Raw genomic sequence first — 57,671 nt, 5'->3', positions numbered from 1 at the left:
CCATGCCGCGTTCGCGGTAATTGAAACTCGCCTGAAGCAAGGTGGTCGATTTCCCCGCATTCATGGACGAGTAATAGAAAAACAGATTGGCCATGCGTCTCCCCCGAAAGTCGTCACAGGGGAATAGCCCAACAATCACGAATGATCAATATGGCTGTCGCCTTGAACTTGGCCATTGCGGGAAATATCGATTTCACGCATTTCACGGCGCATGTAATCCAGAAGCGACTGAACCTTTGCACTGCGGGTCACACCGCCCGGATAAACGGCATAGATCTCAAGATCCGGCAGCTTGCAATCAGGCAAAACCCGGATCAACTCGCCTGCATCAATTTCCTGCTGAACATCACATAGCGGGACAACCGCCAATCCGTGACCGCCCCGCAGGAACTGCAATCTGGCTGTCGCGTTATCCACCCGAACACTGCCCGACACACGGATATTTCGGGTACCCTCGCCGCATTGAAGCGTCAGCGTCTCAGGAACGCGGCTATACATCACCCACTCATGTTCAGACAAATCATCCGGGCTTTCGGGTAATCCGAACTTGCTGACATAGGACGTGCTTGCCGCAATGATCCTGTGGGTCTGATAAAGTTTGAAATTCTTGAGTTCCGAATTTTTCAGTGGCCCGGAACGCACGGCAATGTCAATGCCGCGACCAATCAGATCGACAACTTCGTCGCTGAGATGCACATCGATCGAGACACCCGGATATGTTTGCCGGAACCGGTCAAGGATCGGCACAATTCGAAGTGTGCCAAGATGAACCGAACAGGTCAGCGATATTTTGCCCACCGGATCGTCACGCAGTTCTTCGACGCGCTTTCGCGCTGCTTCGGCTTCGAGGGAAATGGTGCGGCAACTGTCGTAATAGCGCGCGCCCGCATCAGTCAGGCTGAAACTGCGTGTGCTTCTTCGCAACAAAGGCACGCCAAGACGTGTCTCAAGCTGGCGAATTTGATGGGAAATGGCAGCACGGCTGAGCCCCATCTTCCGCGCAGCCGCAGAAAACCCGCCTTCGTCAACAACGCGGGCAAAGATCATCATCGCCCGAACTTCATCAAGTGCCGACATTCTATATGCTCATAAAATTTGACAATGTGTTCACTTCATCAATCTTTCGCAAATTCTGTCAGCCAGTTAAGATGAGTGCAAATGAATTCCACGCATGGAGGAACTGATGCGTATTTTGATGATTGTTACGTCGCACGATCAGATGGGTGACACCGGACACAAGACCGGTATCTGGCTCGAAGAGTTTGCTGCCCCCTACTATCGCTTCAAGGATGCCGGGGCAGAGATCACCCTGGCATCCCCCAAAGGCGGCAAGCCACCCCTTGATCCCAACAGCCAAGTGCCCGACGCCCTGACCGATGCGACCGCACGGTTTGAAAAGGACGACGCGGCAAACGCGGCTTTCGCCAACACCGTCACCCTTGACGATTTGAAAGCCGATGATTTTGACGCCCTGTTCTATCCGGGTGGGCACGGTCCGCTCTGGGATCTGGCAACTGATCAGAAATCCATTGCCCTGATCGAGGAGTTTGTCGCCCAGAACAAACCGGTTGCTGCCGTCTGCCATGGCCCGGCCGCCTTGGTGAACGCCAAGACGCCAGATGGCAAACCGCTCGTTTCAGACAAACGTGTTACCAGCTTCACCAATGATGAAGAAAAGGCCGTCGGCCTTGAAAACGTCGTGCCGCTGTCAATTGAGGACGAATTCAAAAAGCACGGTGCAACGTTTGAGCGCGGCGATAACTGGGCTTCCTACGCGGTTGTTGATGGCAAACTTGTCACCGGTCAGAACCCGGCATCAAGCGATGCAACGGCCGATGAAGTCATCAAACTTTTGTCTGCATAAAACCGCTTGACCTTCCATCTACTGGAACCTCGATACTGCGTTCATAGACACCGATCATATGGAGAAATCTGATGGTGAAACTGAAGGTCGAAAAAATGAGCTGCGGTCACTGCGCAAGTGCCGTGACCAAGGCCGCAACCAAGGTGAGCGGCGTTGAAGGTGCCGAGGTTGATCTGGCAAATGGCGAAGTCGCTGTTTCCGGAAACCCCGACGTCAATGCGCTGATCACGGCGATCACCGATGCCGGCTATCCGGCATCTGAAGCCCACTAGGATCATACACCCGCGTTCGCGCCCCCCCGAACGTCAGAGCCGCCAGTATTGAAAATATACTGGCGGCTTTTCTTTACCCTGCCCATTCGTTTGTGCAACCATCGCCACAAACAGAGAGCGGCACCAAATGACTTTTCATATCACTGCCCTGTGCGGAAGCCTTCGCCAAGCATCGATCAACAGAACGCTCCTTCAAGCGGCACAAAAGGTTGCAGGCCCCCATGGCGCAACCGTTCATCTGTTTGATGGTTTGGGCCACCTTCCGATCTTTAATCCGGACAATGAGGACACCGATGATCGCAATGTCGCGGCGTTTCGAGATGCACTTCGCCGCGCGGATGCAGTCCTGATCGCCAGTCCCGAATATGCCCATGGTGTCACCGGCGCGATCAAGAATGCCCTTGATTGGGGGGTGGCCAGTGGCGAATTCATGCAAAAGCCGGTAGCCTGCCTGAATGCTTCTGGCCGGGCAACAATCGCACAGGCGGCATTGATTGAAACCATTCGCACCATGGATGCACACATCGTCACTGACGCGTGCATAACGATCCCGCTGAACGGCAAGAACTTTGACGTTGATGATATCGTGCGCGACCCATCCAGCCGGGCATTAATTGAGGCCGCGCTTAGACACTTAACGGCTGATATTCCACGCGAAATTCAAAACCAGGCCCATTAGTCATACAAAAAAAAGCCGCCCAAACGGGCGGCTTTTTCTTTGGTCTGATGATTACAATCAGCCGAGGATTTTATCGCGCAGCAGCTTGTTGACCATACCCGGGTTGGCCTTGCCACCCGTGGATTTCATGACCTGACCGACGAACCAGCCAAGCATCTTGTCCTTACCAGCACGGATCTCTTCAACCTTGTCCGGGTTCGCGGCAATGACTTCGTCAATTGCCGTTTCAATCGCACCGGTATCGGTGATCTGCTTAAGACCTTTTTCCTCGACGATCTTTTCCGGATCTCCGCCGGTTTCGATCATGATTTCAAAGACATCCTTGGCGATACGGCCAGAAATGGTGTCGTCAGAGATCAGATCGATCAGCTTGCCAAGGTTTTCGGCCGTTACCGGGCTATCAGCAATCCCGACTTCTGCCTTGTTCAGCGCACCGAACAGGTTGGTGATCACCCAGTTCGCCGCCAGTTTGCCATCACGGCCCTTGGCAACGACTTCGTAGTAATCAGCCTTTTCCTTTTCGGCGACAAGAACACCGGCATCATATGCCGACAGACCGTTTTCACGCATGAAGCGGGCTTTTTTCTCATCTGGCAGTTCGGGCAGTTCTTTTTCGATTTCCGAAATGAACGCATCGTCGAATACCAGCGGAAGCAGATCCGGATCCGGGAAATAGCGATAATCATGTGCCATTTCCTTGGAACGCATCGAACGGGTTTCACCCAGACGCTGATCATAGAGACGGGTTTCCTGCTGGATTTCGCCGCCACCTTCGATCACTTCGATCTGGCGTTTCGCCTCAATCTCGATCGCCTGCATCACGAAACGGATGGAGTTGACGTTCTTGATCTCGCAACGGGTGCCAAAACCTTCGCCCGGACGACGTACAGAAACGTTGGCATCACAACGCATGGAGCCTTCGTTCATGTTGCCATCACATGTGCCAAGATAACGCACAATCGCGCGCAGCTTGGTCAGGTATGCGCCGGCTTCTTCCGGCGAACGGATGTCTGGCATGGAAACGATTTCCATCAGCGCCACACCCGAACGGTTCAGGTCGATATGCGAATATTTCGGGTCCTGATCGTGCATCGATTTACCAGCATCCTGTTCAAGATGCAGGCGTTCAATGCCAACCGACTTGGTCGAACCATCAGGCATATCCAGAATGATCGTGCCTTCGCCGACAATCGGTTTGTCGAACTGCGAAATCTGATAGCCCTGCGGCAAATCGGCATAGAAATAGTTTTTGCGGGCAAAAACGCTTTCCTTGTTGATCTTGGCCTTAAGACCCAGACCGGTTTTAACCGCCTGACGCACACATTCAGCGTTCACGACCGGAAGCATGCCCGGCATGGCCGCATCAACGAGGCTGACGTTGCTGTTGGGTTCATTACCGAACTTGGTCGAAGCACCTGAAAACAGCTTGGACTTGGAAATGACCTGGCAGTGGACTTCAAGACCGACAACGATTTCCCACGGGCCGGTAGAACCTTCAAGAATATAGCTCATGGATCAGCCCTCCTGCCCGGCAGGTTTTGCGGTAAAGTTGGCAGCACTTTCGAGCACGCCCCCAACACGCAGAACGGTTTCTTCATCAAACGGCTTGCCAATCAGCTGAAGACCCAGCGGCAATCCCTCGGCCGAAAGACCGGTCGGCACCGAAATGCCCGGAAGACCCGCAAGGCTTGCCGGAACGGTAAAGACGTCATTGAGATACATCTTGACCGGATCACCTTCGTTTTCACCAATGGCAAAGGCCGCAGACGGTGCGGTCGGGGTCAGGATCGCATCAACCTGACCAAACGCACCTTCGAAGTCCTGATAAATGCGACGACGGACTTTAAGCGCCTTGTTGTAATAGGCGTCATAATAACCAGCCGACAGCACATAGGTACCGATCATGATACGGCGCTGGACTTCCTTGCCGAAACCAGCCGCACGGGATTTCATGTACATGTCATCAAGGCTGTCGCCGTCATCCATGACACGCTGGCCGTAACGCAGGCCGTCATACCGTGCAAGGTTCGACGACGCCTCTGCCGGGGCGACGATGTAATAAGTGCCCAGGGCGTATTTGGTGTGCGGCAGGGTCACATCGACAACTTCGGCACCGGCGTCGCGCAACATGGCAACGCCGTTATCCCAAAGCTTGCTGATTTCTTCTGGCATACCGTCAACGCGGTATTCTTTCGGAATACCGATTTTCATGCCACGGATGTCACCGGTCAGGGCTGCTTCGAAATCAGGCACGGCAATCGGTGCAGACGTGCTGTCCTTGGCGTCATGACCCGCCATCGAACCCAGCATGATTGCCGCGTCGCGCACGGTTTTGGTCATCGGGCCAGCCTGATCAAGCGAGCTTGCGAAGGCAACAATACCCCAGCGCGAACAACGACCATAGGTCGGCTTCAGACCAACAATACCGCAATAGGATGCCGGCTGACGGATCGAGCCGCCGGTATCAGTACCGGTGGCTGCCAGCGCCATGTTGGCAGCAACAGCAGCCGCCGAACCACCAGATGAGCCCCCCGGAACCAGATCCTTGCCGGATTTGTCTTTCCACGGGTTGATCACGTTGCCGTAATAGGACGAGGTGTTCGATGACCCCATGGCGAACTCATCAAGGTTCGCCTTGCCCAGCATCACCGCACCATTACCAAACAGGTTGCTGGTGACAGTGGATTCATATTCCGGTTTGAAACCTTCAAGGATGTGCGACGCCGCCGTGGTCTGAACACCTTCGGTGCAGAACAGGTCTTTGACCGCAATCGGCAGGCCTTCCATCTTGCCAGCACTGCCCTTGGCGCGCTTGGCATCGGATGCCTTGGCCATTTCCATGGCCTTTTCCGGGGTTTCGGTGATGTACGCATTCAGATTGCGATGTGCGTCCATCGATTTCAGGTGTGCTTCGGTCAGTTCGACCGAGGTATAATCACCCTTTGCAAGCCCGTCGCGGGCTTCTGCAAGTGTCAGCTTTGTCAGATCAGTCATTATTCAACCACCTTGGGCACAACAAAACAGCCAGCATCGGTCATCGGTGCGTTTGACAGCACTTTTTGCTGGATATTGCCATCGGTGACTTCGTCCTTGCGCAGCGGCAGGGTCAGATCGGCAACAGATGTCAGCGGCTCGCAGCCTTCAACATCAACTTCTTGCAGTTCCTCGACAAAATCGAGGATACGGGTCAAATCTCCCGCCAGTTCGGAAAGGCCTTCTTCGGACACGTTGATACGTGAAAGATAGGCAATACGGCGAACTGTTTCCTTATCCAAAGACGACATGGATGAAAGTCTCTCTTAAGGAATGACAAAAAACCCGGCAGAGAGATATCTGCCAGAACGTGAATTACAGCGCGGAAACTAGCACCCCGCCGCCCCTGCCGCAAGGGTTCGAAGCAACGAAGAACACGTGTTCTCGCGCTGTCTGGCTCATAAAACTGTCACGCGCAAAAATATCACCTGCCCAGATCGGATCGGGCACACGAAAACAAACAGGCCGACAACAAGAATGTTGCCGGCCTGTTTCGTATTTATGTGCTGCCCCGTATCGCGGGACAGAATGCCTGATCGGCTTAGCCCGGGCTCATACCGCGCAGACGTTCGGAACGACGACGCAACAGTTCCACGGTCAGAAGCAGCAGGATCGAGACAGATACAAGGATCGTCGCGGCTGCCAGAATGGTCGGCGAGATCTGTTCGCGCAGGCCGGTATACATCTGCCATGGCAGGGTTTGCTGACGGGCAGAACCGACAAACAAGACCACAACCACTTCATCAAACGAGGTGATAAAGGCAAACAGACCGCCCGAAATAACACCCGGCAGGATAAGTGGCATCTGAACCTTGAAGAAGGTGGTAACCGGGTTTGCACCCATGTTTGCCGCCGCACGGGTCAGTGACTTGTCAAAGCCAACCAACGTCGCGGTGACCGTGATGATGACAAACGGAATCCCCAGAACAGCATGCGCCAGGATCACCTTCACATAGCCGACAAATGCCTGATTAAGCCCAAGGTTAAGCTCAAGCCAGTTGCCCAGCGGCGCATAGAAGAAGAACATGCCGGTCGCCGAAATGATCAACGGTACGATCATCGGCGAAATAAGCACCGCCATCATCGCCTGACGGCCCGGCACGTGCGACTGACTGAGGCCAATCGCTGCAAGGGTCCCAAGGGATACCGAAATCAGCGTCGCAATCGGCGCAATAATCAACGAGTTCTTAAGCGGCACCATCCATTCGTCGGTACCAAGGAAATCGCGATAATGCTTGAGGCTGTACCCCTCTGCCTTGAAGCTCAGCATTTCTGGCGTGAAGGTAAAGAAGTTCTCGGCATTGAAGCTGAGCCAGATCACCGGCAGAAGCGGTGCGATCAGGAAGAAAAACACAAACGCGCAGATAAACAGGAATGCGTTGTGCCAAAGAACCTGACCCGGCGTGTAATAGATCGGAACGCCGGCACGATATCGACCACTTCCAACCCAGTTGGCAAACCAGCCCATCGAAATACCGACAAGGAATCCCCCAAACAGGCCGCCAAGCCCACCGAAAATCATGCCTACACCGCCGAAAAGCACGCCGGTTGCCAGCGTTTTCTGTTTGCTTTTCACCTTGACGATTTTCGAGAACACAAAGGCCAGTGCCGCCCCGAGCACAGCACCGATGACGAACCCGACCCACGGGCTGCCAAAGATGTTGCCGGTAATGAACCCGAACATCGCGCCTAACAAGGCCACCAGTGGCATCGTGAAGGTCATCAGTTCGGGCCGTCTTACGTACGAGATTACTTCATTCATGTTCTTAGCCCCCCAACTTCACGTTATCGATGCCCACAATCTTGTCGTAGCACCAGTAAAGGCCAAGAACGACGACGAGAAGGATGGACCCGAGTGCGGCCGCAAGGCCCCAGTTGAGCGAACTTGAAATGTGATAGGCAATTCGGTTGGAGATGAAGACACCATCCGTACCACCAACGATTTCCGGCGTGATGTAGTAACCGATCGCAAGAATGAACACGAGGATCGAACCAGCACCAATACCCGGAACCGACTGCGGGAAATAGACACGCCAGAAGGCCGTCCAGTTCGTCGCACCAAGTGACTTGGCAGCGCGCTGATAGCTTGGCGGAATGGTTTTCATCACCGAATACAGCGGCAGGATCATGAACGGCAGCAGGATGTGGGTCATCGCAATGACCGTACCTGTTGCGTTATTCATGAGAACAAGGCGATCCGCATCGTTAACGAAGCCAAGCCAGACAAGGATTTCGTTAATCACCCCTTGCTGCTGTAACAAGACCTTCCAGGCCGACGTTCGCACCAAAAGCGACGTCCAGAACGGCAGCAGAACCAAAATCATCAGGATACTTGCCGTACGCATTGGCAGATTGGCAAGCAACCATGCCACCGGATAGCCAAGAACAATGCAGCTTGCGGTAATGATCAGCGCCATGATCAGTGTACGCATGAACAGCGTCGTATAAATCTGCTGATTTTCGGGCTTCATCACGATCCCGTCGGGCGTCAGCGTCATATCGACGGAATTCAGGAAGTAGCCCGGGGTCATGCTTGGCGAATAGAGCTTGATGGTTGCCCAGATATCAGCAGAGCCCCAATCTTTGTCTTCTTCGGTGAAAGCTTCGCGGAAACCGAATTGTGGCAGCTGATCAATATTCGCAGCCGCCGTCTGCAAGGCGCTTGCGCCCGCACCGTTATAGCTGTTGATCGCCGAAACAGTATCCGGATTGGTCAGGTCCATACCAAGGGCGCCATAAACGGACTCCCATGGATCTTCCTCGGCAACGGTGTCGCCATCGCGGATCGCGGCCCACAACGCAAAGTCGGTATAAGCACGTGCGGTCCAGGGCAGCAATTGAATGATTTCTTCTGACGGCACAAAGCCGACATCACCACTCATGTCTTCATCAGACATCAGCGCCATCAGTTCACGGCGTGTTTCAAGGAAATCTTCGCCGCCTGTGCCCGACATCATTTCGAACCAGAAAGAACCTTCTTCGAAGTTCGGATCAATATCTTCAAGCGGATCCTGCCAAAGTTCACCGATGTCATCAAGCGACCGCCCCGTGGTCCGGAACAAGGATGACAATCCGGATTGCTCGTAGTTCAGGCGAGAACCAAGGCGGGTGTGCTGTTTAGCTTCCTCTGCCTTGAATAAATCAATGTAAAGATTGCGGTAAACGTTTTCGTGCGGCGGTTCCCCGCTTGATCCATCCCACTGGGAAAGCGCAATCACGGTTCCCGGGATCGTGTTCGGCACAATGTCGTTTTCAACCGACCGGAAAAGCATCGAGAGAATCGGTACGATAAAAGTCACGACCACAAAGATCAAAAGTGGCGCAACCAGCATGAGCGCGCGCATTTTCTGGCGCATCAATGCCCTTCGTAGACTTTGTTTTAGCGGTCTGCCATCAGCAGCTAACACTACTTCTTGAGATGTATCACCCATTACGCCCCCGTAAGCCTGCCCCGGTGTTTTCGGTCTATTGTTTCGACCGGCAATTTATTGTTTAGCGAATTGGTCGGTAAAGGGGGCCGCGAACGGCCCCCTACCCTTAGCTCTTATTGAGCAAGCCAAGCCTGGAATTTGGCATCGATGTCGTCACGGTAGTCAGCCCAGAACTCGTAGTTATAGAGGAACGTGTTCTTGGCGTTTGCCGGGTCGGTCGGCATGTGCGGAGCCATGTCGATACCGAGTTCGGCGTGCTTACCAACGAGCGGTGCCGAGGAGAAACGAGCCGGACCGTACGAGATGTAAGCAGCCTGGTCAGCAAGACGCTGGGTGTCGGTTGCGAACTTCACGAAGTCCAGAACGCGGTTCAGACGCTCTTCCGGAAGACCGGACGGAATGATCCAGCCGTCAAGGTCAAAGACCTGCGCGTCCCAGAGCATGGCGATCGGCTGATCCTGCTCTTCGATTGCGGAGAACAGACGACCGTTGTAGGTCGAGCCCATGAAGACTTCGCCGTCAGCCAGAAGCTGCGGGGTATCTGCACCAGCACTCCACCAGATAACGCTGTCTTTGATGGTTGCCAGCTTATCAAGAGCGCGCTGCTGACCTTCCGGGGTTTCAAGAACGCTGTAAACTTCGTCCTTGGCAACACCATCGCAGAGCAGAGCCCATTCCATGTTGTTGATCGGGCGTTTTTCAAGCGAACGCATGCCCGGATAGGTTTCGGTGTCGAACAGGGCACAGATATCGGTCGGTGCCGGAGTTCCAGCCGGAACCATGTCTTCACGGTAACCAAACGTGGTCGAATAAACGATCTGCGGGATGAAGCAGTCACTTACGAGGAGATCACCGAAGTCATCTTCTGCCGAGGTGCCATCCGGCGCTTCTGCAAGAACTTCGTTCGGGTCGATTTCCATTGCGAGGCCTTCATCGCAAAGGCGCATTGCATCAGCAGCAACCACGTCAACCAGATCCCAGGTCACGTTGTTGGCTTCGTTCATTGCGCGCAGTTTTGCAACGGCTTCGTTCGAGCTTTCATCCCAGGTGATCGAAACACCCGGGTTCATTTCCATATAAGGCTCAGCATAAGCCTTGATCTGGCTGTTCTGATAGGCACCGCCCCAGCTGACCAGCGTCATGTCGGACGCCATGTGGTCGTCGGCATAGGCTGCGCCTGCCGCCACAACAAGCAAAGCTGTTGATGCTGTAAGGGTTTTAATAAGCTGCATTAATAGACTCCCTGATTGTTTCCCGGACTATTCGTTGAGGACCAGCACCCGGGCGTACCGGTCCTGTATCTGCCTGACTAAAAGTTACGACGCATCAAGCGCGCGGCAATCTTCTGCAAGCCAGCCAATCTCGATTTCCTGACCCGGCTTCAGACGCACCTGGTCCGGTGCGTTCCTGGTCTTGATGATAAACTCATCATTGCCGGCCACACGCAGGCGTGTACGGAAGATGTCACCCATATAGATGAACTCCAGTACCTCGGCCTTGAGCGTATGCGCATCGGCATGCAGGCGATCACGGTTGTATTCAACACGTTCAGGACGGATCGAAACGCGTGTACGTTCACCCACCTGGCTGACATTGACCGGAACGGCATCAATGATTTCGCCACCATCAAGCTGGACAACACAGGTGTTGCCCTTGATTTCCTTGATGACACCTTCGAGCGTGTTGTTTTCGCCAATGAACTGCGCGACAAAGCTGTTTTCGGGCTGTTCGTACAGTTTATCTGGCGGTGCAAGCTGCTGAATGCGGCCGTCGTCAAACACAGCGACGCGGTCGGACATGGTCAATGCCTCGGTCTGGTCGTGGGTGACGTAAACCGTGGTAATGCCAAGTTGATGGGCCAGATGCGTGATTTCAAACTGCATCTTTTCACGAAGCTGTTTATCAAGCGCACCGAGCGGCTCATCCATCAGAACCAGTTCAGGTTCGAACACAAGCGCACGGGCCAACGCGACACGCTGTTGCTGGCCGCCGGAAAGCTGTGCCGGACGACGGCCACCGAAGCTTCCCATTTCGACCATATCGAGTGCGCGTTTGACCTTCTCTTCCTGTTCCGCTTTGCCCAATTTGCGGACCTCAAGCGGGAAAGCCAGATTTTCGGCAATGGTCATGTGCGGGAAGAGCGCGTAGTTCTGGAAGACCATGCCGATACCACGCTTGTGCGGCGGGATATCGTTGATCGAAACGCCACCAAGGCGGATATCGCCGTGGGTCGCGGTTTCGAAGCCGGCAAGCATCATAAGACAAGTCGTCTTGCCAGACCCTGACGGACCAAGCATCGTCAGGAACTCGCCTTTAGGCATTGTTAGGTTGAGATCTTTAACGACGAGTGTCTCGCCGTCATAACTTTTCTGTACACGTTCAAACTCAACGAACGCTTCATTTGATGCACCGTCGGCCAAACCCTATACCCCCTGATTTGTCATTGTTTGTTCAGCGTTTTCGCTTTTGGTGATTTTTGTATGCGGAAATCAACTGGAACCTGTCGAGCATGACGGTTCCCGAACCCCGTGGATAGAAGCATTGCGACACTCACGTGTAATAGGTGCGCTGCCTCTTTCTGTTTTCTTTCTCTCAAGATGATCTGCGCATTCGGTCTGCCTGTTTCGCCCTGCATATTTCGATTTCGATCAATTTCGGCAGTGCGATATTAAAACAAACCTGCTGAGGCACTTCAACCCCTCATCATTCAGAAAGATTTTTACGCTAGGAAGTCCGCCATTCTTGGCTGCATTTAGAATAAAATGCGCTCACACCCTCAACTCGGCGTCGTTTCTTCCATAAATCGGAAAACGATACATTTGCTTTGCGCTGGCATTTTCGCAAAAAGACTCCTATAAGGTCGCCATGATTTGCAATGACACTCAGGAATTGCTGCGGTTCTTGCCACCGGCAGCACGTGTATTGGGCCTTGATTTGGGCACCAAAACAATTGGCGTAGCCCTATCAGATGTAGGGCTGCAGATTGCCTCACCGTATGAGCTGATTTCACGAAAGAAGTTCACACGCGATATTGCCCAGCTTTCGTCGATTATCGACAAACAGAATGTCGGCGGCATTATCATCGGCTTCCCGCGCGAACTTGATGGTTCGATCGGCAAGGCGTGCCATCGCGTCTATGCCTTTATCGACGAAATGGAAAAGTATATCGACCTGCCGGTTTTGATGTGGGACGAGCGCCTGTCAACAAACGCGGTCGAGCGTATTCTGATTGAAGAAGTCGATATGACCCGCAAACGCCGCGCTGAAGTCGTCGACAAGACAGCTGCTGCTTATATCTTGCAAGGCGCACTGGATCATTTGAACCGCCATACCGATCCCGGCGAGAACGCCGAAGCCGACGATGATGATATCGAGGCTGAAGAGGACTGATAACCGTCAGTCTGCCATGACCAACAAGATCAAAGCTGCCTGTTCATTCAGGCAGCTTTTTATTTGGCTTTGATCACCATCATCACCCCGAAGAACCGTGAAGGCGGAATGATAAGCATGCCGTCTTTTTCAACGGCCCCCATTGCGACAGCAGCATCGGTAATTTTCGCGATGTCATCGACAATTAATTCAAAGCCAGCAAATCCGTCTGTCGGAAATGCGGAATCCTCTACCCCATAGCGTGAAATCAGTTCATCGCCATGCAAGACATCGACAATCGCGTCGACTCCGATTTCCTCATAAAAGTCGTGTACCGCTTCGGCTGCCCAGTGATCAACAAGAACCTTGCTAATCGCAACAGCGCCATTCTGATGACTTTGATAGTCAGGGAAATAGAAATTCTGCACCGGGTGTCGATGTTGACACACAAAGGTCACCGCATGCCGCAACAGCGGATGGTTGGCGTAAGCCAACGAAAAGGCAACGCCGACTGTTTCACCATCAGGCGTCTTGGCATCGCGTTCAAAGTGAAATACCGGCGGCACTGCGGCACCGGCTGCGATAAATTTTTGTCTGTCCTGTTCGGCATCGCGCGATTGCAGGGCCAGCATCGACATGCCTTCGCGATGACGCAGATAATCGCGATTGTAGATCGGAAACGAAAATGGCTGGGCAAGGTCCGTTTCGGCAATCTTGTCCGGATCAATCACCGCAAGAAGTTCGATATACATGCCGTCAAGCTGGATCAGGGCATTACCGGTACCAAAGGGATGAACTGCACGCGGGGTCACTGTGAATCCGAGCTGCGTATAGACAGCTATCGCGGCATCAAGATCATTCACACATAATACAATGTGATCAATCGCGCGTGACATGGCGTCCCTTTCCTTGAACATTCAGCGAGCTGGACGACTTTGCAGAACAAACAGTCTATCGACGCCAAAACCTGTTGGATGTGCTGACTATCACATCGGAAAACACCGGCAAAGAACAACTCGACACCAACTGAATTTTAGTCATCTATGCCAATTAGATATTGCGAGCGTATTTCACCGTGCTCAGATCGGTGATAACAGTATGGTGACGTTGAAAGTTCTTCTTCATTACGTGATGAAAGCCACCTGATGCTTGCCATTCTCTCAGCACTTCTGCCGACCTTTGCCCTGATCGTTGTCGGGTATGTGCTGCGTGAACGACGTTTCCTGCCCGACAGTTTTTGGCCAGGTGCAGAGAAACTGACTTATTTCATCACCTTCCCGGCCCTTCTTTTTTCCAACACCGCCAAAGCAGACCTTGGCAGCCTGCCACTGTTGGGGATTGCGACGGCAATGCTGGGCACGATTGCGATCTGTACCGCACTGATCCTTGTGGTGCGCCCCGTTTTGAAGGTTTCCGCACCAACATTTTCATCGCTGGTGCAAGGCGCCATCCGGCCAAACACCTATATCGGGCTTGCCGTTGCCGCGGCCTTGCTTGGCACACACGGACTAACCGTTACTGCCCTTTGCGTCGCGTTGGTCGTACCCACAGTTAACGTTATTTCCGTTTTGGCATGTGCCCATCTGGGTGAAAATGATCGCAAGCCCGGCGTTTTGTCATTGCTGCGTGATGTGGCAAAAAATCCGCTTCTGATGGCATGCGTGCTGGGTAGCCTGTTTAACGTTCTGGGAATTGGCTTGCCGCCAATCATTGGCCCCTTTCTTGAGGTGCTTGGACGCGCGGCCCTGCCCATCGGGCTTCTTGCCGTTGGCGCCGGGCTTGATCTGTCGGCTGCACGGCGCGCAGGTTTCCCGGTCGGGGTTTCAAGTGTTGGAAAACTGGTGTTGAGCCCAGCGATTGCAGCTGGTCTGTGTCTTATGCTGGGACTGCCCGATATCGAACTTGCGGCGGTGGTGCTTTATGCTGCACTGCCCTGCTCTGCCAGTGCTTATGTTCTTGCGCGCCTGATGGGGGGCGATGCCCAGATGATGGCCAGCATCATCACCGTTCACACCCTGCTTGCGATTATCACCATGCCGGTGATCGCCATTTTGACCCAGGCTGTCTGATCGCCGATCGTCTGGCCTTCGCCGCCTGAAACCTGACCGATCAGTCAGGAAATTTGATGCGATCGCATCGGTATTACCGGCAATATTTAACTTTTCGTGACAGGGGCAATTCGTTATGCTCCGCCCGAAATTTTTCAAAGATCATCCAAGGGAAATGTGCAACGCCATGAGCGTCATGGGACCAGCGGCGGATCATTATCCGCACCCACACCTCCTCGGGATCGAGGGTCTGACCCCCGGGGAAATCACCCTTATTCTGGACCGCGCCCAGCACTATGCGGAAAAAAATCGCTCCGCAGACAAGACCAGCAATATTCTGGCCGGCGCGACAGTCGTTAATCTGTTTTACGAAAACTCCACCCGGACGCTGACATCGTTTGAACTGGCGGCCAAACGTCTGGGGGCTGATGTTATCAACATGACAGTGGGCACGAGTTCGGTCAAAAAGGGCGAAACCCTGATTGATACGGCGATGACCCTTAATGCCATGACCCCGGATGCACTGGTTGTCCGCCATGGCGATAGTGGCGCGGTCAAGCTTCTGAGCGAAAAGGTCAATTGTGCGGTTCTGAATGCAGGCGACGGTCGCCACGAACATCCGACTCAGGCACTTCTTGATGCGCTAACCATCCGCCGCCACAAGGGACGCCTGCATCGCCTGAATGTTGCCATCTGTGGCGATATCGCTCATTCGCGTGTCGCACGTTCCAATATCCTGCTTTTGAACACGATGGGATCGCGTGTACGCCTTGTCGCCCCGCCAACCCTGATCCCGTCGAAGATCGACCGGATGGGTGTCGAAATATTCCATAACATGGAAGAAGGCCTGAAAGACTGCGACATCGTCATGATGTTGCGTCTGCAGCTGGAACGCATGGAAGGCAGCTTCATCCCATCGGTGCGTGAGTACTTCCATTTCCACGGCCTTGACCGTGCAAAGCTTGCCAACGCCAAACCCGATGCCCTGATTATGCATCCCGGGCCGATGAACCGTGGTGTCGAGATCGACAGTGAAGTGGCTGATGACGTTGAACGTTCCGTCATTCGCGAACAGGTCGAAATGGGCGTTGCTGTGCGCATGGCAGCGCTTGAATTGCTTGTGCAGAACCACAGAAAGATCGGAGGTCAGGCATGAGCCCCGCCATTCGCGCCAAAGGTGCCGGCAAAAAAGCCTTCATCAATGCCAGGCTGCTTGATCCGGTCAAACAAACCGATGAAACCGGTGGCCTCCTGATTGAAGATGACACCATCGCCAAAAGCGGCCCGGACATCACCGAAGGCACCGTTCCCGATGGTTTTGAAGTCATTGACCTTGGCGGTGCATGCCTGGCACCGGGTCTGGTTGATATGCGCGCCCAACTGCGTGAACCGGGATTTGAACATCAGGAAACCATCGAAACCGCTGGCAAATCGGCGGCAATCGGTGGCGTCACCACCATTATTGCCCTGCCCAACACCGATCCGGTGATTGATGACGTAGCCGGCGTCGAATTCATTGCCCGTCGCGCCCGCAAGGTGGGTCTGGCCAAGGTATTTGTCTATGGCGCAGTCTCCAAGGGCATCGAGGGGCAGGAAATCACCGAGATGGGCCTGCTTCATCAGGCCGGTGCCGTTGCCTTTTGCGACGGGATCAAGACCATTGCCAGTGCACGCCTGCTGCGTCAGGCCCTGTCCTATTCCACGTTCTTTGATGGCATGATCGTCCAACACCCTGAGGAGCCCGAGCTTTCCAAGGGGGCGTCGATGAATAGCGGCGAACTGGCAACCCGCCTTGGCCTTTCCGGTGTCTCACCACTGGCCGAAGTTATTCAGATCGAACGCGACTTGCGACTGGTTGAAATGACCGGCGGGCGCCTGCATTTCGCCCATATTTCGACCGGTGAATCGGTGGAAGTCATCCGCAAGGCGAAGAAACGCGGGCTTAAAGTCACCTGCGATACCGCACCGCCCTATTTCGCACTGAATGAGAATGCGGTTTCGGATTACCGTACGTTCGCCAAGCTGTCACCGCCGCTTCGTTCCGAGGATGACCGTCAGGCGATTGTTGCTGGCCTTGCCGATGGCACGATTGACGCCATTGCGTCGGACCACAACCCGCAAGATGCTGACTCCAAACGCCTGCCCTTTGCGCAGGCCGCTGCCGGTGCTGTTGGGTTTGAAACGCTGCTTCCGATGGCGTTGGAGCTTTATCACAACGGGCATATGTCGCTGCTCGATGTGATTACCAAACTGACCCGCACACCAGCCGAACTGGTTCGCATCAAAGGGGCCGGAACACTGGCAGTAGGAACCGCGGCCGATCTGGTGATCTTTGATCCGGATCGCCCGTGGAAAATTGATCCTTACCAGTTCCATTCGAAATCGAAAAATTCACCGTTTGACGGCCGTCTGACACAGGGACGCGTTCTGCGCACCCTGATTGATGGCCGCGAAGTCTTCTCGGAAGGTGCCTGAAATGGAACTTGATGCCACCTATAAGGCAATGTTGATGTCGCTCCAGGTTGCGACGGTCTGTGGGTACCTGTTGGGCTCTATCCCGTTTGGTCTGGTTCTGACCCGCATGGCGGGACTTGGCGACATCCGCCAGATTGGTTCCGGCAATATCGGCGCAACCAACGTTCTGCGTACAGGTCGCAAGGGATTGGCCTTCCTGACCCTGATCGGCGACGCGGGCAAAGGCGCCTTTGCTGCACTGCTGTTCACCCACCTTTATGGTGCGGAGCAAGGCATCTTTGCCGGCGGTGCCGCAGTTATTGGCCATATGTTCCCGATTTGGCTGCGGTTCAAGGGTGGCAAAGGGGTCGCCACCACCCTTGGCACGCTTGCCGCCGTCAACTGGATCATGGGCCTTTGTGCTGCGCTGACTTGGTTGGTGATGGCGCTGATTTTCCGGATTTCTTCGCTTTCGGCACTCATCGCCATGATCGCGGCCCCGTTGGCGGCGTTCTTCATCGCCAATGATGCCGGTGCTGGGTGGCTTGGCGTGTTCCTGGCTGTCATTGTCTGGCTTGCCCATCATGCCAATATCAAACGCCTGATCCGCGGCGAAGAGCCCAAGATCGGCCAGAAGAAAAAGCAGGCTGACGAAGAAACGCCTGCTTCATAGGCGCAAGATGCCCCTTCGAATAGCTTGACGAAATAACGCCCGGATGACCACAATCCGGGCGTTATGCATTTACCAAACCAACAACCATCGCGATTATCGCAATCGGAACGTCTGGCACGCATGCGACTGGCGCGCAGCACCAATGTCGGACCGGTCACCTTTCGCAAATTGCTGGAACGGTTTGGTTCAGGCCGAAATGCCATTGATGCCCTGCCCGATGTCATTGCCCAAGCAAAGACCACGCGAAAGATCAAGATTGCCGGTCGCGACGAAACGGTTGCGGAAATTGAAGCCGCGAAGGCATCGCGCGCCCGACCGATCATTTTCGGCGACCCGGAATATCCACCACTTCTGGCGCGGATTGATGATGCCCCGCCCTATTTTTATGCCATCGGACGGATTGAGCTTCTTGGAAAATCTGCCATCGGGATCGTTGGTGCGCGCAATGCTTCGGCAACGGGATGCGGATTTGCCCGTAAAATCAGTCATGAGCTCGTAAACGCGGGCTATGTGGTTGTGTCAGGTATGGCACGCGGCATCGATGGGGCCGCCCATGCGGCGGCCTTGCAAAGCAACCATAATGCAGGCGGCGGTACGATTGCTGTTCTGGGTGGCGGTGTCGATGTCGTTTATCCCCGCGAACATCAGGACCTTTATGCGCAACTCTGTGAACAGGGGTGCGTGGTGTCAGAAATGCCGCCCGGCCTTCAACCACAGGCAAGGCACTTTCCCCGTCGCAACCGCATCATTTCCGGACTATCATTGGGAACGGTTGTCATTGAGGCCGGTCGAAATTCCGGATCGCTGATCACCGCCCGCTTTGCCGCCGAACAAGGACGCGATGTGTTTGCCGTTCCGGGCTCCCCGACCGATCCGCGCGCAGCAGGTCCGAACAGCTTGATCCGTGATGGTGCAATCTTGTGCGACTCTGCCGATGTAATTCTGGATGACCTTCGAACCGCCGAGCAAAACAGTCATCTGTTTGAACAAAATCACATCTTCAACACAGGTGCGCGCGACGCACGCCCTGACACCTCAGCCGAGGCATATCACGAGATAACGGCATCACTGGAACAAGATGCGATCACTTTTGGTGCGAAGAAATCCACGCAATCAATTGAATTAGAAGAATTTTCTGACGAACCCGACACCAACGAAGACTCCGTCAAAGAGATGGAAGAAATCTTTGATTTGCTGTCTGCTAGCCCCCTTCTGATTGATGAGCTCATTCGTACGTCTGACTTGCCCGCCGAGCAGGTTTCGACAATTTTGATTGAGCTCGAACTTGCAGGAAGGGTTGAACGTCACCCCGGAAATAGGGTATCGCGTATCGCCAAATGAGAGTCGCGTCGGATATGGATGTGACAAATATTGTTGTGATTTGCCGCAATTTGCGCAATTTGATCTGAAAAACAGCGACACACTATAATATATGTGTGCAGACTTTCAGGTTACGGACCACACAGCATAATGACCGCCTTCGGGCGCAAGAACCGGACACGAAAAACGTAATGAATCTTGTCATCGTCGAATCCCCGGCCAAAGCCAAGACGATCAATAAATATCTCGGCGACGATTATAAGGTACTGGCCTCGTTTGGTCATATCCGCGATCTGCCGTCCAAGGATGGTTCGGTCGATACCGACAATGATTTTGCAATGGTCTGGGAAACCGATGGCCGTTCCGAAAAGCAGATCAAGGAAATTGCTTCGGCGGCACGTGACTCTGACACCATCTATCTCGCGACTGACCCGGATCGCGAAGGTGAAGCCATTTCCTGGCATATTCTTGAAGTTCTCGAGCAGAAAAAGCTGCTCCGCGGTCGCGATGTCCATCGCGTCGTGTTCCACGAGATCACCAAGAAAGCCGTCACCGAAGCCATCGCCAATCCACGCGAACTTAATCAGGAACTGGTGGATGCCTATCTGGCGCGCCGCGCGCTTGATTATCTGGTTGGCTTTAACCTGTCGCCGGTTCTGTGGCGCAAACTGCCCGGTTCGCGCTCAGCCGGACGTGTGCAATCAGTTGCGCTCCGCTTGATTTGCGAACGCGAGATCGAGATTGAAGCCTTCAAACCCGACGAATACTGGTCGCTTGAAGCGGGCTTTGCCGTTCCCGAGGGCAAGTTTTCCGCACGTCTGACCCATCTGAACGGCGAAAAGCTTGATAAGCTGGCACTTGGTGATGAAAGTGCTGCCAAGATCGCCAAGGAAAAGGTCGAAAGCCGCAGCTACACCGTTTCAAAGGTCGAACGCAAAGACGTCAAACGGCGTCCGCAGCCCCCCTTCACCACATCGACCCTGCAGCAGGAAGCATCACGTAAGCTTGGCTTTGGGGCCAAACGCACCATGCAGCTTGCCCAGCGCCTTTATGAAGGTGTCGATATCGGTGGCGAAACAGTTGGTCTGATCACCTATATGCGTACCGATGCCGTGGTGCTTTCACAGGAAGCCCTCGCCGCTGCACGCCGCCTGATTGGCAAGGATTACGGTGATCAATACCTTCCGGCCAACGCGCGTAGCTTTGCCAACAAGGCCAAGAACGCACAGGAAGCCCACGAAGCTGTCCGCCCGACCGATCTGTTCCGTCGTCCTGAACAGGTTTCGCGTCACCTTGATAAGGACCAGTTGGCGCTTTACACCCTGATCTGGAAACGTACCGTGGCGTGTCAGATGGAAGATGCCCGTTTCGATCAGGTCGCAGTTGATTTGTCATCGAATGACAATCACGTGGTTCTGCGTGCCAATGGTTCTGTTGTGAAGTTTGACGGCTTCCTGAAGCTTTATCAGGAAGGCAAGGATGACGAGGCCGAGGACGAAAATGATCGTCGCCTGCCGCCGCTAAAAGAAGGTCAGAAGCCCGACCTTGGCAAAGTCAGCATTGATCAGCACTTCACCCAGCCCCCGCCCCGCTATACCGAGGCGAGCCTGGTCAAGAAGATGGAAGAACTCGGCATTGGCCGTCCGTCGACCTATGCGTCGATCATTTCGGTTCTGCAGGACCGGAACTATGTGTTGCTGGAACGTCGCCGTTTCGTCGCACAGGACCGCGGGCGTCTGGTAACGGCCTTCCTCTCGAAATTCTTTGAACGCTATGTGCAGTACAACTTCACGGCCGACCTGGAAAACCAGCTTGATGAAGTTTCGATGGGCAAGCTGGAATGGAAAGACGTTCTCAAGGATTTCTGGAAGTCGTTCAAAGGCAATGTCGACGAGGCCAAGGAACTCAAGATCACAGACGTCCTTGATGCCCTTCAGGTGATGCTGGAAAACTACCTGTTCCCGCCGCGCGAAGACGGAACAGACCCGCATAAATGCCCGAAATGCACGGATGGAACGCTAAGCCTCAAGCTCGGAAAGTTTGGCGCCTTTCTGGGCTGCTCGAACTATCCGGAATGCAATTATACCCGGCCGCTCGTTGCCAATGAAAACGGCTCCGAGTCCGAACTTGACTCCGGCCCCAAGGTCCTTGGCATTGATAAGGAAACCGGCAAGGAAATCACCCTTCGCAAAGGCCCGTATGGCGTCTACGTCCAGCTTGGCGAGGAAGAGGAAGTCGAAGGCAAGAACGGCAAGCCGAAAAAGGTCAAACCGAAACGCACATCCCTGCCCAAGGGATTGGAGCCATCCGTTGTTGACCTGACCAAAGCCGAAGAACTTCTGACCCTGCCGCGTGTTGTCGGGATTTATCCCGATACTGGCGAGGAAATGAAGGCCAATATTGGCCGTTTTGGCCCATACGTCCAGGCAGGCAGTATTTTTGCCTCTCTCAAGGCCGACGATGATGTTCTGACGATCGGTGAAAACCGGGCGATCACCCTGATCGCGGATAAGCGTGAGAAGTCCGGCACGGAAATCGGCAAGCATCCCGATGATGGTGAACCGATCTTTGTCGCCGTTGGCCGCTGGGGACCGTTCGTTAAGCACAAGAAAACCATCGCCAATATCCGCGATGTAGAACGTGATGACATCACCCTTGAAATGGCCATCAAGGCCATCAAGGAAAAGGAAGCCAAGTCGGGCAAAACGACCAAGGCCGCGACCAAGAAAACGGCAACCAAAACCGCAACGGCTAAGAAAAAAGCCCCTGCGAAAAAGAAAACGGCTGCAAAGAAACCCGCAGCGAAGAAGACAACCACGAAAAAGGCGGCGGCGAATTAATCGCCGCCTTCCTTTTCTCTGGAATACCTATGAAAGGACGCCGCAACGTTGGCGAACGATACAGAAGACAAAAAACACTTCCCCACCAAGGAAGAGATTATCGAATTCATCGATATGAGCCCGACACCGGTTGGGAAGCGCGAAATTGCGCGCGCCTTCAACATTAAGGGCGCAGCCAAGATCGAACTCAAAAAAATCCTGAAAGACCTGAAGATTGGCGGCGATGTCGTCAAGGGCCGTCGGCGTTTTGACAAACCCGATCGCCTGCCCCCGGTTGAAGTTCTGGAAATCACCGGCGTTGATGACGACGGCGAAGTTCTGGCCAAACCGAATGTCTGGAAACACGAATACGAACCGCCGCTGATTGTTGTGAAATCAATTCGTCGTGGCGGTCCAAGCGCGCCAGGCATTGGTGACAAGATTCTGGCCAAGCTGCGCTATACCGGCAAGCATACCTACGAAGCCAGCATCATGCGGGTCCTTGGAAGCGGGCCACAGCGCGTCTTGGGACTTTATCGCCCCAATGAACGCGAAGGCCGCGTTGTGCCCACAGACCGCAAGGATAGCGGCGAGATCGCGGTTCCGCTGGATGATCATCCTGATCTTGAAAGCGGCGCACTGGTTTTGACCGAAATTTTGCCGGGCAAACACTTTGGACTGCGCAAAGGCCGGATTACCGAGGTTCTTGGCAACATCAATGAACCCAAATCCATCAGCCTTGTATCGATCCATGCGCGCGGCATTCCGTTTGAATTCCCGCCGGAAGTCGAACTTCAGGCACGCGAGTCCAAGGCCACACCACTGGGTAAACGCACTGATCTGCGCGACATCCCGCTGGTCACCATTGATGGTGCCGATGCGCGTGACTTTGACGATGCTGTCTGGGCCGAATCCGACCCCGATCCTGCCAATGAAGGCGGCTGGCACATCATGGTCGCGATTGCCGATGTGTCCTGGTATGTGCGTCCGGGCGATGCACTTGATCGCGAAGCGGTCAAACGTGGCAATAGCTGCTATTTCCCGGATCGTGTGGTGCCGATGTTGCCGTTTGAGCTTTCGAACGGCTGGTGTTCGCTTGTCCCGCATGAAGATCGCGGCTGCATGGCGGTTGAAATGTGGCTGGATAAACACGGCCATAAACTGCGTCACAAGTTCTGCCGCGGGATGATGAAGTCTGCCGCCCGCCTGACCTATGATCAGGTTCAGCGCGCCATGGACGGCCAGCCAGACGACACCACCGGTCCGCTGGTTGATACCATCATCAAACCGCTGTATGGCGCTTTCAACGCGTTTTTGGAAGCACGCAAGAAACGTGGCGTGCTCGAGCTTGATGTTCCCGAACGCAAGATCGAGCTGAATGACAGCGGGCAGATCGTTGCCATTGCGCCGCGTGCACGGTTTGACAGTCACAAGCTGATCGAAGAATTCATGATCGCAGCCAATGTCTGCGCTGCTGAGGAACTTGAACGGATCAAGCAGCCCTGCATGTATCGTATCCACGATGCACCGAGCGAGGAAAAGCTTGAAGCGCTTCATGAATTCCTTGAAGGCGCTGGCTATAAGCTGAACAAGGCATCGGTTCTGAAACCGCGTGATTTCAACCGCATTCTTGAACTGGCCAAGGACACGCCAGAGTCTGAGCTGATCAACACGGTCGTTCTGCGCAGTCAGTCACAGGCCATGTACAGCCCCGACAATATCGGGCACTTCGGTCTTGCACTGAAAAGGTATGCGCACTTTACCTCCCCGATCCGGCGCTATGCCGACCTTCTGGTCCATCGTGCTCTGATCGCGGGCCTTAAACTTGGTGAAGGCGGTTTGACGCCGGAAGAAGGCGAACGGTTCGAACAGATTGGCGAGGACATCTCGGGCACCGAACGACGGGCGGCCATGGCCGAACGTGATGCGGTTGACCGTTATGTCGCAGCCTATATGTCCGACAAGGTTGGGGCAGAGTTCCCCGGCAAGATTTCTGGCGTCACTCACTTTGGTCTGTTTGTTTCATTGAACGAAACAGGGGCAGACGGGTTGGTTCCGATTTCCACCCTGCCCGATGACTATTACGTCCATGACGCAGCAAGCCATGCCCTAGTCGGGCAAAATCGCGGCAAGAAGTTCCAGCTGGGTGATACGGTTGTCGTCAGGATCGCCGATGCGGATGCGGCCACCGGATCATTGGCATTGCGACTGGCAGAACACGCAGACATTACCGCCCGCGATCTGGTTGAACGGCCACGTGGACGGCGTGGTGCAGGCAAACGCCGTGGAAGCCCCGGCGATCGCAGCCATAGCCATGGCAGCAAGCCCGGTTTCCGATCCGGTCCGCGGGACGCAAATGGTCCGGCTGGATCGTCTGCGACCAAGTCCAAAGGCAAGAAAGCAGCGGCAAAGAAAAAGACCACACCGAAAAAGCAGCGCAAGCTGGTCGCATCCAACCGGGCGGCGCGCAACGCCCCCAAGCAGGGCCCGAAGTCGGATTAGACCGAACTGCCAACACAAACAACCAAAGGCGGCCGATATGGCCGCCTTTTTCTTTGCGATGCTAACAATCCGACATAATCTCAGAGCATCGTTTCGATGAATTTCGCTAGGTGCTCTGCGGTTTGCTTGCCCTTATTGCTGATGATCGCAACGTTTTCAGGCAAGCCTTCAAGATCGGGATGCGACGCATCAAAACTCGTCAACAGGCCAAGCTTCTTGTCTGACAGGGTTTTCATCGCAGCCAAGGCACGGATCAGTTCGATCCCGCTGAGCCCATCAAGCACAGCCGCGGTAATGACGGCATCCGGGCGCGATTGGACCACCGTTTCGAACGCCTCGACAGCCGAGCGGGCCGTGATGGTGCGAAAACCCTTTTCACGCAGTGCACGCTGCAAAAAATGCCCCTGAACAGCGGTCGCGGTTACCAGAAGGACTTCCTTATCCTGCGCAACCGCAACTTCGGACGCATCGTCTTGCTCATCCGCCTTGGCACTGCGGGTTGGAAGGGAACGCAGAATACGGGTTTCTTCTTCGGCCTGGGGGTTGGTGCCACTTTCGATGATCTCGCGGATCCAGCTGGTGAAATCCACCAGCGATGCCGCTTCCAGATCATCAATTTGGGTCAATTCGGCAATATAGTCCTCAAGCCGATGCGCAATCGCGCCCACCAGCGGAAAGCCGAATGATCCGGCAAGCCCTTTGACGGTGTGCGCTTCGCGCCGCAGTTCGGCAATTCCCGGTCCGGCTTCGTCCATTCCGCCGGCGACACGATCAATCGTGGTTTCAATGCGATCAATGCGTTCGATCGTGTCCTCAATGAAGTCCTGTTTCAGACCGGCAATGACTGCGTCTGCACTTCCCACTGGGCACTCCCTTGGCAACTGTTCGATCAAGCAAATGTGACCATATATACGCCCCTGAGGTGAATAGGCATGGCCGATTTTACTTGCTTGCGCAACCGAACATCATGATGATGGCGTACAGTCTCAATGCCTGTTTTCGCCACACGGATCAAGAGGGCGCTGAGATATGACAGGAGTTAATTTTAAACATGAATGCCCCACACGATATTTCTCCCGAAACAAATGCCACCACCAGCAACCAAAGCAGCGGTCGACTGATGACCGGTTTGCGTCGCGGATTTCGCCGCAAATGCCCGAATTGCGGGCACGGTTTTGCTTTCGGCGGCTATCTGAAGCTTCGTTCCGAGTGTGATGTTTGCAATCACCCGATCGGGGAATATCGCTGTGATGATGCCCCGCCCTACTTCACGATCTTTCTGGTCGGACACATCGTGGTCCCCGGTGCCTTGGCGATGGAACAGAATTTCAGCCCGTCCATGGCGTTGCAACTTTCGATCTGGCTTCCGGCCACCGTCGCATTATGCCTTGGCTTTCTGCCCTTTATCAAAGGGGCTGTTCTTGGCACTCAATGGGCCATGCGCATCAAAGGATAGTCGTTGGCAGAATGCCAATTTTTCCAGTAGAATGCGTAGGTTATCTCGCCTGAATTAACCGGATTGTTTAATTGGTCGCACTTCGCGTAGCACAGAATACATATGACAATCCCGACGCAGGAGTGCGACGTTTGCGGCGCATCTGTGTTGCCGTCGGGTTATGTGTATTGCAGGCTGCCTGTGCCACTTCAGACCGGATGGCAGTGACCTCGCCTGATGATCCGCAAACGCGCGAACTGATTTCTCAAACAATCGAACTTGTCGCAACACGCTATATCGATCCGATCAGCCGTGAACAGATCCTGGTGAGCACCCTTGATGGGCTCTCATCTATTGACGAAAACATTCGCGTCGACATCACCCCGACTGATCTGGTCTTGCAATATGATGATCGAACCGTCGGCAAGATTGCCCTCCCGGCTTCATCCGACGGCATGGCGGATCACGAAAATCTTCAGATCTGGTCCGAAATCACGTTAACCGGATTGGCAAGATACCGGGCGCATTCGGCCAAGCTGCGCAGCACGGCCACCAAAGACATCGAGTCTGCCCTGATCAGTGGTGCGATCCGCAATCTGGACCGCTATAGCCGCTATGAGGGTCCAGTACGTGCAGAAAATGCGCGCAACCGTCGGGACGGCTATATTGGCATCGGCGTTCGCGTGGTTGGCGGAAGTGGCTACCCTGTTGTCAAACTTGTTCATGCGGAGAGCCCGGCCGCGCGTGCCGGACTGCATCCCGGCGATCAGATCCTGACGGTCAATGGCGAGGACATGTATGGCAAAGCCAGTCGCTATGCTGCCGACCTGCTGCACGGCGAGGAAGGTACATCTGTCCTGCTTGAAGTGAATGCAGCCAAAAGCAACGCCATCACCCCGATGGAGATACTGCGTGAACGGGTGATTGACCGCACAGTGTTCGATGATGTCCGTGACAATATCCTGATTGCGCGTGTCAGCAGCTTCAACTCGGCAACCGCGTCAACGCTTGCAGACAGCATCATGAAGGCGAAACTCTACGATGGTGGCCTTCACGGTGTAATTCTCGACCTTCGTGGAAACCGTGGGGGACTTCTGCAACAGGGTGTTGCCGTGGCTGACCTGTTTCTGGCAGATGGTCCGATCGGAAAGACTTTTTCCCGTGTCACGGCCGCACGTCACATATTCAAGGCAGAAACCGGCGATTTGACCAATGGCGCGCCGCTGGTTGTCCTGATTGACGGGCGCACAGCGTCGTCAGCTGAACTGGTTGCAGCAGCCCTTCAGGATCGCCATCGTGCTGTGCTGATCGGGTCCACAAGCTTTGGCAAGGGGTCCGTTCAGGCAATCAATGATCTGCCCAACGATGGCACATTGACTTTTACCTGGTCGCGCATGACAGCCCCTTCTGGATACACCTTTGACAGAATTGGTCTTTTCCCGGCCATCTGCACGAAATCCGGCACAGGTAGCACCGCTATTCACAAGGTGGCAAACGCCCTGTCTCAGCGTGATGAGACCGCCTCGGTGATGATGAAATGGCGTAAGCTGGACTATCAGGACGAAAAGAGCCGACGGGAACTGCGCAGCGTTTGTCCGGCAAGCACAAATGGTGAAACATTTGATGTCGAAGTTGCACTTGAGCTGCTGAAAAATAACCGTGAATACAAGAATCTGGCCTATGTAGGACAAGAGGAAATCGCCGATACTTTTGCCAGCCAATAAAATTGCATTCTTTTTTCCAAAATGGCTTGACACTCTGCCGATAACCTTTATGTTCCGCCGCCTGAGATACACCTGAACACAGGATGCAGAGACATGGCGAAGCCCGCTTCGATCCTCGTAAAGTTGGTAAGCACCGCAGACACCGGTTACTTCTATGTTGTTAAGAAGAACCCGCGGAATACCACCGAGAAATTCCAGTTTCGCAAGTACGACCCGGTCGTGCGTAAGCACGTCGTGTTCAAAGAAGCGAAAATGAAGTAATCTGGTTCTTCGGAACTCGATTGCAAAGATTTAAAAAAGACGTGTCCTTCGGGACACGTCTTTTTTGTTTGTACTTGCCTGTTTCAGGTCAGTGTCAATACGTGCCTGCGAGATCAGCCAAAGCGTCTGTATCCCGCCGCCGCAAGCAGCAACCAGCCCCCAATTAAGGCAAAACCGCCAATCGGGGCCACTGCACCAAACGCAGAGATACCGCCAAAGGCAATGGCGTACAAAGATCCGCAGAAGAAAATGATCCCGACAAGCATTGCATAGGCGGCAATGCGCAGGAACTTCTCATCGGGCACATGATGAACCAGGCCGGCAATCGCGGCCAGGGCGACAGCATGTACGAGCTGATAATGCGCGCCCTTCTCGACCAGGCCGCGTGCATAATCCATTTCGCTTCCAGCCATGCCATGGGCGGCAAACGCCCCCAACGCAACCGCCATCGCACCATTCAGTCCGGCCATAACCACAGAAATACGCATCAGAGGTTCCCTTAAAAAGAAGTGCTGTTGTTTCGTACAGATTAGCCATCAACAAATCTGTCCGCCATGCGAAAACGCAAAAAAATGGCCGTACAACAAGTGTACGGCCAGTAACTCTCTTGGGGGAGATGTGCCGGAACATTTAAATGTCCGCCACACCAATACGTTTACCTGTCGATCATCCTCTTCTCTGTGACAGTCATCACATGAAGACAAAAAAAATCATACAAATGCGACCTAATGAATTGACTCACTTAGGAATTCTTCAAGTCGGCGCACGTCCGGAACAAAAAGACCGGTATCAACCTTTGTCACCAGTTGGCGACGGCCAAGCGTGCTCATGACGCGTGCAACGGTTTCACGCGATGTGCTGACCCGCCCGGCGACCTCGGAATGAACCGGAACGGGTGACAAAAGTGCCGAACCGTTATCGTCACAAACATTGTTGGCACGGCGCAAAATTTCCGCCACGACGCGTTCGTTGGCGCCAAGTGTGCTGACATCAACAATTCTTCTGGTCGAGTTCCGCACAATTCTGGCCAGTTCGCTGATTACGTTCCAGGCGACTGACGGGTGATTTTTGACGACCTTTTCAAAGTTGGCCGGGCTTAAAATACCGACACTGGTATCGTCAACCGCAATCACACAGGCCGAACGCGGCTGCCCGTCAATGGCAGAAAGCTGACCGACGCAGCCGCCTGCCCCGATTTCCTCAAGGGTGATTTCACGCCCCGAAAGCGAGTAATTAACGATCCGTACTCGTCCGGACAAAATCAGGTAAACGTCCGAACTATCTGATTCCGGCTCGATAATTTGCGTTCCGGCCGCAAACGTCTTTCGGTTGACGTGGCGTTCGACGTCTGCAATCGCGCTCTCATCGAGATCCGCGAAAATGCCGACCACTGATAATTTAACCATATCCCCCAAGCTTCTCACTACGGTGTTGTTAGTGTCCGGAGCACAGACCCCCTGCGTTCCCTCACATCTTTTACTGTCCCGGACGCAATCATAAGCAAACAACTTCAGACTGACAATCATTGCCAAACCAAAGTCGGACTCCCACATGTGATTGGACAAGATTATGCTGCATATGCGAACATAATCGAGTTCTTTTTAATCAAGGCATATATTTGCATCGATCCCGCATCGCGAGGAGGCAGGCCATGAGTCCCGAATTGGAGATTTTCCGTCGCAGCCCGACAGGCAAACCCAAAAGTAAACATCCATTGGTGTTTGTACATGGCGCCTATACCGGGGCGTGGTGCTGGAACGAACATTTCCTGACATGGTTTGCGGATCGCGGCTTTGAGACCGTGGCGTTTTCCTTGCGCGGCCATGGCGGAAGTGGCGGCCGCGAACTGCGCAGCCTTGCATCCATTGACGACTACGTCGAAGACCTTGAAGAGGTTGTCGAGACCCTTGGCAAGAAGCCCGTGCTGATTGGTCATTCGATGGGCGGCTATGTCATTCAGAAATATCTCGAACGCCACAGTGCCGAGGCCGCCGTCCTGATGGCCTCAGTGCCGCCAGAAGGCCTGATTGCCAGCAATGCGATGATGGCAATGGCCCAGCCCGATCTGTTTTTCCATATGTTCTGGCTTCAGGCCATTGGCCCCCATACCCTGCTTCGTGAACGTCTGGGGCGCGCGATGCTGTCGCCTGATATCGCCGAAGATGAAGGCATGATCTATTTCGGACGGCTCGAAACGGAAAGCCAGCGGGCAATTACGGACATGATGGGCGCCAATCCGATCTTCCTGACAAAGGATGAAGCGCCAGCCATGCTGGTCATGGGCGCACGCGACGATGAAATCATCCAGAGCGAGCTGATCCACCACACAGCCAAGCGCTATGGCGCGGATTATGCCCTGATTGACGACATCCACCACGCGATGATGCTCGATAAAAACTGGGAAAAGGTCGCAGAAACCATACTGGAATGGCTACAGGTCAAGCTCGTTAGCCAACAGCGCAGCAAAGGCAACAAGACAGCGGCCTAGGCAACCTACACTGGATTTTTACTGCACATTTGCACCCGCATCTGCCACGATGCGGGTGTTTGCTTTTGAGCGCTCCGACAAACAAAATACCCCACCAAACAAAATAAAAGGTCTGGAACATGCCCCTTAACGCTCCTGTATCTTGTGAAACAGTCAAACTTCGCCCGCGGCTTCTGGCAACCCTTATTGCCGCAGGTTTATGCGCCTGCCTTGGTCAGGTTGCTGTTGCCCAGCAAACAACAGACGCCGTTGCGCCTGAGGCAAGCACGGCCGGTTCCACGTCTCAAATGCGCAAGGCCGCCACTGCCAGCAACTGGATGATCAGTGCTGCCAACCCGCTGGCTGTTCAGGCCGGTGCCAATATATTGCGATCTGGCGGCAACGCCATTGATGCGATGGTCACCATTCAGACCATGCTCGGCCTTGTCGAACCGCAATCATCCGGGCTTGGGGGCGGCGCATTTTTGGTTTATTTCGATGCAGCGACTGGAAAGTTGACCACGCTTGATGGGCGTGAAACCGCCCCTCTGAACGCAACGCCGACGCTATTCCAGGATGAAAGCGGCGAACCGCTTAAGTTTTATGATGCGGTTGTCGGCGGCAGATCGGTTGGCACGCCCGGCACCCCTGCCCTGATGAAGGCTGCACACGAAAAGTGGGGTCAACTTCCTTGGAAAAGCCTGTTCGATCCGGCAATTGATATCGCCACGACGGGCTTTGAAGTTTCTCCGCGTCTTGCTGCCTTGATTGCTGATGATCAGGAAAAACTCTCCCGCGATCCCGAGGCAAAGGGTTATTTCTTTGACAGGGATGGTGCGCCACTTGCGGCCGGTACGGTTCTTCGCAATCCGAAATATGCCAAGACCCTGCAAGACCTGGCGACCAACGGGATTGTGAACTTCTATCAGGGTCAGATCGCACAGGACATTGTCGATAAGGTCAAGGGTGCCAGTTGGAACCCCGGCGTCCTGTCACTTGCCGATTTCGCCACGTATCACGTCAAGGAACGCCCGGCCGTCTGTATCGAGTATCGCGATCATGATGTGTGCGGCATGGGACCACCTTCTTCGGGGGCGCTGACGGTTGGACAGATCCTTGGACTGCTTGAGCCCTATGATATCGCCGCGATGGGCCCCAGTTCTGCACAAAGCTGGCGTTTGATCGGCGATGCATCGCGTTTGGCATTTGCTGATCGTGGTCGATACATGGCCGATATTGATTTCGTCCCGATGCCATTGACCGGATTGCTTGATAAAACCTATCTGGCGGAAAGATCCAAACTGCTTGATCGGGATACCGCGCTTGAAGCCGTCGAACCCGGAATGCCGAGCTTTAGCCACGCCATGAAATTGGCCGACGACGAAGCGATTGAACTGCCAAGCACGAGCCATTTCTCGATCATTGATATCTATGGCAATGCGGTTTCGATGACGACCACCATTGAAAACGGTTTTGGTTCACGCCTGATGGTGAACGGCTTTATGCTCAATAACGAGCTGACCGATTTCTCGTTCAAGACCCATTCCGATGGCGTGCCAATTGCCAACGCGTTGGCACCGGGAAAACGCCCGCGTTCATCCATGGCGCCCACCATCGTGATGAAAGATGACAAACCGGTAATTGTGACCGGTTCACCGGGTGGATCGCGCATCATTGGGTATGTGGCACAGTCGCTTATCGGGATGATTGATTGGAACATGTCGCCCAAGGACGCCATCGACATGCCCCATCTGGTCAACCGGTTCGGCACCTTTGACCTTGAAGCCGCAACCGATGCCGAAAACTTGGCCCCGGCACTGGAAGGCATGGGCTTTAAGACCGATATCCGCGACCTTAATTCCGGCATTCATACCATTATGGTCACCGAAGATGGCCTGATTGGTGGCGCTGATTCCCGACGCGAAGGCATTGTGGTTGGTGAATAAAGACATCCTGCGCAAACAAAAGAACGGGCAGCCCAACACGGCGCTGCCCGTTCTTTTTTTAATGGATGCTATGAATATCAGCTAAGCGGCGGACATCCAATCGGCCAACAGCCGATAAAGGTCGCGATGGTCGGTCGCAATATGATGCGCACCAGCGTCAAGAAGGTAGTTGGCCGGCGTAATATCGACAAGACCGATGGTTGTCGCACCGGACGCAACACCGGCGCGCACGCCGTTCTGGCTGTCATCCACAACAATGCAGTCCTTGATATCGACACCGATTTTCTGTGCGGCCAGCAAAAAGACATCCGGATGCGGCTTGGGGTTTTCAACATCATGTGCCGAGCAAACCCTGCCTTCAAAGCGTTCCTTCAAGCCAACCTTGGCGAGCGACACATCCATCTTGGCATGTGGGCCGTTGCTGCCAATCGCAATGGGAATGTTGTTTTCTTCCAGCAGATCTAGTACCGGATCAAGATGTGCGAACGGCGTCAGATCGTTACGAAAGGCCGTAAACGTACGTTCGTAGCATTCAGACAGCCAGTCTTCTGGCAGCGTAATGCCAAACATCTGTTCCATTTTTGGCGGCACCATCGCCAATGTGCCACCAATGAAAAGATCATGGGTCTTTGCCATATCCATGTCGCAGCCATAATCACAAAGCTGCTCTGTTAACACGCGACAGGCCAGTGTTTCGGTATCGACCAAAACACCATCACAATCAAAGATCACACCCCGAACGACCGGCTTTGACATTTCCGCCCCCTTACAAACCGGCCAGCTCAGACCAGCGTTCCTCATCATAGGCGACCGTCCGGGCCGATCCGAATTCAACAACCGGACGTTTGATCACGGTCGGATTGGCGGCAAGGACTGCGGCGGCCGCGGCACCGCCCTGCTCCAATATCTCTTTGTCGTCGTCACTCAGGTTGCGATAACTCGGCCCGCGCTTGTTGATCAAAACCTTACCGCCGACTTCATCAAGCCAGCCTTCGATGGTCTTGGCGTCAATTCCGTCAGCGCGAAAATCATGGAGCTTGTTTTCAATACCCTTGGCCTCAAACCATTTCAGGGTTTTGCGGACAGTGTCGCAGTTCTTGATGCCGTAAATCGTAACCATATCAAATCCTGTACTTTAATATCTTCGGGATGCTGCCATGCATCGCGCAATCGGTTTTGACCCTAAATCCCGGAACCTATATAAAGACCGCGCTTGGAATACAGCAACCCTCTTCACCCGGCTATGACAAAAACGGTAAGCAAATGACTGTTAATCGGCGTATTTCCGTCGCCCCGATGATGGATTGGACGGATCGGCATGATCGCTATTTTCTGCGGCAGATCAGTCGTCATACGTTGCTTTATACCGAAATGGTCACCACGGGTGCCATTCTTCACGGCGGCGTGGAACGTCATTTGCGCTATAACGATGCCGAACACCCGGTTGCGCTTCAACTTGGCGGCAGCGACCCGGATGATCTGGCGCACGCCTGCGAAATCGCCAATGACTATGCCTATGATGAAATCAATCTGAATTGCGGTTGCCCGTCTGACCGCGTGCAGAACGGTGCGTTTGGCGCCTGTCTGATGGCAACACCAGATGTCGTTGCGAAGTGCGTGAAATCGATGATTTCGGCCAGCAACGCCCCGGTGACAGTCAAAAACCGCATCGGCATCGACGATCAGGAAGACTACCCGTCGCTTAAACGCTTCACCGAAACGGTTGCCGAGGCTGGCTGTAAAACCTTTATCGTTCATGCGCGCAAGGCGTGGCTCAAAGGCCTTTCGCCCAAGGAAAACCGTGAAGTTCCGCCGCTAAAATACGAATTGGTCTATCAGCTTAAACAAGAATTCCCGGAGCTTGAAATCCTGATCAATGGTGGCATCAAGACGCTTGATGAAACCGCCGAGCATCTGAAACATATCGATGGTGTCATGATCGGGCGTGAAGCCTATCAGAACCCTTATGTTCTGGCCGATGTCGACCGGCGTTTTTATGGCGATGACGCCAAGCCCCTGAGCCGCCATCAGGTGGTTGAGGCCATGCTGCCCTATATCGAAGAACACCTGAAAGAAGAAAACGGCACCATTGGCCATGTCACCCGCCATATGCTGGGCCTGTTCCAGCAAATGCGCGGTGCAAAACAATGGCGCCGTTATCTGAGCGAAAATGCCCATCGCAAGGGGGCGGGTACGGAAGTCGTGCGTGAAGCCCTGGCCCTTGTCCCCGAACAGGATGACGAGGTCCTGTCTGCATGACGGCAAACGATGTCACCATGCCGGCAGAAGGTGATGAACCAACACCTGCTGGCGAAATAACCTGGCAGGATGGTAATGTGCCGTTCTCTCCGCACTTTGGTGACATTTACTTCAATCCCAAGGATGGGCTTGCTGAAACGCGCTATGTGTTTCTTGAGGGCAACAACCTTCCATCTGCCTGGCAGGACCGCGAAAGCTTTGTCATTGGCGAAACCGGCTTTGGCACCGGACTGAACTTTTTGGCCGCTTGGCAATGCTGGGACAGTGATCCCAAACGATCCAGACGCCTGCATTTCGTTTCCGTTGAAAAATACCCGCTGTCGCGCGATGACATGATCCGGGCGCACCAGCGCTGGCCGGAACTGTCGCAATATTCCAAACAGCTCGCCGAAATCTGGCCGCATGAAACCATGTTGCCCGGTGTACACCGTTTTTCCCTTGCCGATGCCGATGTCAGCCTGACGCTTCTGATCGGCGATGCGATTGAATGCTGGTCTGGCTATGACGGGAATATTGATTGCTGGTTTCTTGATGGCTTTGCGCCCGCGCGCAATCCCGATATGTGGCATCCGGACCTGTTTGCTGCCCTTGCCAGCGCGTCCAACCCGCGTGGTGCGAGCCTTGCGACTTTTAGTGCCGCACGCATTGCCCGCGACGGTCTGGAAAGTGCCGGATTTGAAATCAGAAAGCGCAAAGGTTTTGGCTACAAGCGCGACATGATCACGGCAACGCTTTCGGCAAGGGTTGGTGACAGCGACGATGCACCGGACCTTTTCGAAATCGCCGATGATCCTTGGTTTAACCTGCCCCGCCCCAAGAAAACCAAATCTGTCGCCGTTATCGGTGGGGGGCTTGCCGGTGCGGCCTGCGCGGATGCCTTAAACGCGCGTGGCATTGCCGTAACCCTTTTTGAAAAGGCCGATAAACTGGCCAGCGCGGCATCGGGCAATCCGATTGGCATGTTGGAGCCCTATCTGACCGTTGATGATGCCATCATGGGCCGGTTTTATGAAGCTGGTTACCGTTTCAGCCATCGCAAGATCAAAAAACTTTCCGATCAGGGATTTGTCGAGGCTGATTTCTGCGGCGTGATTGATCTTGCCACCAGTGACCGCAAACGTGAACGGCTTGACGGCCTGATCGCACGCCTTGGCGACAAACCCGACCTTGTCGAGGCGCTTGACCGTGATCAGGCCTCAGAACGATTTGGCCTGCCCTTGCCCTATGGCGGTGTTTTTTATCCATCCGCCGGCTGGGTTAATCCGCCGTCGGTGGTGCGGGCCTTTTCTGATGGCATAGATGTGCGGCTTTCAACAATCATCACGGCCATTAGCAATGCTGAACAAGGCAAAATCCTGACGGCTGAAAACGGGGCTTCCTATGGGCCGTTTGATGCCGTTATCATCGCTGGCGCGCTTGAAACGCAAATGCTGGATCAGACAAGCTGGCTTAGAGACCACCTTAATCCTGTTCGCGGCCAGATCAGCTTTTTGCCAGAAGAAATCTTGGCAAACCTTGGGAATGGTTCCGTCATTAAGTGCGTTCTGAGCCACAAGGGCTACATCACACCAGCGCGCGATGGCATGCATGTATTTGGGGCAACCTTTGGGCGTGATGATGCGCATACGGACCTGCGCGAAGATGACCACGCGTTTAACATTAACCAGCTTGGCAAAGTCCTGCCTGATGTTGCGGCAAAGCTTTCGCCTGACATGCTTCATGGCCGGTCATCGTTGCGCACGACAACGGCGGATCACCTGCCCCTGATCGGTCCTGCGCCGGACTTTGACGCCTACCTTGCGTCATATGGCGACATCGACAAGGGCAAAAAAGGCGCGCGATATATCGATGCGCCCTACCACAAAGACGTGTATATCTGTACCGGTTTTGGGGCCCGCGGACTGATCGGCGCCCCGCTCGCCGCCGAGATTCTTGCCAGTGAGATTTGCGATATGCCCCTGCCTCTGGAAAAAGCGCTGATGCATGCCATTCATCCGGCGCGTTTCATCATTCGCGGCCTCAAGCGTCGGCAACTCACCGCATGAACACGCCAAACGCCACACCATCATCGAAACCATCACCGACCACCGATCCGGACCGGATGAAAACGGCAGCAACGCTGGCGTTGTTCTTTTCCGGACTGTTTCTGATTCAGGGTGTTTTTCTGCCCTATTGGCCGGTCTGGTTGAAGTCCCAGGGATTATCGGCGGCCGAGATTGGCATACTGCTTTCGCTGCCGAACTGGGTGCGTGTCTTTGCCGATCCGTTGATTGCCCAACGCGCTGATCGCACCGGCAATCGAAAAACACCGATGATGTGGCTTGCCGGGATCTATGTTTTATCCATTCTGGCCTTCCCGATCTCGAGCGATTTCTGGTGGCTTGCCGCCCTTTCCGTCGTGATCGGCTTTACCTTCTCGCCGCTGCTGCCGCTTGGCACGACCATTACGGTGCATGAATGCAAGGCGCGTGAACTTGATTATGGTCGGGTGCGGCTGTGGGGATCGCTTGCCTTCATTCTGGCGTCCTATGGGGCTGGCTGGGTACTGGATGGAACATCTACGGAATGGATCGTCTGGATGCTGTTTGTTGCGGGCATCGTGAATTTTGCGATTACCACCCGTATGCCCGACCCGCAGACAGATCGCCCGCTCAGGTCCGGTTCTTCGCTGATGTATCTGCTGCGTAAACCGGTTTTCCTGATCTATCTCGCCTGCATCGGATTTGCCCAGGGTGCTCATGGCACCTACTACGCCTTTGCCTCCGTCCACTGGGAATCCGCTGGTTACTCGCATGAGATGATTGGCGTTTTCTGGTCAATTGGTGTGATTGCCGAGATCGTTCTGTTTGCTGTCGCCGGGCGGTTTGTCCGTGGTCGCCATCCGGGTATTTTGTTTGCGATTGGTGCGGGATCGGGAATTTTACGCTGGATTGTACTGGGCACAACAGACAATCTATGGTTGATTATTTTGGTTCAACCCCTTCATGCGATGACATTCGGGATCACACATTTGGCCGCCGTCAGTTTTATCGCCCGCGCCATACCCCAACAACTTGCAACCTCGGCACAAAGCCTGATGGCAACACTGTCCATGGGCGTCTTCCTTGGCAGCAGCATCTGGATTTCCGGCCCGCTGTATGAGCAGTTCGGATCGCAGGTCTATTACCTGATGGCGGTATTTTCGGCGATTTCGATGGCGTTTGCGATTGTGCTGACGCGAACCTGGCGCGGAGAGGATCAGACCTTTTGCAACTGATTAAACTTACCGGCACCGATAGAAACACAATAATTTTGAACTCAAAGGGGCCTTTGATATGACCTCGATGCCGTTCTCTCTCAGAATGCGCCGCTTGAAACTTGGTTTGAAAACACTGATTGGCGCCGAGCCTGCTGGCTATTTCATTCCTTACCGCTATGCCAGCGAGACGGCAAAAGCTGTTGGTCGCCCGAGCTACCCGGCAATCGAAATCATGATGGATACGGCCGCCCCCACCATGAAGGCGTGGCTGACCAAAGCCGCCAATTATCACGAAGCGTTTGCCAGCTTCGGCAATGCCACCCCGCCGAATCCCCGCTGGCAACAAAGCTGGTTTCCGCGCCTTGATGGCATGATGGCCTATGTCTTTACCCGCGAATTTCGCCCGGACCGGATCATTGAAATCGGATCGGGCCATTCGACACGGTTTTATTACCGGGCGATCAAGGACGGCGAACTGGATACGGCTTTTCATGCGATTGATCCGGCGCCACGCGCTGATATCGCAAAGCTACCGATCACAGTCGAGCGCACCATCGTGCAAAAGGCCGACCCATCGGTTTTCAAAACCCTGACCGGTGCAGATTTCCTGTCGATCGATTCAAGTCACATCCTGATGCCCGGCACAGATGTCGATCTGCTGTTTTCATCGGTCATCCCGACCCTGCCAAGCGGGGCAATCATTCATATCCACGACATCACCCTGCCCGATGACTATCCTGAAATCTGGCAATGGCGCGGATATAACGAACAACAAGGGGTCGCAGCCCTTCTGGCTGGCGGCGGGTTTGAAATCATGTGGTCAAGTGCATATGCCACGACCCGCATGCGCGATGAGGTCGACCAATCCATAGCCAACGGCATCCACCTTCCCGAAGGCGCGCATGAAACAAGTCTGTGGCTACGCAAGCGCTAGGGAGCGGGCACCAAAAAACAAAGGGCAGCCCACTGAGGCTGAACTTTTTTTGTTTGGTGCAATGATAGGTCAGTTCTTGTAAGGATCCGCCGCATCCCGCAGGCCATCGCCCAGGAAGTTAAAGGCGAGCACCACGACAACAACCGGGACAACCGGCAACATCAGCCAGGGATAAACCGCGACCGCATTGATGTTTTGCGCTTCATTGAGCAACACGCCCCAACTGGTCACCGGCGCGCGCAGGCCAAGCCCAAGGAAGCTCAGCGCGGTTTCACCAAGGATCATGTTCGGGATCGACAGCGTCACCGAGGCGATCAGGTGGCTGGCAAAGTTCGGCAGCAAATGACGCGCAATAATCCGCTTTGGCTTCGCCCCCATCAGACGGGCGGCCAGTGCATAGTCCTCTTCACGAAGCGCCAGCAATTTTGATCGCACCGCGCGGGCAAGCCCCGTCCAGTCAATCAGACCAAGAATGATCGTGATCCCGAAGTAAATCAAGATGGGGCTCCAGGTCACGGGCAGCGCGGCCGATAGCGCCATCCAAAGCGGAATTTCCGGCAAGGACCGAATGACTTCAATCGCACGCTGGGCTGTTGAATCCACCCAGCCACCGTAATACCCGGCCGCCCCGCCGATCAGGATACCAAGAAGGAAACTGACGGAAATGCCCACCAGACCAATGGTCAGCGAAACCCGCGCGCCATAGATCATGCGTGACAACATGTCCCGACCAAGCCTGTCGGTGCCGAACATGAACAGCGTACCGTCTTCTGATGGGCAGACGAAATGGAAGTCCATATCGATCATGCCCCAGAACTCATACTCATCCCCCGAACAGAAAAAGCGCAATGGCTCTATCCGGTCCGGATTGACCGTATAAGTCGGTTTGAGTGTTTCCATATTGACCGAGAAATCGGTGCCATAGGTAAATGGCCCGACAAATTCGCCGTCATGGAACAGGTGAATACCCTGCGGAGGGTGATGGATATATTCCGAATTACGGGTTTCCTGCGCATAGGGTGCAATGAACTCGACGATAAAGACCGACGCGTACATGATCGCCAGAACAATCAATGAAAAATACGCCAGCCGGTGCCGTTTCAACCGCCACCACATCAATTGCCACTGCGAGGCAAGGAAATACTTTTCCTGCTCTGGCGTCAGTTCCTCGCGATCCCAGGGATCAAACGGTGCTGAATCAACAAAATGTTCGTTGCGCTTTTCGGTTTCCTTACTCAATTGCCGACCCCTCCCTGCAGACGAATGCGCGGGTCAAGCCAGGCAAGCAGAACATCGGATACAAACATGCCGACAACCGTCAAAAGGGCCAAAAACATCAGGAATGAACCAGCCAGATACATATCCTGACTTTGCAATGCCGTAAGCAACATTGGCCCCGTGGTCGGCAATGACATCACCACCGACACCAGAACGGAGCCCGATACCACCTGCGGCAGGATGTTACCGATATCGGCGATAAACGGGTTAAGCGCCATGCGCAAAGGATACTTGAACAGTACCTTGGTTGGTGACAGCCCCTTGGCATGGGCTGTGACCACATATTGCTTGCCCAGTTCATCAAGCAGGTTGGCGCGAAGACGGCGGATCATGGCGGCTGTCCCGGACGTCCCGATCACCACGACCGGTGCCCAAAGATGTTCAACGACCGACATCATCTTGGCCAAGGACCAGCCTTGATTGATGTATTCCGGATCCATCAGACCACCGATCGACGTTCCGAAAACGACGTTTGCGTAATAAAGCAGGATCAGGGCAAACAGGAAATTGGGCATGGCAAGCCCAAGGAAGCCCAACAAGGTGAACCCGTAGTCACCCCAACTATATTGACGGGTTGCTGAATAGATCCCGATGGGGAAGCTGACGATATAGATGAAGATGATCGTGCTGAAATTCAGTACCAGCGACAGCCAAAGCCGATCACCAACCACGTCACTCACAGGCAGGTTATATTCAAACGAGAATCCGAGATCGCCTTGCAACAGTCCCCAGGCCCATTCGGCGTATTGAATATAGATCGGCTGATCAAGACCATACTGGCGTTTAAGAAACTCGATCTTTGCCGGGTCAACCGCCTCGCCCTGGGCTTGAAGTTCGTTGAGATACGTGGTCAGAAAGTCGCCGGGCGGCAGCTGAATGATGACAAACACCAGCACGCTGATCATAAACAGCGTGGGTATCATCACGAAAAGCCGTCTTGCCAGATAAGTCAGCATCGGCGCTGTTGCTCCCCCGAGGTTGTTTCACGCCATTCCCTCAACGGCGCGAAACAACACGTTTTTAGTTAAAAGATTACCGATCCCACCAGAAGGTATCAGGACGATAAATCCCAAAGAACGCGCCCGGCTCCCAGCTATGGATGCCTTTTTCGGGCACGTTGCGCATGTCCTTGTCGATAACGACCGGTTGCGGCACGTTGCCGATCAAACCGATGGAGAACATGTTTTCCGAATTGATATCGAGAATGGCCTGCCATGCTTGTTTCTGGCCCGCTTCATTGCTGGTTTGCCACTTGCGATACTGTTCCATCAATTCCTTGGCGGCTGGCATATCGGGTGCTTCGCCCGCCTCGCCGTCCGTTTGATAATACTGCCCCCATTTCGGCCATTGCAGGCTGTCTTGCAGAACAGGAACAAATTCGTCAGGGGCAGTGTTGGGCGTTGCCAAGCCGTTATCAACACCGTTGAAAATCGACATGATCGTCTCGCCGGTATAGGCACGGTTACGCATCACTTCGCGCTGCAGGCCCTTGACGAACAGCTTGATGCCAACCTGACGCCAACTGTCGCCAACCAGTTCAAGCATGTCGTCATGTTCGGGGTTTTCCCCGGACGTCTCGACAATGATTTCCATCGGGCGTCCATCTGGCAAAAGACGGATACCTTCGCCATTGCGCTCATCCAGCCCCATTGCATCAAGCAGTTGGTTGGCAGCCTTGACGTCGAAATCGGTGTAGCTTTCGCGATATTCCGGCTTGAATAACGGGCTTTTTGGCAAGACGGTATTGTTGGTCGGTTGCGCCAGACCAAAGAACATGACCCGGTTAATTTCGGTGCGGTTGATCGCCAACGACAGCGCACGGCGGAAACGGACATCACGCAGAACTTCGCGCCAGACCGGATCGCTGCAAGTCAGGTTGGGATACAATGCGGCATAAGCCCCGGCCCCGACATCCCAAAGACGCACATCATAGTTCTGGTTGGCTTCGGATTGCTTCAGGAACGTGTAGTCCTTAAGCGAGAGGATTCTGCTTTGCAGATCGACCTCGCCCGCGCCGACTTTGGCCGGGACCAGTTTTGCGTTCGAAATATTAAAGATCATCCGGTCGATGTAAGGAAGCTGGTTACCTTCCGGATCAACGCGGTGATAATACGGGTTACGTACGAAGACAAAGCGATCAGACGGCTCCTCTGTCGTGATCAGCCATGGCTCCAGCGACGGGCGATGAATGTTGGAAAGCTTGTAGGGACGATCAATGTCAGTATGCAACACAGCCCAGCTACGCAGACCGCGTTCTTCAACCATCGCCTGAAGTTCGTCCGCATCGCGATAATTCTCGTGGAACTGTTTCAGGTAGTGCGCCGGACGATAAATAAATGGCGGGCGGGTTGCGGCCAGTTCGGCCAGGAAAAACGGGTTTGGCTGTGACCAGCTGTAGCGAACGGTATATTCGTCAAGAATTTCAAAGGTTGCCGGTTCATTCCCGACAAACAGGAAACGCGGCGGTCCGACCGGAAACAGTTCGTCATTATTGACGATATCTTCCCAGTAATAACGGAAATCCTCGGCCGTGAACGGCTCGCCATCCGACCATTTGTGACCTTTGCGGATATGCAATGTGAAGACATTGCCTTCTTCGTTCACATCGAGCGCTTCAAGGATATCTGGACGAAGGTTGAGGTCCTGATCATAGCCGATCAGGCGGGCATAGCCATAGACAACCGCCATACGGATATCTTTGGACCGCCCCATGATGGTGACAAATTCCCCACCATATTTGCCGATTTCCTTACCCTCACCCGCAAAGTCAATCACATGCGGATGTTCTGGCAGGCGGTCGTTCATTGCCGGCAAAGACCCGCTTGCAACCGCATCCTCGAAATAAGGGACTTCTGCGTGCGCCGGTGCGACCAAGACACTTGCCGCCAGAAAACCTGTCGTCATCACAAGGCCGGAAAAGGCACGATGAATTCTAGACATCGACGGGTTTAAAACACTGATCATATGGCGATCTCCGTAAAATCGGCACGTTCGGCACGAACAAAGTGATCTTCTGCGACCTGCATCATCTTGGGCTCGCTGGTCTGGTTGATCGTGAACGGGGCTGGCCACCGGGATGGATCAGATGCCTTGCCATCCATTATCTTGTCGAAATCAAGCAGGTGATCCAGATCGGCAAACGGCACGGCATGCAGCAGTGCCTGCGTGTAGGGATGCATCGGGTTCTTAAACAGCACTTCGCGTGGTGCGGACTCAACAATCCGCCCGGCACACATCACGGCAATCCTGTCTGCAACGTAATCCACGACCGCAAGATTGTGCGAAATGAACAGATAGGTCAAATTAAGATCGCGCTGCAAATCTTTTAAAAGATTAAGTATTTGCGCCTGAACCGACACATCCAGTGCCGATGTCGGCTCATCGAAAATCAACAAATCCGGCTTCAGGCTAAGCGCGCGTGCGATCCCGATGCGCTGGCGCTGCCCGCCTGAGAAACTATGCGGATACCGGTTCAGAAAGCGCGGATCCAGACCAACCAGGTCCATCAGTTCCAGCACCATTTTCTGTCGATAGTTACTATCCCCGACACCGTGAATAAGCATGGGTTCGGTAATGATATCCTGAACCGTCATCCGCGGATTTAGCGATCCGAACGGGTCCTGAAAAACAAATTGTATCCGCTTTCGGTACGGATTGAGCTGATCTTCATCAAGCCCGGTCAATTCAGTCATCTGCCCGCTTTCACCGCGAAACAGAATGGAACCTTCATCCGGGCTCATCGCGCGCATGATCAGTTTTGAAAGGGTCGTTTTGCCACAACCACTTTCCCCCACCAGACCAACGCATTCGCCACGATTAACTGTCAGTGAGACGTCGGACACTGCGGGTATAAGGCGCTCTTCGGATTTGATCCAGTTACCCTTGCGCGTGGTAAAGCTTTTGCTGAGATGGCGAACTGCCAGAACCGGCTCACTGGCCATGGTCGGATGCAGGGCCAACGTTACCGGAACGTCAGATGTATTTTGTTGTGTATCGCCATCACCTGCACTGGCAAGCAAACTGCCAGTTTTCGGCTTGATCTCGCGCAGCGGACGCAACCTTTCGTCCGGTCCCATGTCAAAGTGCGGAACCGCCGCCAGCAATGACCGTGTATAGGTATGGCCGGGATTGATGAACACATCATCGGTTTTGCCAGCCTCGACCACCCGCCCGTCATAGATCACCACCATCCGGTCAGCCATGTTGGCCACCACACCAAGATCATGGGTGATCAACAGAACCGACATCTGCAATTCTGCCTGCACTTCCTTGATCAGACGCAGAATTTGCGCCTGAATGGTTACATCAAGCGCGGTTGTCGGTTCATCCGCAATCAACAAGGCCGGACGACACACCAGTGCCATCGCAATCATTGCGCGCTGGCGCAGGCCACCGGAAAGTTCGAATGGATAAGTTTTAAGTGAACGCTTGGGCTGCGGAAAGCCGACCAGTGTCAGCATTTCAACGGCAAGTTCACGCGCCTCTGCCGATCCGACCTTCCGATGAAGTTTCACGGCCTCGCATATCTGATCTCCGATTGTATGGAGCGGCGACAAGGAACTCATAGGTTCCTGGAAAATCATCGAAATCCGGCCACCGCGAATGGCGCGCATATCAGAGCCAGACCGATCCAGCATGGCGATATCCACCCGGGTTCCGGGCTTTTTCGGATCGGCAAAGATGATAGACCCTTTGGTGACTTGGGCCACCTTTGGCAACAGGCCCATGATTGCCTGCGAAATGGTGCTTTTGCCCGATCCGGACTCACCAACCAGTGCAACGGTTTCCTGCGCACCGATACGAAAGCTTACATTTTCGACAGCCTTGACACGCATGTGCGGCAGTACGAATTCAACTTTCAGATCCTTGATGCGCAGAATATCGGTCATTCTAGTTGATACCACCGTGTTTGCGTTCGGATGCCGCGGCCTTAACCAGTGTTTCGGCCTCATCCATGCGCATCAAGTTTGTTCTTGTGACGTCATCGACAAGCAGCTGGTTATCTTTCGCCCAATCACGAGAAATTTCAAGGAGATCGTCAAAACCGTCCAGTGTTGATTCTGCGACAATTTTCGCATCCCCTGCCTGCAGGGTCAGCTCGAACCATCCCTTGTTGCCATCGCGCTTGGTACTAAAGTAACGCAAACGGAACTTCGAAAGTTCCGGCCAGGCAAAAGCCGTTCCACCGCGCAGGCTTGAAAGCCGGATGCCGTATTCCGATACATAGATCTTTGACTGGAAGCGGATAACCGTGCGGGCAAAATAGAAAACGAACAGCAAAGCAAGCCCGGCCGACGTCCATTGAATAATTGCGAGCATCTCGGGAATCAGCGCGATAACGCCGCAAATCAGCAGCCCGACAATTGATTTCGCCAGATCAGGCGCCATCAGTTTGGATGGATAGCCCATCGTCTGGACTTCGCTGTCACCGACACCTGCCGGCTTTACCGGGTCCACGGTGCTTGGCACACTGGGGGCCTTGGGGGCCTGTGCCGGTTCAGGTTCCACGTGTTGTTTTGGCCTTATTGCCATGGAAATACTCCGGGTATTCTCAACCAGCGCAAAGCTGAATGGTCCATAGAAAACAGATTATCAAGGAACTTCGTAGTGGCCTCGTCATGGACAAGATGATGGGTCAGAATACCCGTCGGCTCATCCGCGTCGACCTGCCCTGTTCGCCGTGCTGACAGATGTTCAATCATTGTGCCAAGTGCCGCGTCTTCACCAACGAAGCCGCGCGTTCCACGCCAGTCAATGACATCGACATGCGTGTTGACCTGCATAATGCCTTTGTACGGCTCTGCCACCTTACGCGCATTGAATGTGCTGATCCCGCAAAAGCCAAGGGAATGCAAAGCCGCCACGACATCGTCGGCCACCCGGTTCCATGGCGGCACAAGGACCGGCAAGAAACGATTGCCAAAACGCGATTGCAGAACCGAAAACCCGTGGCGCAGATCGGCAACGACATCGCCAATATCGCGCACGTCATCGAGTTCCTGTTTCTTGCGTCCCTCTGGCATATGGTTCTGGTGGGACCACCCATGCTGCAAAACACGGGTATCAAGCGTCTCAACAAGACGTTCGACAAGATCGTCCTGCAAAGCCGCCGGAATAACCGCAAGTGCGAGTGGCACTTTATAGTCCTGTTCAAACCGCAGAAGCGTCTCAAGCGCCGGGGTAACAGAAACAGCATCGTCGTCACGCCACCACGCGGTGGCAATCCGGTCTTTCGACTGCCACAGATCAAGCTCTGCGCGTAATTGATCCCAGCTGCTCATGCCTGCCCTTTGATCTTTTCTGCGATGATTGACGCAGTTCTTTTTGCGCCATCCAGTGCGATTTTAATCCCGCTTGGCTGTCTGGCGTTATCTATTTGTTTTGCTAATGATTGCGCAGACAGGCCATCAAGATCAAGCAGGGAAATAACCCCTTCATTGGCAAGGACTTCCGCACGTTCGGTTTGCTCGCTTTCGCCGCCTTCTGCAAACGGCACCATGACCGCCGGCGTTTGCGTCACCAACACATCCATCAGCGTGTTGTATCCGGCCTGTGAAACAGAAACGGCGGCACGCAACATCCGTTCACGGAAATCGGGCAAGAACCGATGCAGGATCACACCGTCGGGCAACTGGCCGCGCAAAAGGTCAAATTGATCTGAGGGAAAATGCGGCCCAGCGACAATATCCCAAATAGCGTCGCTATATTTTTGCGAATGCGCGCGGGCAGAAATTGCAAGCCTGATCAGCGCTGCCCCAACGGCACCACCGCCAGCAGAAACGAGAACACCGCTACGCTCTGCCTCCCCACGTTCCGAGACGTCATTGGCAACATTTGGTGCGACATACCCCGTGTAGGCGATCAGGTCCGATATATCGTCGGCAAACTCAAAGCTGCGATCAAAACCAAACAGTTGCGGATCACCATGCACCAGAACCGCATCAAGATATTTGCGCGAGATATCACGCATCCTTCGCGTTTTGCCGATGTCTTTTTTACGCACTAAAAGGTCTCTGACAGAACAAATGATCGGAACGCCTGCTTCATTCGCCGCGTCAAACAGCGGGATCAATTCGAACCGAAATGCGCGGCGCCCGAATGGGAACATTTCGACCAAAAGCAGTTTCGGCGCCGTTTCCTTAAACGCGGTCAGCAGTTGTCTTTTACGTTGTTTCTGCCAGTCGTGCCCCAAGGCGTTCCCGTCCGGATCGACAAGCCCAGAGAAACCAGTATCGGATGTTTTGCACGGGGAAAGCTGAATAACTTCACTGGCCGCGAAATCAAGGCTGTCATCGGGCACACCGCCACTTACAACCGTAACGCCAAGCCCTTCATCGCGAAGCGCCTGATTTATCAACGCCATACGGCGCACGTGACCAATGCCAAGCAAGTGCTGCACATAGACCATGATATCACTCATCACGTGGTCTCCTGCGCGGGGACAAGTGGCACATTGAGTGCGTCAACAGAGAACCCGGCCTCATCAGAATACTGAAACACCTGTAAACAGTGCCAATCGAGTTTGTCTGGAATTTTGCCCATCATGTCCCATCCACGTGCTGCAGCATAGACAGCACGTATCACGCCCTTATGGGTGACCGCACCAAAGTCCGGGAGGTCACAATCATTCAGGAATGTCGCAACCCGGTTCAAGACATCACGCGGGCTTTCGCCATCATCTGGGCGAAAATCACAACCACGGTCTTCATTGGCGCGAAGGTCTTTCCCCATACTTGCACGAAGATCCGAAAGTTTTTCACCCTCCCACGTACCCCAGTCCATCTCGATGAACGCGGGCTCAGTGGCAACGGCTCTGATCCCAAGCGCATCTGCAGTTTCACGCGTTCGGGATAAGGGCGAAGAAAACCACGGAACATTGGCCCACTTGGCGGGCAAACGGTGCTGACGATACCACGCAGCTGTATCATGCCTGATTGAGATATCTGTGCGTCCCTGAATGCGCTTTTCGGTATTCCAGGCCGTGACACCGTGGCGAAGCAATGCAAAACGGATCTGTTTCATGCTGGGCCCTGCCCGTTTTGTGACGACACATGACCCGGGATGATTTTCTTGAATGTGGTGGATAACAGATCAGCAGCGGCTTCAAGCGTGTGATGCTGCGCTGCTTTCGATGCGCCAGCAGCACCTATTTCACGCAATACGGCGACATCCGCCCCAAGGCATTCCGCCAGACGGTTTGAAAAAGCCGTGACATCACCAACAGGCACAAGCCACCCGGTCACACCGGATGAAACAATACCCGACACACCGCCAGTATCCCCCGCCAGAACCGGAAGCCCCGCAGACTGGGCCTCAAGCAATGCCATTCCGAAGGCTTCATTGATCGCGGGCCATACGAACAAATCTGACTGCGCGAGAATATCTTTGGTTTGTTCCGGTGTTTTCAGGCCCACTAGTGAAACCTTGTCTTCACCAAGTCCATTTTCTTCAAAAAGGTCCTCGACCTCCTGACGCGCTGGGCCATCACCAATCACTGTCAGGTGCCAGTTATCAACACCATTGCGCCTGAGGCGACCCAGTGCGTCTGCCAAAAGCGCATAGGATTTCAGTTTGTCACCATCGCGCATCATTGCGGTTGTCACCAACCGCACCCATTCTGGATTGATTGCTACCCGCTGTCCGACATGCCATGACGCGACACGTGTAAAGGGCGGCAGGAAGTGCAGACGATCCGGTTGGCAGACCTGTGCAAGGCATTCCATATCGACCCGATTGAGTGAGAAAACTGCATCCGCCTGCCTAATTGCTGTCTCGACTGCCAGATGGCTTTGTCCCCATGGCCCGTTTGCACGCTTTGGGGCAAAGGATGATTCGGCCACCACATACGGGATACCCAGCGCATCGGCAACAATCGGCCCGATCCAGTCCGGTGCCTTGTAATAAAGATGATAGGTAAACCAGATATCCGGTTTGGGACGGAACCCCGATTGGTATTGCCGCAGTAAACGGGTAGCAAGTTTGGTCCCCAGTTCGGCAAGCCGCGCCTGCTTAAGGACATTGCCATCAGCAACGCGGCTACGAAGGCGGGCAGCTATATCGACCTTCATACCTGCTGACTGAAGGGCTTCACACAGCATGCGGGCAATCAGGCGGTCACCCGACGGAACAGGATGGTCAATCGGCTTTAGCGGGGCGTAAAAGGCAACCTGCAAGTGCGTGCCTCCTACTCTGCGGCGGGTTGTTCGGCGGGGATTGCAGCCTGTTCGTCGGACTGGGAGTTAACACCGAAACGTTCCGCCAGTTCCTTCATGCCGCGATAGAACGAGAAATCACGACGCACAATCTCATTGCCCTTACGACCCATGGTTTCTCGAAGACGGGGATCAGTGATCAAGGCTTTCAGCGCACTCGCAAGTGCATCCGGATCACGTTCGGGCACAAGTTTGCCGTTTACGCCGTCTTTAATCAGTTCAGGAATGGCCGAAATTGCAGTCGAAACCGCAGCAAGTCCGCAAAGCTGCGCTTCCATCAGAACGTTTGGCAGCCCGTCGCGATCACCATCCTTCTCAATCCGGCTGGCCAGTACGAACAAATCGGACGACTGACATGCCGCGATCACTTCCTTCTGATCACGCGCCCCTTGCCAGTCACAGCGGTCCGCTATGCCGAGCTCCGTTGCAAGTTTTTGATATTTTTCACCATCGCCGCCACCAATATGAACGAACCGCCAATGAAGGTCGGCTGGCAACTTGGCCAAGGCGCGCAGAAGGTCGTCATACCCCTTCTTGCCCACCAGTCGCCCGACCGACAGGATCCTTACCGGGTTATCGGCATCCGTCCCATCGCGCAGAGGTCTTTCTGGAAGGTCTTCGGGGAAACGCGAAAAATCCAGTCCGTGATAGAGCAGATTAACTTTATCCGGATCCTCAGCAAGTTTACGAAGGTAATCGACATTGGCGCTTGTACAGGTCACCAGCCAATCCATATCGCGCAGCTTTTCGCGCATGTCCCAGTCCTGACTGGTATAGATATCCTTGGCATGCGCCGAACAGGACCACGGCAAACCGCGCATAATTGCGCAATAGCGCGCGACCGATGCCGGTGTATGCAGGAAATGGGCATAGATGCGGGTGACATCATCGGGCAGTTCAGCCGCCATCACCATGGCCTGGGCAAATCGGCGTGCGCGATTGGCGGTACGGTCCCGGCGGTAATCCTGCCACCAGATATTCAGGGCGCGACGATATCCGGGCATCTTGCGCGCCTTGAGCCAGCCACGCAAAACCCGCATCGGTTCCTGATAGACATATTCCGGGAGATAAGCGACCGCACCTGTAATGCGATCATTGATCGGGTGGCGTTTTTTGTCGGTTGGATGACGCAGCGACACAATCCGATAGGGAATGCCTGCTTGCTGAATACCTAAAATTTCTTGGGCGATAAAGGTCTCCGACAATCGCGGATAACCCTTCACCACGATTGCCAGATTGTCGCGTGCCATCAAATCTATTCCCGATGATTATTCTGCGGCCATTTGTGGCGGAAGCCAGCGATCAACCAATTCGCCAACGCGATCCAGTCCGCCCATAAGGTTCGGAACAGTCACATGCGACGGTTTTGGCTGATGTATCAGACCACGCAGGGCGTCGGCCATTTCGCGCGGATCGCGACCACCATCTTCGGTCAGCATTCTGACCAGACCAAGCTTTTCTGCCGCCGCAGCGCGAACATACTGTTCAAGACGCGGCACAGTACGCGGCACGATAACGGCCGGTTTGTCAAAGGACAGGATCTCGCAGAAGGTGTTATAGCCGCCCATGCCGATCACGCCGGCCGATTTGTGCATCAACACTTCGACATTGGCATCAAAGGTAATGACCGACAGCTTGTCGATCTTTTCCGCACGTTTCATGAATTCGTTTTGCTGTGTCGGTCCCATAAAGGGTCCGAGAACAACCAGCGACGGCACCGGAATGTCCGGATCGGTTTCATAGGCGCTGATCACCCAATCGACCAAATTGACGCCGTCCCCGCCACCGCCTGTCGTTACCAGATAATACGGTTCTTCAAGACCAAGCGCCCCGTGCTCGGGTGCGGGTCTGCGGGTGGCGGTACGTGGCAAATAGCCGGTATAGGACATCTTTTCTTCAACGCCCGGGGGCAAGTCGATCCCTTCAAGCGGATTACAGATTTCCTTGAGGCCATAAACCCAGATTTCATCATAGAGGTTTGCCAGGGCCGGAACGCATTGCTTGCGGTCCCATTCTTCGCGCAGGTTCACCGGATCATCCATCACATCGCGCAGGCCCATCACCAGACGGGTGCGCCGATGGCGCAACATCTGCAGGGTGGACTCGACCTCGCCGCGCAAGCCAAGCGGTTCTTTGTCGACGATAAATATGTCCGGGTTGAACACATCGGCTGTGTGCTGAATAATCGATTCCCGCATCGCCAGAATCTGGTCGACATCGATATTGAGGTTAAGCGAGGTATATTCGCCGTTAGACAGCTTGATCACGCCCGGAATGCGGACAAAGTCCACGCGCGAGCGGAATTCAAAGCTGCCGATAATCGGTGAGCCCGACAAAATCAGAACAGATACATCATCGCGATGCGATACCAGCGCATGCGCAATCGTACGGCAACGGCGCAAATGCCCAAGCCCGAAGGTATCATGGCTGTAAATCAGAACCCGATATCCGGAATTCCCTACGATTGACATATCCCCGCCCGTATGCGTAGTGGTCTCAGCTCCCCGCACAACCCATTAACAGGGTGACAGGTTCTTTGTTTATGGCAAGTAAATCCGTGAAGTCGGGGTTTGCGCCCTTCTTTCGGCTTCCGGACAATTGCTCTCATACTGAACCGATATCGCGCAAGACTTTTTCGAGCATCTCTTTTCTTTCTTCCGCAGTTTCAAGCGAACGAAGTTTTTCCGAAAGCGCCGTTACTGTACCTGCATAAAGATTATGCCAGTCATCGCGCGAGAGTTCTTCACCCGACAGACGTGCCTGCGGAATAGCCGGTTGGCCTTTGCCCTTCTTGAGGGTGACCGTGTCATCAAGCATCGGCATGGAAATCAGCTTATCCTCAATGCCGTGCGCCATCAGAACTTCTCGGAATGCCGCACGTGCGCCTTCTTCACCGTGGGTTAGGAAAATCTGACGCGCCACTGGCAAACGGTTCTTGGTCCATTGCAAAAGCATATCCTGATCGGCGTGGCCGGAATAGACGTCCAACGTCCGAATGCGCGCACGAACCTCGATTTCATCGCCGTGTATCCGCACATGTTTTGCCCCACTCTGCAAGACGCGCCCGAAAGAGCCCGCAGCCTGAAAACCGACCAGAAGCACGGTGCAATTAGGCCGCCACAGGTTGTTCTTCAGATGATAGCGAATGCGACCGGCATCGCACATGCCACTTGCCGAAATAATGATCGCACCGCTGGTGACCTGTGCAAGCTGTTTACTTGCCTGAACATCCGGCACCATATGGAACTTCGGATGCGAAAGCGCCTGTGCGTCGCCGCGCTTCAGGTGTTTGGCAAAGACATCGGTCGCACGTTGCGCCAAGGGGCTATCGACAAAGACATTTGCTGGTGGCAACTGACCGCGATTAAAAAGATGCGCAAGATCAACAAGCAGCTCTTGCGTTCTGGCGACGGCAAAACTCGGAATTACCAGATTGCCGCCATTGCCCAGCGCATCCTGAACTTCCTTGCGCAGCATCTCACGGCGTTCTTCGTCGGTCATTACCGGACGGTTACGATCGCCATAGGTGGTTTCGACAAACAGATAGTCGACACCAGCCGGTGCCTCGGGCGCTTCGTTAAATACGGCCTCACCGGTGCCAACATCACCCGAGAACAGCAATCTTGTCGGTTTACCGTCTTTGTCGCCGTTCTCAATCTCCACCTCGATCGACGCGGAACCAAGGAGATGCCCCGCATCCCAGAATCGCGCCCGCACGCCGTCGATCACCGGCAACCATTCGTGATAGTCGACAGTCTTGAGCTGCGACAGCGTATTTTCCGCGTCTTCACGGGTATAGATCGGGGTGACTTCAGGACGACCGCGCCGCGCATTGCGACGGTTCAAACGTTCGACTTCGCTTTCCTGAATGTATCCGGAGTCCGGCAACATATAGGTCAGAAGATCACAGGTCGGCTCCGTCGCATAAATTGGTCCGCCAAAACCGGCCTTGACCAGCTTGGGCACCAGGCCGGTATGGTCAATATGCGCGTGCGTCAGCAACACGGCCGAAATCCGGTCTGCCTCGAACGGGAACTTGCCATAGTTCAATTCACGGACGGTTTTGCTGCCCTGGAACATACCGCAATCGACAAGGAAATTGCCGTGATCGGTCTGCAAAAAATAGCAAGATCCCGTCACCCCACCAGCAGCACCACAAAACGTCACCGATATCGTCATTCTATTCACTTTCGCGGATTGGAAACGATCCAACAGTCCGGCAAACCATGTTCGTTTGCAATGATGTGGATCATTTTTGATGAAGTCACTGCAGGCCTTGCAGCGGCAAATAAAGTATCTGATCTCCCTTGGAGACCTGCCCGCAATTTTCCGGCAGTTCAATCAGACCTTCGGCCCAGACCATTGATGACAACATCCCGGAACTGGTCGAAGAAAAAGCAATCGCTTCAAATTCGCCGTCATCATTTTGCACCAGACGCGCGCGCAACCATTCCCTGCGTCCGGTACCACGCTTGAAGTCAAACCCGGCACGGACCGGAATACGTGTTGGCGCCAGTTTGGAATGATCCGCACCCATCGCATGACGCAGCAACGGCAAAACATAGAGCAACCCTGAGACCAGGACTGATACCGGGTTCCCCGGAAGCCCGATCACCAGACAATCGCCGATCTTGCCGCGCATCAAAGGCTTGCCGGGCTTGATCGCAAGCTTCCAGGCGGTGATTTCACCAAGGCTGTCGACAACCGGTTTCAGAAGATCGGCCTTGCCGACCGAAACACCGCCAGATGTCATAATCACGTCATGCGACTTTGCCGCGTTCGCCAACGCGTTTTGCAACACTTCAAAATTATCAGCCAGCAACCCAAGATCGGTGACCTCGCAACCGATGGACCGCAACATTCCGATCATTGCAAAACGGTTGGAATCATAAATGCCCCCCGGCGGCAAAGGATCACCTGGTTTGGCCAGTTCGTCGCCGGTGGAGAAGACAGCAACTTTAAGGGGCTGTGCAACCGACAAGCTGCCAAAGCCCTGCCCGGCCGCGATTGCGATATCCTGTGGGCGCAGGATCGTGCTTGCCTTCAAAACTGTATCACCGGTTTTGATGTCTTCGCCCAGCCAGCGGATGTTTTGATGCACGCTGGTGTGTGCAATCACGTCGGCATCAATTTCAATGATGGTTTCATCGGCATTGGCTTTGACATTCTCCTGAATGATCACGCAATCCGCGCCATCGGGGATCGCAGCCCCGGTTGCAATACGGATCGCGGAGCCCTTTGGCAGTGTTCCGTTGTAAGGATGGCCTGCCAAGGATGCCCCGACCACCGAAACCGGACCGTCTATTGCCGCCAGATCGGCATGGCGAAGGGCGTAGCCATCCATGGCGGAGTTATCCACCGACGGCACGGAAACCTGCGCAACGAGGTCCTTGCGCAAAATCGCACCGTAACAATCACTGATCGGGCGTTCTTCGGATGGCGTCATCACCGGCACTTCGGCAAAAGCAATGTCGAGCGCGTCGGAAAGTGTTGTCAGTCCCGGTTTGATTGTTTGCATTCCGAAAGTTTCCTGCCGCCCTTGGTCTTGTTTTGTATTCCCATCCGTAATCAGGATATCCCGATCATCGGCGGGACGCATCAGGATTGTCCGCTATGCCCCGGACGGGATTTTGAAATTGCACGGCTCAGCATAATCACCGGCACCACACCAACAAGCACAATGGTCAGCGCCCCAAGGGCTGCATGTTCAATCATTTCATCCTTGGCGAACTGATAGACATGGGTGGCCAGTGTATCAAAATTGAACGGACGCAAAATAAGCGTTGCCGGCAGTTCCTTCATGCCATCGACAAAGACCAGCACCGACGCCGCCAAAATGCCACCACGCACCATCGGAAAGTGAATGCGTTTCAGCGTTCCCCAAGGGCTTTCACCCAAGGTACGTGCCGCGTCATCCATGCTTGGTCGAACCTTGCCAAGGGCAGCTTCAATTGAGCCATAGGATACCGCCATGAACCGCACTGCATAGGCAAAGACCAATGCAAATACAGTCCCGCTTAGCAGCAACCCAGTTGATATGCCGAAGGTATCGCGCATCACCGCGTCCAACGCGTTGTCAAACCGCGCAAACGGGATCAAAACCCCGATGGCCAAAACCGCGCCCGGGACGGCATAGCCGACCGATGACAGACGGACACAGAATTTCAAAAGCGGTTGCGGGAACAGGCGCAGCGCATAAGCCATGAATATCGCACAACCGACGGCAACAAGCGTCGCGAGCCCGGATACCAAAAGGCTGTTACCGGCGAATTCAAAGAAATCTGACGTCCAGCTTTGATCAAAATAACCAATGGAATAATAAATCAGCACCAGCGACGGCACGACAAAGCCCAGCACAATCGGCAGGATACAAATCGCCAATGCCCCGGCCTTGGCAAGCGGGCTCAGTTCATAGCCGGGCAGTTCCTGAAACCGGCTGGTGGTGTCATGAAAACGCTGGCGGCGACGTGAATAACGTTCGATCACCATCAATGCGATCACGACAGCCAGCATGGTCAGGGCAATCTGCGCAGCGCCACCGGCATTTCCCATACCAAGCCAGACGTTAAAAATACCGGCTGTCAGGGTATGCACGGCAAAGAAATCAATCGTGCCAAAGTCATTGAGCGTTTCCATCAACGCAATCACAACGCCAACAACGATTGCCGGTCGCGCCAACGGCAACGCGACCGTAAGAAACGAACTCCAGGCACTCCGACCAAGGATACGGGCCGCCTCAATCGCACAGATGGATTGCGACAAGAACGCCGCACGCGCCAGCATGTAAACATAGGGATAAAGTGTCAGGCTGAGCACCATGATCGCACCACCCTTGGTGCGAATATCAGGAAACCAGTAATCGGCCGCCGATTGCCAACCAAACAAGTCCCGCAAGAAGCCCTGTAACGGTCCGGCATATTCCAGAAGATCGGTATAAACATAGGCCACGATATAGGCCGGAACCGCCATCGGCAGCAACATCGCCCATTCAAAGAACCGCTTTCCCGGAATTCGGCACATGGTCACAATCCATGCGGATGCAACACCGATCAGAGTCACACCAATACCGACGCCAAGCATCAGGATACCGGTATTCTTAAGGTACCTTGGCAACATGGTGGATGCCAGATGCGGCCAGATATTTTCGGTCGGAAACAGGGCAATCCAGGCGACGGCTACAACCGGTGCCGCAACCATTGCCGCCACGATAAACGCCCCAATCAGCCAAGCTGCCGATTGGCCACGCGGCAACCACAGCATCGCCCGACGTCCAGTCGGCGTGCGCATCGGATCAAAGGTTTCCGCCATGGCGCTCGGCCGAATGTCGTCTTCCTTTTGCGTCTGACAAGCGTTGTTCAAGGCTGTTTCCGTTTCATTCGCCGCGGACTACTCCGAACGGTTCTGTTGGGCGGTCTTCATATCCCTCTATCGACGTACGGTCTACTCGTTAAAGCCGACCTCATCAATCAGACGAATTGCTGCACCACGATTGGCCGCAACCGCATTAAGCGGCAAATCATCATGGACAAAAGTGCCCCAAGCCCGAACCTGTTCAGACCAGGCAACGCCCGGTTTGACCGGATATTCAAAATTGATATCGGCATACATATGCTGGGCTTCGGCACCAGACAGGAATTCCACCAGCTTGATGGCATTTTCCTTGTTCGGCGCATACTTCATCAGCGCCACACCCGAAATATTGACATGCGTGCCACGATCGCCCTGATTGGGGAAAACGATGCGGACCTGTTTGGCGGCATCGGCCTTGTTCGGGTCATCAAGCATCTTGCCGTAATAATAGGAATTGCCAATCGCTACGTCACAGACGCCCTGCGACACTGCCTCGATCTGATCGGTATCGGCACCCTGCGGCTTGCGGGCCAGATTGTCCTTAAGGCCGGTCAGCCAGGTTTTGGTTTCGTCTTCGCCATGATGGGCAATCATCGAGGCGATCAGGGCGATGTTATAAACATGCATGCCGGAACGCACACAAATGCGCCCCTTCCATTTCGGATCAGCAAGCTCTTCATAGGTCGTGATGGCGTCCGGCTCCACCCGATCAAGCGAGGTATAAAGCACGCGTGCACGGGTCGTCATCCCCACCCAAAGCTTGTCTTCATCACGGAACTGATCAGGGATATTCGCATCCAGAACGGCACTTTCGATCGGTTGGGCGATATCGGCATCGACTGCATCCTGAATGCGGCCGATATCAACGGTCAAAAGTAGATCGGCCGGGGTATTGCGCCCTTCGTGCTTGATGCGCTCCACCAGTCCACTTTGCGAGAAAAGCGTATTGACGCGAATACCGGTTTCCTCGGTAAAGCGTTTGAACATCGGTTCGATCAGAAAGGGCTGTCGGAGCGAATAGACATTAACTTCCTCTGCGGCATGGGCGGCGGGATACACGGACAACCCCATCGCGGAAACAACAAGACCAAGAACGGTTTTGC

General features: G+C 54.3%; 50 protein-coding genes (2 of these 50 only partly in view). 20 read left to right on the top strand and 30 right to left on the bottom strand.

All coding sequences use genetic code 11. From position 1 onward, the window contains the following. Together TH4_RS09960 and TH4_RS09955 are read right to left on the bottom strand one after the other, a co-directional pair. Positions 1-94, bottom strand: partial view of a thymidine kinase gene (locus TH4_RS09960; protein ID WP_064780942.1) — the 5' portion only. The gene continues 485 nt to the left of window position 1, outside the view; only the first 94 of its 579 coding nucleotides appear in the window; its start codon is at positions 92-94; its stop codon lies beyond the left edge, outside the window. Between the two features lie 41 nt (positions 95-135). Continuing rightward, a complete protein-coding gene (locus tag TH4_RS09955; protein ID WP_064780941.1) occupies positions 136-1,077 on the bottom strand; it encodes a LysR family transcriptional regulator in 942 nt (313 codons plus the stop codon). Between the two features lie 106 nt (positions 1,078-1,183). Between TH4_RS09955 and TH4_RS09950 the strand changes: the two genes are divergently transcribed. The 3 genes from TH4_RS09950 (at position 1,184) to TH4_RS09940 (ending at position 2,815) form a co-directional block, all read left to right on the top strand. Further along, positions 1,184-1,864 carry a type 1 glutamine amidotransferase domain-containing protein gene (locus tag TH4_RS09950; RefSeq protein ID WP_064781046.1) on the top strand — a complete coding sequence of 227 codons (681 nt, stop codon included), beginning with the start codon at positions 1,184-1,186 and terminating at the stop codon, positions 1,862-1,864. 71 nt (positions 1,865-1,935) lie between these two features. Then, a complete protein-coding gene (locus TH4_RS09945) occupies positions 1,936-2,136 on the top strand; it encodes a heavy-metal-associated domain-containing protein (protein WP_064780940.1) in 201 nt (66 codons plus the stop codon). Between the two features lie 127 nt (positions 2,137-2,263). Next, positions 2,264-2,815, top strand: a complete 552-nt coding sequence (locus TH4_RS09940; RefSeq protein ID WP_064780939.1) for an NADPH-dependent FMN reductase — start codon at positions 2,264-2,266, stop codon at positions 2,813-2,815. A 57-nt stretch (positions 2,816-2,872) separates the two neighbouring features. On the opposite strand, the gene gatB is transcribed toward TH4_RS09940, so the two are convergent. From gatB to TH4_RS09905, 7 genes are all read right to left on the bottom strand, one after another. Next, positions 2,873-4,327 (bottom strand): Asp-tRNA(Asn)/Glu-tRNA(Gln) amidotransferase subunit GatB, encoded by a 1,455-nt coding sequence (gene gatB, locus TH4_RS09935; protein ID WP_008890771.1) that lies wholly within the window; start codon positions 4,325-4,327, stop codon positions 2,873-2,875. 3 nt (positions 4,328-4,330) lie between these two features. Next, on the bottom strand, positions 4,331-5,809 hold the full coding sequence (gene gatA / locus TH4_RS09930; RefSeq protein WP_064780938.1) for an Asp-tRNA(Asn)/Glu-tRNA(Gln) amidotransferase subunit GatA: 1,479 nt from the start codon (positions 5,807-5,809) through the stop codon (positions 4,331-4,333). After that, complete coding sequence (gene gatC, locus TH4_RS09925; protein ID WP_008890773.1) at positions 5,809-6,099, bottom strand: Asp-tRNA(Asn)/Glu-tRNA(Gln) amidotransferase subunit GatC; 291 nt, start codon at positions 6,097-6,099, stop codon at positions 5,809-5,811. The genes gatA and gatC overlap by 1 nt, the downstream gene beginning before the upstream one ends. Before the next feature lie 290 nt (positions 6,100-6,389). Beyond that, positions 6,390-7,610: an ABC transporter permease gene (locus tag TH4_RS09920; protein WP_064780937.1), complete on the bottom strand. Its 1,221-nt coding sequence runs from the start codon at positions 7,608-7,610 to the stop codon at positions 6,390-6,392. 4 nt (positions 7,611-7,614) lie between these two features. Further along, entirely contained in the window at positions 7,615-9,204 is a 1,590-nt protein-coding gene (locus tag TH4_RS09915) for an ABC transporter permease (protein WP_209272180.1), read from the bottom strand. Between the two features lie 188 nt (positions 9,205-9,392). Then, a complete protein-coding gene (locus TH4_RS09910; RefSeq protein ID WP_008890776.1) occupies positions 9,393-10,511 on the bottom strand; it encodes an extracellular solute-binding protein in 1,119 nt (372 codons plus the stop codon). An 84-nt stretch (positions 10,512-10,595) separates the two neighbouring features. Beyond that, the gene (locus TH4_RS09905; RefSeq protein ID WP_008890777.1) at positions 10,596-11,699 is read right to left on the bottom strand and encodes an ABC transporter ATP-binding protein; all 1,104 of its coding nucleotides are present in this window, start codon (positions 11,697-11,699) and stop codon (positions 10,596-10,598) included. 445 nt (positions 11,700-12,144) lie between these two features. On the opposite strand from TH4_RS09905, the gene ruvX reads away from it, so the two are divergent. Next, complete coding sequence (gene ruvX, locus TH4_RS09900; RefSeq protein ID WP_008890778.1) at positions 12,145-12,669, top strand: Holliday junction resolvase RuvX; 525 nt, start codon at positions 12,145-12,147, stop codon at positions 12,667-12,669. Between the two features lie 59 nt (positions 12,670-12,728). Here the strand turns inward: ruvX and TH4_RS09895 are convergent, their stop codons facing one another. Next, the gene (locus tag TH4_RS09895; RefSeq protein WP_064781045.1) at positions 12,729-13,544 is read right to left on the bottom strand and encodes a VOC family protein; all 816 of its coding nucleotides are present in this window, start codon (positions 13,542-13,544) and stop codon (positions 12,729-12,731) included. 249 nt (positions 13,545-13,793) lie between these two features. On the opposite strand from TH4_RS09895, the gene TH4_RS09890 reads away from it, so the two are divergent. From TH4_RS09890 to rnr, 7 genes are all read left to right on the top strand, one after another. Further along, positions 13,794-14,717 (top strand): AEC family transporter, encoded by a 924-nt coding sequence (locus TH4_RS09890; RefSeq protein ID WP_064780935.1) that lies wholly within the window; start codon positions 13,794-13,796, stop codon positions 14,715-14,717. Positions 14,718-14,892: 175 nt separating this feature from the next. Continuing rightward, a complete protein-coding gene (locus tag TH4_RS09885) occupies positions 14,893-15,852 on the top strand; it encodes an aspartate carbamoyltransferase catalytic subunit (protein WP_157097736.1) in 960 nt (319 codons plus the stop codon). Next, positions 15,849-17,171 (top strand): dihydroorotase, encoded by a 1,323-nt coding sequence (locus TH4_RS09880; protein ID WP_064780934.1) that lies wholly within the window; start codon positions 15,849-15,851, stop codon positions 17,169-17,171. The genes TH4_RS09885 and TH4_RS09880 overlap by 4 nt, the downstream gene beginning before the upstream one ends. Before the next feature lies 1 nt (position 17,172). Beyond that, positions 17,173-17,823 carry a glycerol-3-phosphate 1-O-acyltransferase PlsY gene (gene plsY, locus TH4_RS09875; RefSeq protein WP_083997045.1) on the top strand — a complete coding sequence of 217 codons (651 nt, stop codon included), beginning with the start codon at positions 17,173-17,175 and terminating at the stop codon, positions 17,821-17,823. A gap of 63 nt (positions 17,824-17,886) precedes the next feature. Then, on the top strand, positions 17,887-19,164 hold the full coding sequence (gene dprA, locus TH4_RS09870; RefSeq protein WP_287451071.1) for a DNA-processing protein DprA: 1,278 nt from the start codon (positions 17,887-17,889) through the stop codon (positions 19,162-19,164). Between the two features lie 170 nt (positions 19,165-19,334). Then, positions 19,335-21,983 carry a type I DNA topoisomerase gene (gene topA / locus TH4_RS09865; protein WP_064780932.1) on the top strand — a complete coding sequence of 883 codons (2,649 nt, stop codon included), beginning with the start codon at positions 19,335-19,337 and terminating at the stop codon, positions 21,981-21,983. Between the two features lie 48 nt (positions 21,984-22,031). Beyond that, positions 22,032-24,464 carry a ribonuclease R gene (gene rnr / locus TH4_RS09860; RefSeq protein WP_083997044.1) on the top strand — a complete coding sequence of 811 codons (2,433 nt, stop codon included), beginning with the start codon at positions 22,032-22,034 and terminating at the stop codon, positions 24,462-24,464. Positions 24,465-24,544: 80 nt separating this feature from the next. Here rnr and TH4_RS09855 read toward each other — a convergent pair whose 3' ends face one another. Further along, the gene (locus TH4_RS09855; RefSeq protein WP_064780930.1) at positions 24,545-25,327 is read right to left on the bottom strand and encodes an Hpt domain-containing protein; all 783 of its coding nucleotides are present in this window, start codon (positions 25,325-25,327) and stop codon (positions 24,545-24,547) included. A 188-nt stretch (positions 25,328-25,515) separates the two neighbouring features. Between TH4_RS09855 and TH4_RS09850 the strand changes: the two genes are divergently transcribed. From TH4_RS09850 to rpmG, 3 genes are all read left to right on the top strand, one after another. Next, positions 25,516-25,920, top strand: coding sequence for a DUF983 domain-containing protein (locus TH4_RS09850; protein WP_064780928.1), 405 nt, complete (start codon positions 25,516-25,518; stop codon positions 25,918-25,920). A gap of 197 nt (positions 25,921-26,117) precedes the next feature. Next, positions 26,118-27,623 (top strand): S41 family peptidase, encoded by a 1,506-nt coding sequence (locus tag TH4_RS09845; protein ID WP_064780926.1) that lies wholly within the window; start codon positions 26,118-26,120, stop codon positions 27,621-27,623. 93 nt (positions 27,624-27,716) lie between these two features. Continuing rightward, positions 27,717-27,884: a 50S ribosomal protein L33 gene (gene rpmG, locus TH4_RS09840; RefSeq protein ID WP_008890790.1), complete on the top strand. Its 168-nt coding sequence runs from the start codon at positions 27,717-27,719 to the stop codon at positions 27,882-27,884. A gap of 113 nt (positions 27,885-27,997) precedes the next feature. On the opposite strand, the gene TH4_RS09835 is transcribed toward rpmG, so the two are convergent. Together TH4_RS09835 and TH4_RS09830 are read right to left on the bottom strand one after the other, a co-directional pair. Then, positions 27,998-28,372, bottom strand: coding sequence for a DUF423 domain-containing protein (locus tag TH4_RS09835; RefSeq protein WP_064780924.1), 375 nt, complete (start codon positions 28,370-28,372; stop codon positions 27,998-28,000). A 237-nt stretch (positions 28,373-28,609) separates the two neighbouring features. Further along, positions 28,610-29,290: a Crp/Fnr family transcriptional regulator gene (locus tag TH4_RS09830; RefSeq protein ID WP_064780922.1), complete on the bottom strand. Its 681-nt coding sequence runs from the start codon at positions 29,288-29,290 to the stop codon at positions 28,610-28,612. A gap of 245 nt (positions 29,291-29,535) precedes the next feature. On the opposite strand from TH4_RS09830, the gene TH4_RS09825 reads away from it, so the two are divergent. Together TH4_RS09825 and ggt are read left to right on the top strand one after the other, a co-directional pair. After that, positions 29,536-30,372, top strand: coding sequence for an alpha/beta hydrolase (locus TH4_RS09825; protein ID WP_063089812.1), 837 nt, complete (start codon positions 29,536-29,538; stop codon positions 30,370-30,372). 119 nt (positions 30,373-30,491) lie between these two features. Next, positions 30,492-32,297, top strand: coding sequence for a gamma-glutamyltransferase (ggt, locus tag TH4_RS09820; RefSeq protein WP_064780920.1), 1,806 nt, complete (start codon positions 30,492-30,494; stop codon positions 32,295-32,297). A gap of 81 nt (positions 32,298-32,378) precedes the next feature. On the opposite strand, the gene TH4_RS09815 is transcribed toward ggt, so the two are convergent. Beyond that, on the bottom strand, positions 32,379-33,053 hold the full coding sequence (locus TH4_RS09815; protein WP_064780918.1) for an HAD family hydrolase: 675 nt from the start codon (positions 33,051-33,053) through the stop codon (positions 32,379-32,381). A 10-nt stretch (positions 33,054-33,063) separates the two neighbouring features. Next, a complete protein-coding gene (locus tag TH4_RS09810; RefSeq protein WP_064780916.1) occupies positions 33,064-33,417 on the bottom strand; it encodes an ArsC/Spx/MgsR family protein in 354 nt (117 codons plus the stop codon). 143 nt (positions 33,418-33,560) lie between these two features. On the opposite strand from TH4_RS09810, the gene dusA reads away from it, so the two are divergent. The 4 genes from dusA to TH4_RS09790 are packed head-to-tail and all read left to right on the top strand — an operon-like array spanning position 33,561 to position 38,728. Then, a complete protein-coding gene (dusA, locus tag TH4_RS09805; RefSeq protein ID WP_064781041.1) occupies positions 33,561-34,556 on the top strand; it encodes a tRNA dihydrouridine(20/20a) synthase DusA in 996 nt (331 codons plus the stop codon). Further along, positions 34,553-36,601, top strand: a complete 2,049-nt coding sequence (mnmC, locus tag TH4_RS09800; RefSeq protein ID WP_064780914.1) for a bifunctional tRNA (5-methylaminomethyl-2-thiouridine)(34)-methyltransferase MnmC2/FAD-dependent 5-carboxymethylaminomethyl-2-thiouridine(34) oxidoreductase MnmC1 — start codon at positions 34,553-34,555, stop codon at positions 36,599-36,601. The genes dusA and mnmC overlap by 4 nt, the downstream gene beginning before the upstream one ends. Then, a complete protein-coding gene (locus tag TH4_RS09795) occupies positions 36,598-37,812 on the top strand; it encodes a 3-phenylpropionate MFS transporter (protein ID WP_064780912.1) in 1,215 nt (404 codons plus the stop codon). Before mnmC ends, TH4_RS09795 begins: the two co-directional genes overlap by 4 nt. 58 nt (positions 37,813-37,870) lie before the next feature. After that, a complete protein-coding gene (locus tag TH4_RS09790) occupies positions 37,871-38,728 on the top strand; it encodes a class I SAM-dependent methyltransferase (protein ID WP_064780911.1) in 858 nt (285 codons plus the stop codon). A 69-nt stretch (positions 38,729-38,797) separates the two neighbouring features. On the opposite strand, the gene TH4_RS09785 is transcribed toward TH4_RS09790, so the two are convergent. The 15 genes from TH4_RS09785 to TH4_RS09715 form a co-directional block, all read right to left on the bottom strand. Next, positions 38,798-39,967 (bottom strand): ABC transporter permease, encoded by a 1,170-nt coding sequence (locus tag TH4_RS09785; RefSeq protein WP_063089835.1) that lies wholly within the window; start codon positions 39,965-39,967, stop codon positions 38,798-38,800. Then, positions 39,964-40,962: an ABC transporter permease gene (locus TH4_RS09780; protein WP_064780909.1), complete on the bottom strand. Its 999-nt coding sequence runs from the start codon at positions 40,960-40,962 to the stop codon at positions 39,964-39,966. The genes TH4_RS09785 and TH4_RS09780 overlap by 4 nt, the downstream gene beginning before the upstream one ends. Before the next feature lie 76 nt (positions 40,963-41,038). Next, on the bottom strand, positions 41,039-42,970 hold the full coding sequence (locus tag TH4_RS09775; RefSeq protein WP_083997043.1) for an ABC transporter substrate-binding protein: 1,932 nt from the start codon (positions 42,968-42,970) through the stop codon (positions 41,039-41,041). Then, positions 42,967-44,895, bottom strand: a complete 1,929-nt coding sequence (locus tag TH4_RS09770) for an ABC transporter ATP-binding protein (RefSeq protein ID WP_064780907.1) — start codon at positions 44,893-44,895, stop codon at positions 42,967-42,969. The genes TH4_RS09775 and TH4_RS09770 overlap by 4 nt, the downstream gene beginning before the upstream one ends. 1 nt (position 44,896) lies before the next feature. Further along, the gene (locus TH4_RS09765) at positions 44,897-45,514 is read right to left on the bottom strand and encodes a hypothetical protein (RefSeq protein WP_245227815.1); all 618 of its coding nucleotides are present in this window, start codon (positions 45,512-45,514) and stop codon (positions 44,897-44,899) included. A gap of 14 nt (positions 45,515-45,528) precedes the next feature. Next, complete coding sequence (locus tag TH4_RS09760) at positions 45,529-46,287, bottom strand: polysaccharide deacetylase family protein (RefSeq protein ID WP_064780903.1); 759 nt, start codon at positions 46,285-46,287, stop codon at positions 45,529-45,531. Continuing rightward, complete coding sequence (locus TH4_RS09755; RefSeq protein WP_064780901.1) at positions 46,284-47,426, bottom strand: glycosyltransferase family protein; 1,143 nt, start codon at positions 47,424-47,426, stop codon at positions 46,284-46,286. Before TH4_RS09755 ends, TH4_RS09760 begins: the two co-directional genes overlap by 4 nt. After that, positions 47,426-48,028, bottom strand: coding sequence for a histidine phosphatase family protein (locus tag TH4_RS09750; RefSeq protein WP_064780899.1), 603 nt, complete (start codon positions 48,026-48,028; stop codon positions 47,426-47,428). Before TH4_RS09750 ends, TH4_RS09755 begins: the two co-directional genes overlap by 1 nt. Continuing rightward, positions 48,025-49,179 carry a glycosyltransferase family 4 protein gene (locus TH4_RS09745; protein WP_064780897.1) on the bottom strand — a complete coding sequence of 385 codons (1,155 nt, stop codon included), beginning with the start codon at positions 49,177-49,179 and terminating at the stop codon, positions 48,025-48,027. Before TH4_RS09745 ends, TH4_RS09750 begins: the two co-directional genes overlap by 4 nt. 11 nt (positions 49,180-49,190) lie before the next feature. Beyond that, positions 49,191-50,468, bottom strand: coding sequence for a glycosyltransferase family 4 protein (locus TH4_RS09740; protein ID WP_064780895.1), 1,278 nt, complete (start codon positions 50,466-50,468; stop codon positions 49,191-49,193). Between the two features lie 18 nt (positions 50,469-50,486). Continuing rightward, positions 50,487-51,689 (bottom strand): glycosyltransferase family protein, encoded by a 1,203-nt coding sequence (locus TH4_RS09735; RefSeq protein ID WP_063089861.1) that lies wholly within the window; start codon positions 51,687-51,689, stop codon positions 50,487-50,489. Between the two features lie 133 nt (positions 51,690-51,822). Continuing rightward, on the bottom strand, positions 51,823-53,397 hold the full coding sequence (locus TH4_RS09730; RefSeq protein WP_064780893.1) for an MBL fold metallo-hydrolase: 1,575 nt from the start codon (positions 53,395-53,397) through the stop codon (positions 51,823-51,825). 85 nt (positions 53,398-53,482) lie between these two features. Then, positions 53,483-54,736, bottom strand: coding sequence for a molybdopterin molybdotransferase MoeA (locus TH4_RS09725; protein WP_064781039.1), 1,254 nt, complete (start codon positions 54,734-54,736; stop codon positions 53,483-53,485). Between the two features lie 80 nt (positions 54,737-54,816). Then, positions 54,817-56,577 carry an ABC transporter permease gene (locus TH4_RS09720; protein WP_245227813.1) on the bottom strand — a complete coding sequence of 587 codons (1,761 nt, stop codon included), beginning with the start codon at positions 56,575-56,577 and terminating at the stop codon, positions 54,817-54,819. 81 nt (positions 56,578-56,658) lie between these two features. Beyond that, positions 56,659-57,671: the 3' portion of a Fe(3+) ABC transporter substrate-binding protein gene (locus TH4_RS09715; protein ID WP_083997042.1), read on the bottom strand. It continues 13 nt past the right edge of the window; the window shows 1,013 of its 1,026 coding nt (coding positions 14-1,026); the start codon falls outside the window, past its right edge; the stop codon is at positions 56,659-56,661.

The sequence above is a fragment of the Thalassospira tepidiphila MCCC 1A03514 genome, assembly GCF_001662875.1.
Lineage (GTDB): Bacteria > Pseudomonadota > Alphaproteobacteria > Rhodospirillales > Thalassospiraceae > Thalassospira > Thalassospira tepidiphila.
This window is presented reverse-complemented; position numbering and strand designations above follow the sequence as displayed.

Excerpts from the sequence above, each read along its gene's own strand:
- dprA (WP_287451071.1), top strand. The coding sequence starts at position 17,887 with ATGCATTTACCAAACCAACAACCATCGCGATTATCGCAATCGGAACGT.
- TH4_RS09850 (WP_064780928.1), top strand. The coding sequence starts at position 25,516 with ATGAATGCCCCACACGATATTTCTCCCGAAACAAATGCCACCACCAGC.
- TH4_RS09810 (WP_064780916.1), bottom strand. The coding sequence starts at position 33,417 with ATGGTTACGATTTACGGCATCAAGAACTGCGACACTGTCCGCAAAACC.
- ggt (WP_064780920.1), top strand. The coding sequence starts at position 30,492 with ATGCCCCTTAACGCTCCTGTATCTTGTGAAACAGTCAAACTTCGCCCG.
- gatA (WP_064780938.1), bottom strand. The coding sequence starts at position 5,809 with ATGACTGATCTGACAAAGCTGACACTTGCAGAAGCCCGCGACGGGCTT.
- TH4_RS09750 (WP_064780899.1), bottom strand. The coding sequence starts at position 48,028 with ATGAAACAGATCCGTTTTGCATTGCTTCGCCACGGTGTCACGGCCTGG.
- TH4_RS09830 (WP_064780922.1), bottom strand. The coding sequence starts at position 29,290 with ATGGTTAAATTATCAGTGGTCGGCATTTTCGCGGATCTCGATGAGAGC.
- TH4_RS09735 (WP_063089861.1), bottom strand. The coding sequence starts at position 51,689 with ATGTCAATCGTAGGGAATTCCGGATATCGGGTTCTGATTTACAGCCAT.
- gatB (WP_008890771.1), bottom strand. The coding sequence starts at position 4,327 with ATGAGCTATATTCTTGAAGGTTCTACCGGCCCGTGGGAAATCGTTGTC.
- mnmC (WP_064780914.1), top strand. The coding sequence starts at position 34,553 with ATGACGGCAAACGATGTCACCATGCCGGCAGAAGGTGATGAACCAACA.
- TH4_RS09945 (WP_064780940.1), top strand. The coding sequence starts at position 1,936 with ATGGTGAAACTGAAGGTCGAAAAAATGAGCTGCGGTCACTGCGCAAGT.
- TH4_RS09880 (WP_064780934.1), top strand. The coding sequence starts at position 15,849 with ATGAGCCCCGCCATTCGCGCCAAAGGTGCCGGCAAAAAAGCCTTCATC.
- TH4_RS09845 (WP_064780926.1), top strand. The coding sequence starts at position 26,118 with ATGGCAGTGACCTCGCCTGATGATCCGCAAACGCGCGAACTGATTTCT.
- TH4_RS09790 (WP_064780911.1), top strand. The coding sequence starts at position 37,871 with ATGACCTCGATGCCGTTCTCTCTCAGAATGCGCCGCTTGAAACTTGGT.
- dusA (WP_064781041.1), top strand. The coding sequence starts at position 33,561 with ATGACTGTTAATCGGCGTATTTCCGTCGCCCCGATGATGGATTGGACG.
- TH4_RS09755 (WP_064780901.1), bottom strand. The coding sequence starts at position 47,426 with ATGAGTGATATCATGGTCTATGTGCAGCACTTGCTTGGCATTGGTCAC.
- TH4_RS09885 (WP_157097736.1), top strand. The coding sequence starts at position 14,893 with ATGGGACCAGCGGCGGATCATTATCCGCACCCACACCTCCTCGGGATC.
- TH4_RS09725 (WP_064781039.1), bottom strand. The coding sequence starts at position 54,736 with ATGCAAACAATCAAACCGGGACTGACAACACTTTCCGACGCGCTCGAC.
- TH4_RS09910 (WP_008890776.1), bottom strand. The coding sequence starts at position 10,511 with ATGCAGCTTATTAAAACCCTTACAGCATCAACAGCTTTGCTTGTTGTG.
- TH4_RS09890 (WP_064780935.1), top strand. The coding sequence starts at position 13,794 with ATGCTTGCCATTCTCTCAGCACTTCTGCCGACCTTTGCCCTGATCGTT.
- TH4_RS09740 (WP_064780895.1), bottom strand. The coding sequence starts at position 50,468 with ATGGCACGCGACAATCTGGCAATCGTGGTGAAGGGTTATCCGCGATTG.
- TH4_RS09770 (WP_064780907.1), bottom strand. The coding sequence starts at position 44,895 with ATGACCGATATTCTGCGCATCAAGGATCTGAAAGTTGAATTCGTACTG.
- TH4_RS09760 (WP_064780903.1), bottom strand. The coding sequence starts at position 46,287 with ATGAGCAGCTGGGATCAATTACGCGCAGAGCTTGATCTGTGGCAGTCG.
- TH4_RS09795 (WP_064780912.1), top strand. The coding sequence starts at position 36,598 with ATGAACACGCCAAACGCCACACCATCATCGAAACCATCACCGACCACC.
- TH4_RS09915 (WP_209272180.1), bottom strand. The coding sequence starts at position 9,204 with ATGCGCCAGAAAATGCGCGCGCTCATGCTGGTTGCGCCACTTTTGATC.
- TH4_RS09920 (WP_064780937.1), bottom strand. The coding sequence starts at position 7,610 with ATGAATGAAGTAATCTCGTACGTAAGACGGCCCGAACTGATGACCTTC.
- gatC (WP_008890773.1), bottom strand. The coding sequence starts at position 6,099 with ATGTCGTCTTTGGATAAGGAAACAGTTCGCCGTATTGCCTATCTTTCA.
- TH4_RS09895 (WP_064781045.1), bottom strand. The coding sequence starts at position 13,544 with ATGTCACGCGCGATTGATCACATTGTATTATGTGTGAATGATCTTGAT.
- rpmG (WP_008890790.1), top strand. The coding sequence starts at position 27,717 with ATGGCGAAGCCCGCTTCGATCCTCGTAAAGTTGGTAAGCACCGCAGAC.
- TH4_RS09775 (WP_083997043.1), bottom strand. The coding sequence starts at position 42,970 with ATGATCAGTGTTTTAAACCCGTCGATGTCTAGAATTCATCGTGCCTTT.
- TH4_RS09825 (WP_063089812.1), top strand. The coding sequence starts at position 29,536 with ATGAGTCCCGAATTGGAGATTTTCCGTCGCAGCCCGACAGGCAAACCC.
- ruvX (WP_008890778.1), top strand. The coding sequence starts at position 12,145 with ATGATTTGCAATGACACTCAGGAATTGCTGCGGTTCTTGCCACCGGCA.
- plsY (WP_083997045.1), top strand. The coding sequence starts at position 17,173 with ATGGAACTTGATGCCACCTATAAGGCAATGTTGATGTCGCTCCAGGTT.
- TH4_RS09780 (WP_064780909.1), bottom strand. The coding sequence starts at position 40,962 with ATGCTGACTTATCTGGCAAGACGGCTTTTCGTGATGATACCCACGCTG.
- TH4_RS09730 (WP_064780893.1), bottom strand. The coding sequence starts at position 53,397 with ATGACGATATCGGTGACGTTTTGTGGTGCTGCTGGTGGGGTGACGGGA.
- TH4_RS09950 (WP_064781046.1), top strand. The coding sequence starts at position 1,184 with ATGCGTATTTTGATGATTGTTACGTCGCACGATCAGATGGGTGACACC.
- TH4_RS09835 (WP_064780924.1), bottom strand. The coding sequence starts at position 28,372 with ATGCGTATTTCTGTGGTTATGGCCGGACTGAATGGTGCGATGGCGGTT.
- TH4_RS09940 (WP_064780939.1), top strand. The coding sequence starts at position 2,264 with ATGACTTTTCATATCACTGCCCTGTGCGGAAGCCTTCGCCAAGCATCG.
- TH4_RS09955 (WP_064780941.1), bottom strand. The coding sequence starts at position 1,077 with ATGTCGGCACTTGATGAAGTTCGGGCGATGATGATCTTTGCCCGCGTT.
- topA (WP_064780932.1), top strand. The coding sequence starts at position 19,335 with ATGAATCTTGTCATCGTCGAATCCCCGGCCAAAGCCAAGACGATCAAT.
- TH4_RS09815 (WP_064780918.1), bottom strand. The coding sequence starts at position 33,053 with ATGTCAAAGCCGGTCGTTCGGGGTGTGATCTTTGATTGTGATGGTGTT.